The organism is Gracilimonas mengyeensis (assembly GCF_900182705.1).
Lineage (GTDB): Bacteria > Bacteroidota > Rhodothermia > Balneolales > Balneolaceae > Gracilimonas > Gracilimonas mengyeensis.
Genome location: NZ_FXTP01000008.1, coordinates 173,014 through 218,544 on the forward strand (window position 1 = coordinate 173,014; position 45,531 = coordinate 218,544).

At 43.5% G+C, this 45,531-nt stretch carries 40 protein-coding genes, 4 tRNA genes and 1 pseudogene (1 of these 45 only partly in view); 22 read left to right on the plus strand and 23 right to left on the minus strand.

The window, feature by feature from the left end; all coding sequences use genetic code 11:
• On the minus strand, positions 1 to 830 hold the 5' portion of the coding sequence (locus tag FN815_RS10570; RefSeq protein WP_142454612.1) for an oligosaccharide flippase family protein. Its footprint begins 691 nt before the window's first position; only the first 830 of its 1,521 coding nucleotides appear in the window; its start codon is at positions 828 to 830; its stop codon lies beyond the left edge, outside the window.
• Between the two features lie 528 nt (positions 831 to 1,358).
• Between FN815_RS10570 and FN815_RS10575 the strand changes: the two genes are divergently transcribed.
• Positions 1,359 to 2,555 carry a glycosyltransferase family 4 protein gene (locus FN815_RS10575; protein ID WP_185957262.1) on the plus strand — a complete coding sequence of 399 codons (1,197 nt, stop codon included), beginning with the start codon at positions 1,359 to 1,361 and terminating at the stop codon, positions 2,553 to 2,555.
• A complete protein-coding gene (locus tag FN815_RS10580; RefSeq protein ID WP_142454614.1) occupies positions 2,552 to 3,718 on the plus strand; it encodes a glycosyltransferase in 1,167 nt (388 codons plus the stop codon). Before FN815_RS10575 ends, FN815_RS10580 begins: the two co-directional genes overlap by 4 nt.
• A gap of 54 nt (positions 3,719 to 3,772) precedes the next feature.
• Here the strand turns inward: FN815_RS10580 and FN815_RS10585 are convergent, their stop codons facing one another.
• The 5 genes from FN815_RS10585 to FN815_RS10605 form a co-directional block, all read right to left on the minus strand.
• On the minus strand, positions 3,773 to 4,897 hold the full coding sequence (locus FN815_RS10585) for a glycosyltransferase family 2 protein (RefSeq protein ID WP_185957264.1): 1,125 nt from the start codon (positions 4,895 to 4,897) through the stop codon (positions 3,773 to 3,775).
• A gap of 91 nt (positions 4,898 to 4,988) precedes the next feature.
• Positions 4,989 to 6,926 carry an apiosidase-like domain-containing protein gene (locus tag FN815_RS10590; RefSeq protein ID WP_142454616.1) on the minus strand — a complete coding sequence of 646 codons (1,938 nt, stop codon included), beginning with the start codon at positions 6,924 to 6,926 and terminating at the stop codon, positions 4,989 to 4,991.
• A gap of 21 nt (positions 6,927 to 6,947) precedes the next feature.
• Complete coding sequence (locus FN815_RS10595; RefSeq protein WP_142454617.1) at positions 6,948 to 7,898, minus strand: aspartate carbamoyltransferase catalytic subunit; 951 nt, start codon at positions 7,896 to 7,898, stop codon at positions 6,948 to 6,950.
• Entirely contained in the window at positions 7,891 to 8,439 is a 549-nt protein-coding gene (gene pyrR / locus FN815_RS10600) for a bifunctional pyr operon transcriptional regulator/uracil phosphoribosyltransferase PyrR (protein WP_246075233.1), read from the minus strand. Before pyrR ends, FN815_RS10595 begins: the two co-directional genes overlap by 8 nt.
• Positions 8,440 to 8,532: 93 nt before the next feature.
• The gene (locus FN815_RS10605) at positions 8,533 to 9,654 is read right to left on the minus strand and encodes a polysaccharide deacetylase family protein (RefSeq protein WP_142454618.1); all 1,122 of its coding nucleotides are present in this window, start codon (positions 9,652 to 9,654) and stop codon (positions 8,533 to 8,535) included.
• A gap of 231 nt (positions 9,655 to 9,885) precedes the next feature.
• Here FN815_RS10605 and sucC point away from each other — a divergent pair, with 231 nt between their 5' ends.
• Complete coding sequence (sucC, locus tag FN815_RS10610; protein ID WP_142454619.1) at positions 9,886 to 11,091, plus strand: ADP-forming succinate--CoA ligase subunit beta; 1,206 nt, start codon at positions 9,886 to 9,888, stop codon at positions 11,089 to 11,091.
• A gap of 331 nt (positions 11,092 to 11,422) precedes the next feature.
• Here sucC and FN815_RS10615 read toward each other — a convergent pair whose 3' ends face one another.
• Positions 11,423 to 12,220, minus strand: a complete 798-nt coding sequence (locus tag FN815_RS10615) for a tetratricopeptide repeat protein (protein ID WP_142454620.1) — start codon at positions 12,218 to 12,220, stop codon at positions 11,423 to 11,425.
• A 103-nt stretch (positions 12,221 to 12,323) separates the two neighbouring features.
• Between FN815_RS10615 and FN815_RS10620 the strand changes: the two genes are divergently transcribed.
• Complete coding sequence (locus FN815_RS10620) at positions 12,324 to 12,884, plus strand: 2'-5' RNA ligase family protein (RefSeq protein WP_142454621.1); 561 nt, start codon at positions 12,324 to 12,326, stop codon at positions 12,882 to 12,884.
• Positions 12,885 to 13,045: 161 nt separating this feature from the next.
• Here the strand turns inward: FN815_RS10620 and FN815_RS10625 are convergent, their stop codons facing one another.
• Entirely contained in the window at positions 13,046 to 13,819 is a 774-nt protein-coding gene (locus tag FN815_RS10625) for a lysophospholipid acyltransferase family protein (RefSeq protein WP_142454622.1), read from the minus strand.
• 31 nt (positions 13,820 to 13,850) lie between these two features.
• The gene (locus tag FN815_RS10630; RefSeq protein ID WP_142454623.1) at positions 13,851 to 14,609 is read right to left on the minus strand and encodes a GNAT family N-acetyltransferase; all 759 of its coding nucleotides are present in this window, start codon (positions 14,607 to 14,609) and stop codon (positions 13,851 to 13,853) included.
• 353 nt (positions 14,610 to 14,962) lie between these two features.
• On the opposite strand from FN815_RS10630, the gene FN815_RS10635 reads away from it, so the two are divergent.
• The 4 genes from FN815_RS10635 (at position 14,963) to FN815_RS10650 (ending at position 18,187) form a co-directional block, all read left to right on the plus strand.
• Positions 14,963 to 16,186, plus strand: a complete 1,224-nt coding sequence (locus FN815_RS10635) for an MFS transporter (RefSeq protein WP_142454624.1) — start codon at positions 14,963 to 14,965, stop codon at positions 16,184 to 16,186.
• Positions 16,187 to 16,325: 139 nt separating this feature from the next.
• Entirely contained in the window at positions 16,326 to 17,282 is a 957-nt protein-coding gene (locus FN815_RS10640) for an NADP-dependent oxidoreductase (RefSeq protein WP_142454625.1), read from the plus strand.
• A 134-nt stretch (positions 17,283 to 17,416) separates the two neighbouring features.
• Positions 17,417 to 17,608 (plus strand): zinc ribbon domain-containing protein, encoded by a 192-nt coding sequence (locus tag FN815_RS10645; RefSeq protein WP_142454626.1) that lies wholly within the window; start codon positions 17,417 to 17,419, stop codon positions 17,606 to 17,608.
• A 3-nt stretch (positions 17,609 to 17,611) separates the two neighbouring features.
• Complete coding sequence (locus FN815_RS10650) at positions 17,612 to 18,187, plus strand: pyridoxamine 5'-phosphate oxidase family protein (RefSeq protein ID WP_142454627.1); 576 nt, start codon at positions 17,612 to 17,614, stop codon at positions 18,185 to 18,187.
• 81 nt (positions 18,188 to 18,268) lie between these two features.
• Here the strand turns inward: FN815_RS10650 and FN815_RS10655 are convergent, their stop codons facing one another.
• Complete coding sequence (locus tag FN815_RS10655; RefSeq protein ID WP_142454628.1) at positions 18,269 to 18,592, minus strand: cupin domain-containing protein; 324 nt, start codon at positions 18,590 to 18,592, stop codon at positions 18,269 to 18,271.
• A gap of 266 nt (positions 18,593 to 18,858) precedes the next feature.
• Between FN815_RS10655 and FN815_RS10660 the strand changes: the two genes are divergently transcribed.
• On the plus strand, positions 18,859 to 19,293 hold the full coding sequence (locus FN815_RS10660) for a hypothetical protein (RefSeq protein WP_142454629.1): 435 nt from the start codon (positions 18,859 to 18,861) through the stop codon (positions 19,291 to 19,293).
• Between the two features lie 112 nt (positions 19,294 to 19,405).
• Here the strand turns inward: FN815_RS10660 and FN815_RS19285 are convergent.
• Positions 19,406 to 19,746: pseudogene (locus FN815_RS19285) on the minus strand (GxxExxY protein).
• 272 nt (positions 19,747 to 20,018) lie between these two features.
• Between FN815_RS19285 and ggt the strand changes: the two are divergent.
• The 3 genes from ggt to FN815_RS10680 all read left to right on the plus strand — a co-directional run bounded on the left by ggt (position 20,019) and on the right by FN815_RS10680 (position 24,444).
• Complete coding sequence (ggt, locus tag FN815_RS10670; RefSeq protein ID WP_142454630.1) at positions 20,019 to 21,758, plus strand: gamma-glutamyltransferase; 1,740 nt, start codon at positions 20,019 to 20,021, stop codon at positions 21,756 to 21,758.
• Positions 21,759 to 22,151: 393 nt separating this feature from the next.
• Complete coding sequence (locus tag FN815_RS10675) at positions 22,152 to 23,501, plus strand: acyl-CoA dehydrogenase family protein (RefSeq protein ID WP_142454631.1); 1,350 nt, start codon at positions 22,152 to 22,154, stop codon at positions 23,499 to 23,501.
• Positions 23,502 to 23,673: 172 nt separating this feature from the next.
• Positions 23,674 to 24,444 (plus strand): phospholipase D-like domain-containing protein, encoded by a 771-nt coding sequence (locus FN815_RS10680; RefSeq protein ID WP_142454632.1) that lies wholly within the window; start codon positions 23,674 to 23,676, stop codon positions 24,442 to 24,444.
• A 45-nt stretch (positions 24,445 to 24,489) separates the two neighbouring features.
• On the opposite strand, the gene FN815_RS10685 is transcribed toward FN815_RS10680, so the two are convergent.
• Both FN815_RS10685 and recJ read right to left on the minus strand, forming a co-directional pair.
• Positions 24,490 to 24,562 (minus strand) — tRNA-Phe (locus FN815_RS10685).
• 282 nt (positions 24,563 to 24,844) lie between these two features.
• Entirely contained in the window at positions 24,845 to 26,551 is a 1,707-nt protein-coding gene (gene recJ, locus FN815_RS10690) for a single-stranded-DNA-specific exonuclease RecJ (RefSeq protein WP_142454633.1), read from the minus strand.
• 379 nt (positions 26,552 to 26,930) lie between these two features.
• On the opposite strand from recJ, the gene FN815_RS10695 reads away from it, so the two are divergent.
• Positions 26,931 to 27,824 carry a carbohydrate kinase family protein gene (locus FN815_RS10695; protein WP_185957265.1) on the plus strand — a complete coding sequence of 298 codons (894 nt, stop codon included), beginning with the start codon at positions 26,931 to 26,933 and terminating at the stop codon, positions 27,822 to 27,824.
• A 433-nt stretch (positions 27,825 to 28,257) separates the two neighbouring features.
• Here the strand turns inward: FN815_RS10695 and FN815_RS10700 are convergent, their stop codons facing one another.
• The 3 genes from FN815_RS10700 to FN815_RS10710 all read right to left on the minus strand — a co-directional run bounded on the left by FN815_RS10700 (position 28,258) and on the right by FN815_RS10710 (position 32,327).
• Positions 28,258 to 29,985, minus strand: a complete 1,728-nt coding sequence (locus tag FN815_RS10700; RefSeq protein WP_142454635.1) for an Ig-like domain-containing protein — start codon at positions 29,983 to 29,985, stop codon at positions 28,258 to 28,260.
• A gap of 577 nt (positions 29,986 to 30,562) precedes the next feature.
• Positions 30,563 to 31,222 carry a hypothetical protein gene (locus tag FN815_RS10705; RefSeq protein WP_142454636.1) on the minus strand — a complete coding sequence of 220 codons (660 nt, stop codon included), beginning with the start codon at positions 31,220 to 31,222 and terminating at the stop codon, positions 30,563 to 30,565.
• Positions 31,223 to 31,244: 22 nt separating this feature from the next.
• Positions 31,245 to 32,327 (minus strand): AI-2E family transporter, encoded by a 1,083-nt coding sequence (locus tag FN815_RS10710; RefSeq protein ID WP_142454637.1) that lies wholly within the window; start codon positions 32,325 to 32,327, stop codon positions 31,245 to 31,247.
• 182 nt (positions 32,328 to 32,509) lie between these two features.
• On the opposite strand from FN815_RS10710, the gene mce reads away from it, so the two are divergent.
• The 8 genes from mce (at position 32,510) to FN815_RS10750 (ending at position 39,894) form a co-directional block, all read left to right on the plus strand.
• A complete protein-coding gene (mce, locus tag FN815_RS10715; RefSeq protein ID WP_142454638.1) occupies positions 32,510 to 32,908 on the plus strand; it encodes a methylmalonyl-CoA epimerase in 399 nt (132 codons plus the stop codon).
• A gap of 577 nt (positions 32,909 to 33,485) precedes the next feature.
• Complete coding sequence (locus FN815_RS10720; protein WP_142454639.1) at positions 33,486 to 35,591, plus strand: Ig-like domain-containing domain; 2,106 nt, start codon at positions 33,486 to 33,488, stop codon at positions 35,589 to 35,591.
• A gap of 62 nt (positions 35,592 to 35,653) precedes the next feature.
• The gene (locus tag FN815_RS19245; protein ID WP_185957266.1) at positions 35,654 to 37,648 is read left to right on the plus strand and encodes an OmpA family protein; all 1,995 of its coding nucleotides are present in this window, start codon (positions 35,654 to 35,656) and stop codon (positions 37,646 to 37,648) included.
• 179 nt (positions 37,649 to 37,827) lie between these two features.
• Positions 37,828 to 37,903: transfer RNA gene (locus FN815_RS10730), tRNA-OTHER, on the plus strand.
• A 41-nt stretch (positions 37,904 to 37,944) separates the two neighbouring features.
• Positions 37,945 to 38,018, plus strand: a tRNA-Pro gene (locus FN815_RS10735).
• Between the two features lie 58 nt (positions 38,019 to 38,076).
• On the plus strand, positions 38,077 to 38,337 hold the full coding sequence (locus tag FN815_RS10740; protein ID WP_142454641.1) for a GIY-YIG nuclease family protein: 261 nt from the start codon (positions 38,077 to 38,079) through the stop codon (positions 38,335 to 38,337).
• Positions 38,338 to 38,833: 496 nt separating this feature from the next.
• Positions 38,834 to 39,334 carry a hypothetical protein gene (locus FN815_RS10745; RefSeq protein ID WP_142454642.1) on the plus strand — a complete coding sequence of 167 codons (501 nt, stop codon included), beginning with the start codon at positions 38,834 to 38,836 and terminating at the stop codon, positions 39,332 to 39,334.
• 116 nt (positions 39,335 to 39,450) lie between these two features.
• Positions 39,451 to 39,894: a hypothetical protein gene (locus FN815_RS10750; protein ID WP_142454643.1), complete on the plus strand. Its 444-nt coding sequence runs from the start codon at positions 39,451 to 39,453 to the stop codon at positions 39,892 to 39,894.
• Between the two features lie 10 nt (positions 39,895 to 39,904).
• Here the strand turns inward: FN815_RS10750 and FN815_RS10755 are convergent, their stop codons facing one another.
• From FN815_RS10755 to FN815_RS10785, 7 genes are all read right to left on the minus strand, one after another.
• Positions 39,905 to 40,507, minus strand: a complete 603-nt coding sequence (locus tag FN815_RS10755) for a class I SAM-dependent methyltransferase (RefSeq protein WP_142454644.1) — start codon at positions 40,505 to 40,507, stop codon at positions 39,905 to 39,907.
• 3 nt (positions 40,508 to 40,510) lie between these two features.
• Positions 40,511 to 40,978: a copper chaperone PCu(A)C gene (locus FN815_RS10760; protein ID WP_142454645.1), complete on the minus strand. Its 468-nt coding sequence runs from the start codon at positions 40,976 to 40,978 to the stop codon at positions 40,511 to 40,513.
• On the minus strand, positions 40,975 to 41,550 hold the full coding sequence (locus FN815_RS10765) for an SCO family protein (RefSeq protein WP_142454646.1): 576 nt from the start codon (positions 41,548 to 41,550) through the stop codon (positions 40,975 to 40,977). Before FN815_RS10765 ends, FN815_RS10760 begins: the two co-directional genes overlap by 4 nt.
• Positions 41,551 to 41,656: 106 nt before the next feature.
• The gene (locus FN815_RS10770) at positions 41,657 to 42,337 is read right to left on the minus strand and encodes a hypothetical protein (RefSeq protein ID WP_142454647.1); all 681 of its coding nucleotides are present in this window, start codon (positions 42,335 to 42,337) and stop codon (positions 41,657 to 41,659) included.
• Positions 42,338 to 42,753: 416 nt separating this feature from the next.
• Complete coding sequence (locus tag FN815_RS10775; RefSeq protein WP_142454648.1) at positions 42,754 to 43,245, minus strand: anthrone oxygenase family protein; 492 nt, start codon at positions 43,243 to 43,245, stop codon at positions 42,754 to 42,756.
• A 72-nt stretch (positions 43,246 to 43,317) separates the two neighbouring features.
• Entirely contained in the window at positions 43,318 to 44,334 is a 1,017-nt protein-coding gene (locus tag FN815_RS10780; RefSeq protein ID WP_142454649.1) for an AraC family transcriptional regulator, read from the minus strand.
• A gap of 139 nt (positions 44,335 to 44,473) precedes the next feature.
• A tRNA-Leu gene (locus FN815_RS10785) sits at positions 44,474 to 44,564 on the minus strand.
• Positions 44,565 to 44,792: 228 nt separating this feature from the next.
• Between FN815_RS10785 and FN815_RS10790 the strand changes: the two genes are divergently transcribed.
• On the plus strand, positions 44,793 to 45,383 hold the full coding sequence (locus FN815_RS10790; RefSeq protein ID WP_142454650.1) for a 2'-5' RNA ligase family protein: 591 nt from the start codon (positions 44,793 to 44,795) through the stop codon (positions 45,381 to 45,383).
• Positions 45,384 to 45,531: the final 148 nt, after the last annotated feature.

Consider the following 45,531-nt stretch of genomic DNA (forward strand, 5'->3'; position numbering starts at 1 on the left):
GTAGTATAGAAAGTTACTGCGGACATAGAAATAAATGAAGCAATGAAGTAACGATCCATCTGGTCCATAAAAGGACCTATTGCATTAGAAAGTGTTATCCATTTACCAAAATGAAGTAAGTCTTTAAATTCTTGAAAATCATACTTAATACCTCTTACTAATTCTTTTTCGATACGAAGACTAAAAAATAAGTATACAAAGAAAAGAATCACTTTAAGGCCCAGTAAAGCCATTACTACATAGCTCAAATCATTGGCTATATAGCTCACTACCAGCAAAGGCAGCAAATAATTAAAAAAGGAGTTTATACTTTGTAACGTGCTGGTTATATCGAACCGTTGCAGGGTATTGAGTATTGATTTAAAACAGGATGAGCTGGTAATAAAGGGTAGTGCATAGGCCGTATACTGAAACGCCACTATAGCTTGCGTCTGGAAATCTTCAGATACTTTAAATAATGAAATGACAAGAATATCACTGAAGAGATATAAAATAACAGCCGCAGCTAAGCCTAAAAATACAGAGGAAATAATTCCGGTCCATGCTGTCTTGCCAATATCCTCGTATTTCTCCTCCCCAATCTTCTCAGACAAACGTTTTGTTACAGCCGGGCCAAGCCCCATATCAAAAACGGAAAAATAACTAATAATAAGCCACACCAAAGCCAGTATTCCAAAGCCTTGCTCTGTCAAAACCTCAATTAATATAGGAATGGAATACAAGCCAACCAGTAGAGGAACTATCTTAGAGCCGATGTCAATAACTGTATTTCTGGCTAATGTGGCATTACTAGTCAGGTTTTTATAGCGTAGTTTTTCTTTGTCTTCCATTTATGGTTTAGCAGTCCAATACCCGGCAGATAATATCATCTTTTCAATTACTCCAGCGGTTTCAATTCAGTTTATATCATTAATAATGTAAAGCATTTTGGGAAAGACATTTATATAAATCTGGGTTTTGTATTATTTCTTCTATTTCCCATAGATAGTACTCGTAGCTTTTTATTTCAGAAATAATCTTATCTGCTTTACAAAAGCTCATATTACTAAGTCATGCTTATCAAGTTATACCCCAAAAAATGTCTTCTTTCTGCTGAATGACGAAAACACCTGCAAACAGAATTATCCCTCAAAAAGGGAGTTTAGTTTTTATAATCTGGATCTACAGGTGATTCAAAGCCTCCACGACTTCCTGCTCATCTTTCTTTTCAGTATTTAGAAGTCCTTTGGTTTTCAAAACACCCAAGTTAAGTAATTATTGATATGTCGACTGACACGATGTAGATTCTTTTTTAAGTTTTGGAATACACTTTCATCTACTCTCGGGAATATTCTTTATCATTGGATATGACTATACTCATGATTTCACCACGCATCCCCGCCCCTCCTCAGGACGGTGGGGCTCTGTATGTTTACAATACTATAAAAGGGCTTCATCAACGAGGTCATTACATAGAACTGGCATCTTTTAATTCTAACCTACATACACAAGCCCCCGACCAACTGGAAACCTACGCATCCGTTAATCATCTTGACATTAATTTCAAGAGTTACGGGCTTGCAGCTTTTATAAAGTCCCTTATTAGTGGCAAACCAGTACAAATTGTACACCGGATGGATCGTTCGGTCATGTCAGAAATTCTGGATAAATCGAATCTTGAAAACTTGGATGTAATTTTATTGGAAGGCATTCACACGGCTTGGTTTATAGAATTGCTTAGAAACAAATTCCCCGAAAAAAAAATCATCCTCAGGGAATCAAATGTGGAATACCTTCTATTAAAACGCAATGCAAAACGCGAAGCAAATCCAGTTAAAAAAGTCCTATTATATCACCAGGCTACGATGATGAAGAAATTTGAAGCCGAAGCTCTTCAGAAAGTTGACGCATTCACGGCCATATCTGAATATGACCGTCAACTCCTTTCCGCTTTGGTGCCTAAAAAAAAATCAGCTGCTATATATCCATCCATCGAGATACCTGAAATACGGGGATTAGAACGAGACCCTTACAAGATGCTGATGTTTGCTGACTGGAATTGGCAACCAAATATACAAGGGCTCGAATGGTTCCTGAAAGAAGTCTGGCCTCCCCTTAAAAAAGCTCAACCTAAAGTTTCTCTTACAGTTTGTGGGAAAGGAATGCCGGATTCACTTTTGTCTATTTTTAATAATGATACACAGCTTCACTACAAAGGTTTTGTTGAAGATCTTGAAGAATTCAAACAGCGCTGCGGAGTTATGTTAGCCCCCTTATTCTCAGGATCCGGAATAAAATTAAAAATAATGGAAAGCTTGGCCAGCGGTTTGCCCGTTATAACAACAAACTCCGGGGCAGAAGGAATTCCAGGCCTAAAAGAAAATGCACATTACCTGAAAGCAAACAATGCGGAAGATTTTCTACAGAAAATTAATAAGTTGCTAAATGATTGCAGTTTACAAAAGACGTTATCTACACAGGGTAGAACTCTCGTTAAAAGAAACTTCAGCTATAAAGCCCAATCTCAAAAATTGGAATCATTTATTCAAAAAGTCATAAATAGCCCGAATTCGTGAACAGTCAACAACAGAGTTCCACCATTATTCTGTACCAGCCATACTATGATTTTATGGGCCACTTTAAAGATTTTTTCCATCTGTATGAGGATTACCTAACTAAAAAGGGCTTCAATACCTGTGGCATTATAGGCACACTTAGTGGAGAGTCCTCAGGATTGAATCAAAAGGGATGCATCCAAGCTTTTAAATCGTATACAGATAATAAATTTAAACGTATTCTGGCTAACTACGCTGGTTTCCATGAAGTTGAAGAGCTGTTAAATCAAAGGAAGATTGATGCAGTGCATTTTCTGGATTATGAAATCCTGTCGTTAGCCTCACATCTTATGGTACATCCAGAACCGTTTCAGAAAACAAAAATCATTCTCACCCAACACTCTGTTAACTTTCTAACGGCAAATATTAATTCCAGCCTTTTATTGACAGGCTATCGGAAGATGGCTCAGAAAGCTTATGAATTTCTGGATAGGAACTTTGATCTCACAATCGTAACCAATGGGAAATGGATTACCCGTTCACTTCAAGGTTTTTATTCCTCTGACAATACCCGCTTTGTAACTTCCACCTGGGGGGCCCATCCACCCTTGAGTTTTTCAAACGAATTTAAGTCTCCACCGAATTCCTTTTTATATCTTGGTATAATAAGAAAGGATAAAAACCTTGAATATCTATTGGAACAGTTTTCCAAAGTAGATACTCCTTTTAAGCTTACAATTGCCGGTGTTCCTTTTGATTATAGTGAAGAGGAACTTTTGAGACTTACTCAAAAATCAGGAATACCTGAAGAGTCTCTGCATATAGACTTAGGTTTTATAGAAGAAGACAAGTATCTGCAATATCTTGCTTCCAATCGTTATCTTGTTTTACCTTACAGCGCTTCAAACCAAAGCAACAGTGGTCCGCTTATTCAGGCAATACAGTATGGCTGTATTCCCATTGTCAGTAATTATGGGGAAAGAGGTTTAATAGTGGAGAGTAATAACCTTGGATATACTTTTAACTTCGAACAAAAAGATCACCTTTCAGCAATTGTAGATGCTATACTAAACAAAAATATGGATCCGAATTCATATCTGAATCGACTGAGGCAGATAAAAGAACAGTATCAATGGAAAAATATTTTAGAGGACCAAATTTTGAACCAAAAGATCTACAGTTAAAAACAGGTTGAGAAGTTATCACAGCGGCCGGATAAGACCATTCTTAATAAAATTCTACCACTTGAGCCCTAATAACTTAACCCTTAGCATCTGATATCCATAACCCAAAAAGTGCCCCAGATGCATTGTTGTGAAAACCAGGGTACACATCGCACCGTTTAAAAAAGTTCCCGGTATTTTATCCAAATCTCCTTTCCAGATATCTTCCTTGAATTCCTTCCGTTTATCAATGCTTACCCGAAATGCTTCGAACACCAACAGGGAAAAACTGGCAGCCATTATATAAAAAGAACCAAGTGAACCATTTAAAAACATCTGGTCAACAAGAGTAAAAAGGATAAGAAAACTGATTGCCAAAAAAGGAGCTTTACTACGAAATGGGATGCGCCCTTTATGTATGTTACTTGTAAGGTACCTTCCACGGCCATAGCGCAAATACTGTTTAAATAATTTCAGAATACTGTCGCGAGGGTAATACCAGATTTTAATTTTAGGAGTAATGTATACTTTACCATCCAGCAGCTCAGATATTCTGAAGTTTATTTCGGCATCCTCATTTGTCCTGTTAACTTCAGAAAAGCCTCCCAACTTTTTCAAATCTTTTAGCCGAAAACAACCCAGAAACACCGTATCGGAATATCCTTCAAAGTTTTCTTCCATGTATTTAGCTCCACCAGTCCCAAAAATGCTTTTTGAGGCAAGTGCTATTGCACTTTGAGCCCAGGTTTTTGCAATATATCTCTGTGAACCACCTACATTTTTGGCCCCTGTATCCAGAATTGCTTTAACACTTTCTTGTATATAATTATCTGAGTAGATACAATGTCCATCGGCTCTTAGAAAAAGCTCACCACTTGCAGCTTCAATCATCCTATTTAAGCCAAAAGATTGGAATTTATCTGGATTTTCAATGAGTTTTACCCGCGAATCTTTTTCTCTCAGTTTCTGAACAATTTCTCGGGTAGCATCTGTACTACCACCATCTGCAATCAGAATTTCTTCAAGAGCTGGATAACCTGCATTGAGAAATCCGGTAACAACACGTTCTATGTGCTCCTCTTCATTAAAAACTGGTATAGCAATAGTGACTGTAGGCTGTGAAGATGATATTGAATCTGAGTTATCCGTGTTGATATCCTTAAACGTAGCTTTGGCTGGTTTTGAATGAAATTTAATCAATTTTCTAAAATCTATTTAACAACAAATAATATAGGCAACAGGGATAAATTATTTGTGAAATTTTTACAGCCATATATAAGGCTTTCAACACTCATTTTAAAAAAAGCATTTTTTTTATTTGAATTGAAGAACCTGTTCTCAATTCATAGAAGTAAATACCAGAACCAAGTTCATTGCCATAAAATACGGCTGAATGTAAGCCTTCTTCTTGTTCTTCTGAAACCAATGTCTGCACCAATCTCCCTAAACTATCATAAACTTTTAGTGTAACTTTACTCCTTTCAGGTATATAATACTCAATATTCGTATTTGGGTTAAACGGATTCGGATAATTCTGATAAAGCCTAAAATCATCCATTCTTTCTATTTCTTCACTATTGATGTTAGCTACTAAAACCCAATCCATCGTATCTGGTGGGATACTTTTATAGACTGAGGATTCTAAGTTCTTTTCGGCTAACATTTTTTCTCCGGTTATTACATTTATATACCTTATTTCCCCAAAATTTTCATTGCCAGACAGATGGTATTCAACAAAATCCGTGCCTGTGGGCAAGTAAGAAATCATGAGTTCTGAAGATCTAGCTACAGAAATACTGTCTTGCCCCCCTGATATACCAATTATACCAGGGGCTGGCCATAAATTATTCCATCCGTATTCCTCCATAATATTCTTCAAAACTTTCATTTGGCTGGAACCAGGAAGATCTATTGCTTCCAACACCTTATATCTTGGCAAAAAATCTGCCCAAAGCCCCTCTTTGTGCCATTGCCACACCCCATTAGCACCATAAGTTATCCCTACTAGTCCTCCCGACAAAATACTTTCATACGAGGCTTGCCTGAGGTGTTCGGGTCTTATCCTGAAGGTTTCAGGATGTTCACTATTACCCGGGAGCCATAAATTATGATATATATCTTCATATGTTGTCTCCCCATTTAGTACCGGTTTCACAGGATTCAGGTTATATCCTCTTAAAGCTGCCGACATTGGATAATCTCCTCTGGCAATATGTGAAGACTGATACATGTTAAAATCCATCCATAAAGTATTATTATCAAAATAATCAAAAGAAGCACGCAACCCAGCCGGGTGCAAAGTTGTCAAACTTCTGTCACCTGATGCTTCTTTCAAATTCAATGCAAAATCTTCCCAAAACTCCATCTTCTCAGGTGTATCATAATAATTATCCCCGCCCACTATCCAAATAACATTATGCGCTGCATACCTGGCTCCAATGTATCTGGCGATATATATTGACTCTTCCTTACTTAAGTAGTAATCATTGTAGCGATCGTCGTAATGCAATTCATTCATACCAGCCCAAAGAGGTACGATAACAGCCACCATTTCCGCCTTATTTAACGAATCCGCTATTTCATCAATGTAATCAAAATACCGTGGGTTAGGCATTGAGAAGTCATCGTCTAGATAATAGGTTTCTCCATACTGATTTTTAACCCCATTTGGTCCTATTACCTGATGAGACATGGGTACAAACTGTACCGCCGAGAATTTTTTTGATTTCCTATCCTTTATGTATTCCACAAGCTCTTCCCGAGTGGACTTCCACCCAATTTCCCACGCCGTATCACCTAAATAGAAAAAAGGTGTTCCATCCTGATAAGACAAGTATCTTTTATTGTCCGAAACACGTAACCAGCCATGATTCTGAAAGGGATTGCTTCCAGTATACTCTTCCACCAAAAACTGACCGGATATATTCTGAAGACTCGCATTATCAGCATCTGAACACGTTGCACTGTATTCCCACTGCCCCTTGCTTGGAGGAGCAAACCGGACCTTTAAATTATCCCCACCATCCCAAAAAGCATCCTGAGTTATTTTTTCACCTTCTGGTCCGCTAAAAGTAACTCTTAACCTCACATCAGTAATAAAATTATCATACTTAACATCAGACTTAAATGAGGTCTCAAACTGTCCAAAAACAGCCACAGTATCTTCATTTTGGGCGTACGCTGGAAAAGCTGAAAAGAAAAGGCATATCAGTACTAGTGTCTCTCTCATGACCTCACTTTATCTCAAATTTTAAACTCTCTTACCTCCGCTTAGCAAATACAAAACAGCCATTCTCACGGCTACTCCGTTGGTTACCTGGCTTAGAATTACGGCCCGGTCGCTGTCTGCAACTTCACTTTCCATTTCTACACCACGGTTGATAGGACCGGGGTGCATTATTTTAAAATCAGGATATTTTTCGAGGTGTGAAAGTTTTATTCCAAATCGCTGATGATATTCTCTTAATGATGGGAAATATTCGGTTCCTTTTTCTTGCCGCTCCAACTGAATGCGCAATGCCATCGCAATATCGCACCACTCCAAGGTCTCTTCCAAATTATAAGAAACCTCTACGCCCATTTCATTCACATAAACTGGCATGAGAGTTTTAGGCCCGCATAAAACCACTTTTGCCCCAAGCTTAGTCAAGCCGATGATATTGGAGCGAACCACCCGACTGTGCGCAATATCTCCGATGATGGCAATCTTTTTACCTTTTAAATCTTCATGAATAGTCTGCATGGTGAACATATCCAGCAGAGCCTGGGTAGGATGCTCGTGTGCTCCATCACCGGCATTCAAGATGGCTGCATCCACGCAATTGGTTAAGAAATGGGGTACACCCGGACTCTCGTGCCGCACTACCACCATGTCAATTTTCATGGAACTGATGTTGCGGATGGTATCCTTCAACGACTCGCCCTTCTTGGTACTGGATGAGCCGGCCGAGAAATTCACTACATCGGCTCCCATCCGTTTCTGGGCTAATTCAAATGAAAGCCGGGTTCGGGTACTGTTCTCATAAAAAAGGTTTACAATGGTCTTGTCGCGCAGGGTAGGGACCTTGGGAACGGCTCGGTCCAGAATTTCCCGAAAGTACTTGGCCTGTTCCAATACAAATAAAATATCTTCACGGGAATAGTCGGCCAGCCCAAGCAGATGTTTTTGATTAAACTGATATTCCCCATCTGTTTTACTCATCCTCGCCCTCCAGTTCTACCACGTACACTGCGTCTTCATCATCAATTTCTTTTACTTTTACCCGCACTTCTTCGTCTTCATAGGTAGGCAAATACAATCCTTTATAATCTGCTGAAATGGGGAGCTCCCGGTGGCCTCGATCTACCATACAGCAAAACTTTATACTACGTGGACGTCCGTAAGCCATCAGCGCATCCATGGCTGAACGAACAGTACGACCGGTGTACAGCACATCATCTACCAAAACGATATCACGTTCATACAAATCGAAAGGAATCTCCGTGATTTTAACTTCCGGCATCTTCAGCTTAGAGCGATAATCATCCCGATAAAAGGTAACATCCAGCACCCCAAAGTCGACATCGGTGTCAAAAGATTCTTTGATTTCATGTATGATACGCTTGCCTATATAAACGCCTCTTGTTTGCATGCCCACTACAGCCAAGCGGGAGAAATCGTCATAAGGCTCCACGAATTGATGAGCAAACCGCCGGTAGGTGCGGTCCAAGTCCTCAGCAGTCATGATTTTGGCTTTCTTCAAGCGGTGTCACCTTTTTAATTTTGATGGATAAAGTTAGTATTTGTGGGGAGTAAATGCCAAGACTTATCACACTTCTTCAAATAAATCATACTATCATTCAACATATATTGAAAAATAGTCTTTTGATGGTCTTAGGTTTATGTAAACTTTGCTTTTAGTTAATTTTTTTTGTGTAATCTGCTTTTCAGCTTGTTCTATAGTTAAAGTTTTCCCCAGAGAGTTTTCAGCAATAGATATTTCTAATGATAAATCATGATTAAACCTTTCTATTGGAAGTTCTGTCTCCAGCATCAATTTGTACTGACTCTCATTAACCATTTTCAGCTCATAAGTTGTTTGATTTCTCAAGTAGGTATAAATAGTCACATCACTCATGTTTGCAAGCCAGACTTTTCCTTTTTCCCTCAATTCCTTAATAGCAAGCATATCTTTATAAAAATTTTCCCTGGTGTAATATCCCCATCCTTCAGGTCTTCCATCTGTTTTTCCATCAAAACCTATAGAATGGTAGGTGCTTATTAGCCAAGATTCAAGACCCACACTTTCATTAAGATAACTTAAAAACTCATCGTGATTATTAATACACCTCTCACATTGATCGAAATTGAAGTCTTGCATAGGCAAAGATGGCAATGCATACCAGTTTTCAGGAGCCATTTGATCTCCAGACATTATATATGGCCCCCTCCCTTCAAACTCTTTTTGAAACAATCTCCCTGAAAGGTAGCCACTCTTTTTTAAGGCAAACTGTGTACTGTCTTCAAACCCATAACCACCAGGATAAGCGTAAGCAATAGGATTCAAGCCAAAGGCTTTTATATGCTCCGCATCTTTTCTGAATGATTTGTAAGCCTCTTCATAGCTCAGCTGATCATGGTTAATATGGGTATGTCCATGGCCAAAATACCCAAAACCATTAGGAATCAACTTCTCCTTTAAATACTCAACTAACTTAGGGTTTGAAACATAACGATCTGATATTATTTCATAATCCATAAACATTTGATGCTCATAAAGCCAGCTATTTTCTATATCGTTTGAGATAGGATAACCAGAGTCGTGAGTAACGGAAAGAGCAGACTTGTAATTATTATACCACTTAGTTATACCCAGTATTTTTATCTGTGGTTCTTCATCTACAGAATGATGGCATGAGTTGACAAAAGTAAAAGCGATCACTATTAGAAAAATGAAAATATCCGAGGGTTTAAACATATCTTATCTTTTCTGAGTCCCTCATTTTAATTTGGAGATCATGACTTTTACTTTCTTGCAGCTTGACCGGAATTGATTGAATACATTAAATTCTAAGAACCCATTTTTAGAAATCAAAATGTAAAGTTTAGTCATTGGAAACTATATCCAGCTAACTTCCCTTTCTTTTAGCTCCCAATCTCGGTATTATTGCCATCCCGAAAATTGCTTTTAATTCGTAAAAAAACTCCTATGAAAATACACGAGTATCAAGCTAAAGAAATTCTTGAGAAATATAACGTGGCTGTTCCGGCCGGAATTGCTACCACTACGGTGGAAGAAACCGTGGAAGCTGCTAAAAAATTAAAAGAAGAGGGCGCCACGTTATTTGTGGTAAAAGCCCAGATTCATGCCGGCGGACGTGGTAAAGGCCGAACCAAGAAGAATAACGCCAAGGGTGTGGTACTCTGTAAAAGCATCGATGAGGTGAAGGAAGCTGCCGAAAACCTGCTGGGTGATGTGCTGGTGACGGTACAAACCGGTGAAGAAGGTCAGCTGGTGCAGCGCCTGTATGTGACCGACGGAGTGGATATCAAATCGGAGTTTTATCTGGGTATCCTGATGGACCGCGCGGTAAGCAAGAATGTGATCATGGCATCCACTGAAGGTGGCGTGGAAATTGAGAAGGTGGCGGAAGAAACACCCGAGAAGATTGTGAAAGAATGGGTAGAGCCAGGCATGGACCTGCAGCCCAACCAGGCACGACGTATTGCATTTGCACTGGGACTGGAAGGCGACGCACTCAAAAAAGGCATCAAGTTTGTGCAAGCCTTGTACAAAGCTTACGAAGAAACCGATGCCAACATGTTCGAGATCAACCCGCTGATTGTGACACCAGATAACGACGTGTACGCCCTGGATGCCAAAGTGACTTTTGATGACAACGCCTTATACCGTCATCCGGACCTGGCTGAACTCAAAGACGAATCCGAAGAAAACCCTGCAGAACTTGAAGCCCAAAAGTACGACCTGAATTACATCAAACTGGATGGCAACGTAGGTTGTATGGTAAACGGTGCCGGACTCGCTATGGCCACTATGGATATCATCAAGCTTTCCGGTGGTGATCCCGCAAACTTTTTGGATGTAGGCGGTGGCGCTAATGTTGAAACCGTGAAAAATGGCTTCCGCATTATCCTGGAAGATCAAAATGTGAAAGCTATCCTGATCAATATTTTTGGCGGTATTGTACGATGCGACCGTGTAGCTAACGGCGTTATCGAAGCCGTTAAAGATCCTGAAATTGCAGAGAAGGTTGAAGGTGTACCCATCATCGTACGTCTGCAAGGCACCAATGCCGAAGAGGCCAAAGAGATTATTGACAACAGCGACCTGAATGTGATTTCAGCTGTGCTGCTGAAAGAAGCCGCCGAGGAAGTATCCAAGGTGCTGGCTTAATCGCGCCTCAAACTTTTTATTTACTTTGAAAGCCTGCCTCATGAAAGGGGCAGGCTTTTTTTATGGATCCTGTTTTAACTTTTCTATATATAACGTGAGTGAGATAAGAATGACACGAAAATAGGCCTGTCATCCCGGTCAAGATGTAGCGCAGCGGAATCGCAGAACCGGGACCTCCATAGATCTCTTAAGTCTTTAGCGAGGCAAAAGTAGCCAAGGTACTCCTGTCATTCGAGCGGTGACTTAAGAGCATTATCCGAGAGATTGCCACAGGCTGTGCTCCCTGCGGTCACTGCAGCCTTCGCAATGACGTGTTTTATATGTAACCATATTAACCTAAATCATCCAGAATTTGGCGGGCTTGCTGTTGGTTTTCGCGGTCGAATTTTGTTTTTGCTTCTTCATCCAGCACTTTTTGTAAAGCCTGCCTTGCTTTCTCCGTCTCGCCGGCTCGCTGATAATGCCGGCCTAAATCCAGCTGGTAGCGGATGCTTTGCTCCGGATCCAGTTTGATGGCTTTCAGAATATACTCTTCAGCTTTTTGATTGCTTGCGCCTTCCGGGAGTCCTTTTGAAAACAATCCGGCCACCAGTTTTTTACCTCCTCCGGTGTTCGCCACTTTACTGTGCCACAAACCCAATAAATGCCAGGCCGGGGCATATTCGGGTAGCAACTCCACTGCTTTTTCCGCATGCTCTTTCACCACGTGGGAAAGCTCAATCCGCTTCTCATTACCGGAGATATCCGATATTCTGCCGCTGGCTACCGCATATACAAAATGGGTATATCCTTTTTCGGGGTGATGTTCCAGCACCCTTTCGGCATAATTCATAGCCTCCCGGTAGTACGGCTCCATGGCTTTTTTATTAGGCTGACGATAGCCTTCCCGGGCAAACAACAAGGCAGTTCTCCATAGCGCTTTGTAATGCGTGGAATCTCTTTTTAGAACAGCTTTGTATATCTCAAGCGCCTCTTCTTCCTCGGCCTCGTTAAAAAGTGAATCCGCTTTGGTTATTTGTGTTTCGATGGATTTGTTAGCCGGAGCTTGTGCAAGGACTCCCTTGGAGATCATCATCACACCAAACAAAAAGAGCGTGCAAGCTTTAACAACAGAATAGAAAGGTTTCATATGGCATCCGGTTAATTGGGCAGGGCAAGTTACTATATAAAACAGATTACGCGCTTTATTGTTTCATTGTTACTTTTGGGATGATCATAAATCATATTCAAGCATGAGTAGCAATTTCAATAAACCATTATTTTTTGTTGGGGTGATACCGGATGAAACCCTGCAAAACAAAATCCAGGAATTAAAGCATTACGTAAAGGATACCTACCACAGCTCCCATTCCCTGAATGCTCCGCCGCATATCACGCTGTTAAGTCCCTTTCGGACCGATGCCGACCATACACAAGAGCTGCATTTGCTACTTGAAGTTTTTGCGCAGGCTTATGAACCCTTTGAAGTTTCGCTGGATGGATTTGCGACCTTCCCGCCTCGGGTTATTTTTATTGATGTAGATAAAAGCGAGCCTTTAATGACCTTGCAGGAAAAGCTGGAAGAACTGGCCCGATCAAAAGAAGAACTCTTCAGCTATGGATATAAAGAACGGCCCTATCACCCGCACATGACATTGGCCTTTAAGGATCTAACCAAAGCCAACTTCCACCGCGCTTGGAAGGAATTCAAAGACCGTGAGTTTGATGAAAGTTTTAAAGTGGACAAACTAAGCCTGCTAAAACATGACGGTGAGCGCTGGGAGGTTGAGAAAGAATTTGAGCTGGGAAAGTAAGAGACAACTAAAGAATCCTGGCAACCCTTTAATCCTGATTAATCATGGTTCAAAGCGCTGGTATCGTTTAAAAGCCAACCGTAAACTCCAACACTTTTTATACAATAAGATCCCTGCTTTTGCAGGGATGACACTTTACCGGAAAGATTGGTCCTGTTCGCCTATTGTAGCGCCGGCGACGTAGGCTCAAAAATATCCTGCACCTTATCTCGCAATTTCGCTGCCAGTTCTTTACGGTTTGCAGATTGCACGGTTTGTTCTCCAAAACGAATGGTGCAATACACCCGGCGGGTTTGGGCCAATTTCCACACGTGTTGTGGAAAACTATGGCGGGCGCCAAAAAAGCAGACGCTGTCGCGGGCAGGCTCATCGCCCTCTTTTGTCCGATAAGAGATAGCGGCCGTGTGCACCGGAATTTCAGCACTGGCGGGATATTTCAGCAGGGAGGCATGAAAGGGCAACACTTCCTCGCCACCAGACGACGTTCCCTCCGGAAACACAATTAATCCCTGGTATTTATTCATGGATTGGGAAAGCACTTCGTTCACTCTCTTCACATCGCCGCGCCGACCACGGTCCACAAATATCACCCCAACCGCATTTACCATAAAACCGAGCATGGGCCAGCTGCGCACCGCTTTTTTAGCCACGAAGGTACAACGCAGATTCAAAAACAATGGTACAATATCCAGGTAGCTGAGATGATTGGAAACCAGGAAGAAAGGTGATTGCGGCGGCGTTCCCTTTACCGTCATCTTCATATTAAAAATAATGGCCACGCCGCGCGACCAGCTACGCATAAACTGATTTCTCCAAGGTTCGTAGGGTAAACGAAAAAGCTTAGGCACTACTAAACCGATAGCGTAAATGCTAAACGAAGTAAGGGTAAAAATCAGCAGCCCAATGAGTCGTAAAGTGGCCCGGATTTTTCTCATGGCTGCATAAATCTTCTTTTTAGTTCAGCAATCACCCAAAAAACATTCTGCGCGTGCGGTCGGATATTTCTTCTACATCCAGAAATATCATCACATACATAAGCTTAAGCTTAGGGTGATAGGCCGGCTTGCTGATGATGGTGCACCCGATATCCAGGTAATTTTGCAGGAGCTGTGGCGCTTCAAAGTGTTCTTTAGAGGCAAGCTGTTTATCGCCTTCTTTTTGACGATATACTTCTTTAGCGCTTACACGATACGTTTCGTCCAAATCTCCGTTTTCCCGGAAATTCTGATAAATCGCCAGTCCTTCTTCGGCGGTCTCTGCAGGAATTCCCAGACTACCCAGCAAGTATCTTTTGTTGAAGGCTTTCAGATACCCGGCAAAACCTTTCCAGAGTAAAAACAAAACACGACCACTGCGGTGTTCTTCCTCAATACAAGCACGACCCACTTCAAAACTTTGCTCCAAAACATGCTGGGGCAAGTCCGTCAAATTAAACAAGCTCTCGGAATAAAAACCGTTACCTACCGCTGCCTGTTCATAGGTTTGCAACCGGTAGGTACCGATAACTCTTTCTGTTTGATTCTCTTTCACAATCAAATGATGGCACTGATCATCGTACTCATCACGGTCTATAGATTGATTGGAATTAAATTCCCGGTTTAACTCTTTGTAGAATATGTCATACCTGAGTGTTAATGCATCTTCAATCTCTTCATCGGTTTGAGCAATACTAACCGAATAACGATGATTGGATATATCAGGTAAAATCTTTTTTTCAGCTTTCAATTATGTACTACACCTTTGCTTTTAGAAACTCCGTACCAGGTACTCTACCTGCCAACAAATTTTGTCTTTTAAAAAATCCCGTTTTATGCCGGTTGTAACACTTTTGGATAAATGCTACACCTTTAAGAACACTATCTCAGATAAGAAGTTCTGGATGCCTGAATATCTTCCGTAATGCCCTTATAAAACATATCGCGAAAATATCACTAAAACCTTAGATCATTTCAATAGAATTTACAGCTTATACCGCAGTGGTACACGCCCTGATTTATCCTTATCATTGATCCTTCAAAAAACCTGCTGGTAGTCGAGCATATTTTGTAATCTAACTCAAATTTCTTTCACTCCATATTTTGACACAATCTCCCCAAAACCAGAAAGCCGGATTACTTAAAGACCTCAACCTTTACATCATCTTTGGTATCACCCTCACAGCCGTAATGGGTGTTTCTTCCATCGCGCCGGCCTTTCCTTCCATCAGCGATGCATTGGATGTTTCTGCTACCCGCATTGGCTTGCTCATTACCTTCTTCACTATTCCAGGCATTGTGATTACTCCCGTGCTTGGGTTACTCGCCGACCGGTTTGGACGCAAAGTAGTCCTGGTTCCATCTTTACTTTTATTTGGCGTGGCGGGTACAGCCTGTGCATTCGCCGCCTCTTTTGAGCAGATGCTTCTGTTTCGTGCCCTGCAGGGAGCAGGAAGTGCCTCGCTTGGTGCACTAAACCTCACCCTTATTGGCGACCTATATTCCAGCAACGACCGGGCTACCGCCATGGGCTACAACGGCAGTGTGCTGAGTATAGGCACGGCATTTTATCCAGCTATCGGAGGCGCTTTAGCGATTTTGGGATGGCATTATCCTTTTTATTTAAGTTTAATAGCGATCCCTGTGGGAATCTTCGTGCTATTTGGGCTGGAAAAAACCAATTCTACTCAAAGTCTCAACGTTAAAGAAATCTTCAGCAATGTAGCCTCCTCTCTGGTGTCGAAGAAAGTATTGCCGTTGTTTGCCGGTATCTTCTTCACATTCATTATGCTTTATGGAGGATACATCACCTACTTCACCATTTTACTGGATGAAAAATTTGGACAGAATTCTTTCCGCATCGGCATCATCTTGTCAGGTTCTTCTTTTGTTACTGCTTATGCGGCCTCCCAATTAGGAAACCTTACACAGCGCTTCTCTGAAGTTACTCTTATCCGTGTGGCTGCCATTCTTTATTTAGCCATGTTCTTATACATTCCGGTGGTTGATAATATTTGGTGGTTCATTCTTCCCGTGGCTGTTTTTGGGGCGGCTCAAGGCATCAATCTTCCCAGTCTCCTGAATTTACTCACTGGCTATGCCGATAAGGAGTATCGCGCTGCCTTTCTTTCCGTGAACTGGGTGGTCATGCGTACGGGGCAAGCTATTGGTCCGTATGTATTGGGACTTGTATATTCGTTAGTGAGCCTACAAGGCACCTTTTACGCCGCCGCTATTGCCGGGGCTTTATTTGTGATAACTGCCTTTTTCTTCATGAAACCCGAGTGGTATGAGCCCTCGCAGGATACCGAGGTTTTTTCGGATTAAGATATATCACGACTGCCCTCCTGCAAAATCAACAAGCTTGTACTATGTTAAGTTTTGCGATCATTCGAAACGCAACACTTTTCACTCCTGTTAACCAATCAGAAATAAAGAACTATCAATTTTAAAAACCTTTTTTGATATGAGTGAACAAATGAAAGCTGCTTATTATGATGAATATGGAGAATTGGACCAGGTGAAAACTGGCGAATTGGATAAACCCGAAGCGGGCGAGGGAGAAGTACTGATTCGCGTAAAGGCCGCTGGTGTAAATCCCGTAGATGCCGCCGTAGCCCGGGGCATGCTGGATAGTGCCATTCCCGGGGAATTTCCTGCCATACCGGGTTGGGACGTAGCAGGTGTGATTGAAGGACGAGGGCACGCCGCACGTCGGTTCGAAGAAGGCGATGAGGTGTATGCCTATGCGCGTCGCCCCAAAGTACAACACGGCACCTTTGCCGAATATGTGGCGCTGCCTGAAGCCTACGTTGCCAAACGACCCCAAAAGATTTCTATGGAAGAAGCCGGAGGTATTCCGCTGGTTGGATTAACGGCTTATCAATCTCTTTTTGATGCCGGAAAATTGGAAGAAGGACAAACCGTGCTGATACTTGGTGCGTCCGGTGGGGTAGGCACATCAGGCATTCAGCTGGCAAAATCAGCCGGGGCCAACGTGATTGGCGTTGCCAGTGAGAAGAATCATGAATACATGAAAGAATTGGGCGCTGACGAAACCATTGACTATAAGGATAATCACGTAGGGGAAGCCCTCGCTGAAATCGAGCCCGATGGCGTTGATCTTATCTTCCATTGCTCCCGCGGAGATGCCTTTAGCCAGGTCATGGAGACCGGCGTACTGAAGGACGGTGGCCACATCGTGTCCATCACCAAAAGTAAACCGGATATCAGTGATGACATTAACTTCCAGTACGTATTTGTAGAGCCCAATGCAGCACAACTGGATAAGCTTACAGAGATTGCCGATGATGGAAAACTCGAAGTGCATGTATCAAAAACTTACAATCTGGATGAAGCTGCTGATGCGCTTAAGGACATTGAGTCGCTGCACACCCGCGGCAAACTGATTGTTACGCCCTAATATTTGTTTCCCCTTAAACCACCAAAATGTATTTTAAAACCGGGCTCTCTGCCCGGTTTTTCTTTTAGGAGTCTACTTCCAAGCTGAATGTAACTACCTGTTCTGCTGTTTTTCCAAAAAAAGGAGAACCTATTATGGAAGGAACGTACGAACATACCTTCATGTGTCTCCATTGCGGAGCGCAGATCAACATGATACTGGAATCATACTATCCTGAACAGGAATACATTGAAGATTGTGAAGTCTGCTGTAATCCCATTCAAATTCACTACAAATTTGAAGGCGAGAATCTTGCTTTCTTTAATGCTCAACCCATCGGACAGTAGACCATGCCATTAATCACCCGAGATATGAATCTTGATGCAGCATGGAAAAAAGTCCTTCAACAGGTGCAAACCGCCAATGAAGATCCCGGCCATTCCTTTCGGTATATGGATTTAGCGACCGTTGATGCTGAAAACCAACCCGTACAGCGCACCGTAGTACTGCGGGATTTTGACGGAAAAAAAACCTTCAGCATATTTACTGATGCACGATCCCGAAAAGTGAAACACATCCAGGGAAATGATCAGGTGAGTTTGCTTTTTTATGATGACGACACCAAGCTGCAACTGAGCGTTCAGGGCAAAGCCACCCTTTTAACCAACGGAGAGAAATGGGAGCGTTACTGGAAAGAAGCAGGCTCCAAAAGTCCACATTCTTACACCTCAGCAAAAGCACCCGGAGCTATCATTGATGAACCGGAAGATGCCTACGAGTGGCTCCAAGAGGAGAACAAACATTTTTGTGTGGTGCGTATACAGGCTTATAAAATGACTTTCCTTCAATTAGACGGCAAACGGCATTTGCGTGGTGTGCAGGAGTTCGTAGAGGGGCAAACTAATTCCCGTTGGATTGCCCCTTAGTTACTAATCCCTTTCAAACACAGAAAAGCCCGAAAAGCAGCACTTTTCGGGCTTTAAACATTTTATACAAATCATCGCTGTTTAGTCAATCAAATGCGCAGGTGGTGAGGTTGCTTCTACGGCAGAGAAAGTTTCGATGATGTTATAGTGATGCTCCGCATCTTTGGGAACCAGGTAGGAATCACCTTCTTCAAGCTCCATCACTTCATCTTGTACATGCAATTCGGCTTTGCCTTTCAACACATAGCCCACCGTTTCGTACGGACTGCTATGACTTTCTTTATCGGAAGTAGGCTCTTCATCTTTCCACATGCGGAGCCCCACATCTTTACCGGATGCCATGATTTCTTTAACGTCGTCACCTTCAGCTAATTTACCTTCGACAATCTCTGTTGTGCTACTCATAATAAGTCTCTATTGGTTTTTGGTTTGAATTAGTCTGCTTTTATAACACAAGACCGGTTACTGGCATTTCATTTATCATCTATAGACTTACCAGCTCTGATATTACAATACTGGCTGGAAATACCCACTATCACTTGTGAGTGAGGGTGGTAAATCCTTAGGTTAGCTATACACTTTTATATTATAGACGAACACAAACTATGCTGGTAAAACGCTCTTTACTTTTTTTACTGATATTTTTCCTTAGTGTAAGCGTCACTTCGTGCATGCTTATGAATAAAGAAGCCCCGGAATTTGATGAGAGTCGTGTGCCCGGGACATACGAAGGCACTATTGGCTGTTCTTTTGAGCCCTGTGAATTTGCCGGTGAAACGACGTTTCAGATCACCAAAAATGAATCCTTGTTTACTCTTCACTTTGAGGGCTCTCTTTCATCTACCTTCCCTGATCTTGACTTCACCATAGAGCTGGACGAGAGAAGCTACGGGGAGGCCGTGACCATCTCCGGCTTTATCTATTTGGAAGACGATCAACCATACGCCTTAACACCTTACGAGGCCCATCACTTTTACTACTGGACCTATCAGGATACCCAGCAGGAAGGTGAACGATTTGAGATGAAAATCTACGAGCCCAGCCCGGATACATCGCCCACCAATCCGGATTATATTGAGTTGGAAGGGTATAGGGGCGTGCAGTGAGGAAGATAGATTGAACCAGGATTTTTTAGGATTAAACAAGATTTACAGGATTAGAAAGTAAATCCTGAGAATCCTCAAAATCCTGAAAAATCTTGGTTCAAAACCCAATAAATTAATTATTAAACAGCCGTTTAAACTCTAAGCTTGACCCACCAAAATTGATCAAAAGCCCTGTTTGTAGCTCATAAGCTTCCAGGTAATTTTTAGCCTGCGCCAAATGGACATCCATTAGTTCCGAAACTGCCTTTATCTCCACCATAATTTGCCGATCGATAAGAAAATCCACGCGACGTGTTCCCACCTGCGTACCCTCAGCACATAAGGTACCTCATCCTTATCAAACTCAATTTTTAAACATCGCTGATAGATTACTTCCTGAAATCCCATCCCCAGGGTAGAATGCACTTTCATCGCCAATCCTATAATTTGATGAGTCAATGCCTCATGTTTCATTTATTCCCCCGCTGTTTTATAAAATTTGGCTTGAATAATATAATCCCGTTAATCCTCTAAATCCTGCATAATCTTGGTTCAATTTTCCAATGCTGAACCAGGATTTTAAGGATGAACCAAGATTTACAGGATTAAATTAGAAAAGAAATCCTGAGAATCCCCCAAATCCTGACCAATCCCAGTTCACTCAAAAGAAACGTTACTCGCACATTTCTTGGTTTATGCAGCATCGGATTGTATAATCCACTTTCCCATAATAAACCTCGCTTTCTATGAAACATTGCGCTTCCTTTTTTTCCGTCCTGCCTGTTTTACTGTCTGTTCTATTGATTCCCGAAGCTTCTCTTGCCCAAATCGATCGCGAGGCTGGTAATATGATCTCCACCCGCTCTGAAGTGATTGCCCAGCGGGGGATGGTAGCTACCAGTCAGCCACTGGCCACACAAGTTGGACTGCAGATTCTTAAGAACGGCGGCAATGCTATTGATGCCGCCATCGGGGCCAATGCGGCCATGGGACTCATGGAACCCACCGGCAACGGCATCGGCGGGGATCTTTTTGCCATCATCTGGCACGAGGAAAGTGAACAGGTGTACGCCTTGAATGCCAGCGGTCGTTCGCCGCGTGGTCTTTCTTATGATGAACTGATGGACATCCTTGAAGAAAAAGGAGAGGACGATATTCCGCCTTATGATCTATTGTCCGTTTCTGTGCCCGGTGCTGTAGATGGCTGGTTTACCATGCACGAGCGATTTGGTTCGGCCGACATGGAAGATATTCTGGCGGAACCTATTTGGTATGCTGAAAACGGATTTCCGGTCAGTGAGGCCATTTCTGCTTCCTGGAGAAGAAGCGTGCCCTTTCTGAAAGATCAGCCCGGGGCTTTTGAAGAAACTTTTGCCATTGACGGGGAAGGTCCGGAGAAAGGAGAGATTTTCAAGAATCCCGATTTAGGCAATACCTTCCGCCTGCTGGCCAGTGAGGGGCGGGACGCTTTTTACCGCGGGGAGATCGCCGAAAAGATCGATACCTGGATGAAGGAAAACGGAGGCTACCTTCGCTATGAAGATTTTGACCAGCATGAATCCGAATGGGTTGAACCGCAAACGATAAACTATCGCGGGTACGATGTGTACCAGATGGGCGGAAATGTGCAGGGAACAGCGGTACTCCAGATGCTGAATATCCTGGAAGGCTTTGACCTGAGCGAAACCGGCTTTGCCACCGCCGAGACCTATCACCTTTTCATTGAAGCTAAGAAACTAGCCTTCGAAGACCGCGCCAAACACTACGCCGATCCCACTTTTCATGAGGTGCCGTATGACGTATTGCTCTCCAAAGAATATGCCACCGAGCGACGTAAACTCATCGGCGACACCGCCCGCGAAGATCTGACCACCGGCGTAGACGTGCTCGAAGACGGGGACACCATCTACCTCACCACGGCTGATAAAAACGGCAACATGGTCTCCCTGATCCAGAGTAACTTCCGCGGCATGGGCACTGGCTTTGTAGTTCCCGGAACCGGATTCAGCTTTCAAAACCGCGGTGAGCTCTTTTCTCTCGATCCCAATCACCCCAACGTATACGCGCCAGGCAAACGGCCTTTCCATACCATCATCCCCGGTTTTGTGATGAAAGACGGCGAACCCTTTATGACGCTCGGAAATATGGGCGGCGCCTATCAGCCCATGGGCCACGTGAGCCTGATCACCAACGTCATTGATTTCGGAATGAATATGCAGCAGGCCGGCGACGCCCTGCGTTGGGAGCACTCCGGATCCACCCAGCCCACCGATGATGTGGATGACCACCTGACCGATGTGGGATTAGTAAGCATAGAATCTTCTATCGACTACCAAGTGGTCCGTGATTTAGAAGCGATGGGACATGACGTACAAATCGGACACAGCTTCTTCGGGAGATTCCAGGCCATCATGCGTGATCTGGAAACCGGAGTGTATTATGGCGCTTCCGAATCCAGGGTGGATGGACAAGCGGCCGGATATTAAAAAATCCTGCCCATCCTGAAAATCCTTTAAATCCTGGTTCAGCATGCGAGTGTTTGAACCAGGATTACGCAGGATTAGAGGATTTTCAGGATTTATTTACTGCTTGCGGAGCAGAATAAGAAGCCATACTCAAACTCCCATTGATCGTTAATTCATTGATTTTTGTTGAAATAGCAATTCCGAGTATATCTGAGTTCGATTTAAAATGAGTGAGTATATCCCCAAAAGCCTATCGAAGTCATTCCTGCGCAGGCAGGAATCTCATTGTCACTAGTGCTTAAAGGTTGATACTATAAGGCAACTGGATTTCGGGCCTGCGCCGCGAAATGACCTCCGGGCTTACTTTGTTAGTTTAACTCAGGTTAACATCAACAAAAATCATCCGGTGCAGCCATGGCCAATAATGAAAGTGATATTCTTGAGTTCATCAAAAACTTTGATTCTGAGAAACTAAAAAGCATCACCAAGCATATTGATTTGGGAGACGTGTTGAAATCCCTGTCGAATATGAACAAGGCGCAGCTGTTGAATCTAAAGCGAGCACTGGAGGCTGGTAGTGAAGAATACGATCCGCCGGAAATTAAAAGTGATTTTTATCAGCTGTATGATCAGTTGAGTGAGGAAGAACGAGCGCTACAGCAGCGGGTCCGGCAGTTTATGGAAGATGAAGTCCGTCCCATTGCTAACGAGTACTGGCTAAAGGGAGAATTCCCCCATCATCTCATCCCCAAGATGGCAGAACTGGACATCTGCGGACTGCCTTTAAAGGGGTATGGATCCATGGACCATTCCTACCTGATGGAAGGTATCATCTCGCTGGAGATGTCGCGGGTGGACGCCTCCATTAGCACCTTCTTTGGGGTTCAAAGCGGTTTGGTTATGGGCTCGATTTATTTCTGTGGATCGGAAGAGCAAAAGCAAAAATGGCTGCCCAAACTCAGAACCATGGAGCTCATCGGGGCTTTTGGTCTTACCGAGCCCAAAGTGGGTTCCTCCGTGGCGGGCGGACTCACCACCAAAGCCAAAAAAGAAGACGACCATTGGATACTGAACGGGCAAAAGAAATGGATTGGCAACGGCACCTTTTCTGATATCACCATCATCTGGGCACAGGATGTGGACGACGGCCAGGTCAAAGGCTTTATCGTTGAAAACGACACACCCGGCTTCAGAGCTGAGAAACAAAAAGATAAAATGGCACTGCGGACGGTCCAAAATGCCCGTTTGTATTTGGAGGATGTGAAAGTACCTGCCGAGTATAAACTCGAAAACGGCAACTCTTTTAAAGATACCGCCAAAGTATTAAAAGCCACCCGCGCCGGCGTTGCCTGGCAAGCCGTGGGGTGTGCGCAAGGCGCCTACGAGTACGCCGTGGATTACACCCACAAACGAGAACAATTTGGCAAAACCATCGGTTCTTTTCAGCTGATTCAGGACCTGCTGGTGGAAATGCTCAGCGACCTGACCGCCATGCAAACCATGGCCTTCCGCCTGTCCCAACTTCAGGACGAAGGCAAGATGACGGACGAACAAGCTTCCCTCGCCAAAGTAAGCTGTACCACCCACACCCGAAGCGTGGTCGAGAAAGCGCGCGAAATTTTAGGCGGAAATGGAATCCTGCTCAAATACAACGTCGCCCGCTTCGTGGCCGATGCCGAAGCCATCTACACCTACGAAGGAACCAAGCAGGTGAACTCGCTGATTGTAGGTCGCGCGTTGACCGGAAAGAGTGCTTTTGTGTAGGAAGTGGATTGATACATACCGACTGAAAATCCGTGTGGGACTTTTTTTCAGCTGAGTGTCAAATCTTTTCTAAGATAGATCCGACCCTTTCTTCATTATCCCTAAAGTAATTCTCTTAACTACCGATAAGTCTCACCTACAGCCATCTGTTTAATTTTATTATACGAAGTATATGTATCAAAATGGAGTATCAGCAGATATCTATATAGGTCAAGGCGCCGGTACTATGGTAGACAAGGATCTAAAAAATGCTGAAAAATCAGTCAAAATTGTATCACCTTTCTTATCTCCTAGCTTGGTAAAGCAGTTAATAACTCTATGGGCTACAAATAAGAGCGTTACTCTTATAACCAACGACAGAATAGAAGATTATTCACACCGAAAGGACAAAAATATCTATACCCTAATCAGGCAAATAAGAACTACACATCATGATGCAGTTGAAAAAAAAGAGCAATATCAAAATACTGCCCAAGTTTTGTTCTACGTCCTGTTTGGTTATTTGGCGTTCTTAATTGCATCGTATATTGTGTTTCTTGACGAGCGTCTGAGTTTAGCTTTAATTCCCTTTCTAATACTGATTTTAGTGCATCGAATGTTTGTTAACAAAGCCAAAAACACTAGGATTTTCAGCTATAGATATGAAACATTGTTTCCTATTAAAATTTGCCAGCCTGATCATGAGGGTTCAAACAAAAACGGAGATAACTTTAAAATCCACAGTAAGATATTCATCATAGATGATAAAGTCGCTTACGTGGGCTCCCTAAATTTTACCCAAAGCGGATTTAAGTATAATCATGAAACCCGCGTAAAAGTAACAGATGCTGAAGCCATTAGAAAAATAAACACAGAATTTGAGGAGCTATATCATAACCCTAATTTGGGAGCAACAGATATTCAGAGATTAGGGCGAAAGTTGTACCCAGAACCTATTAACTAAAAAAGCCCCGATCTGCTATTGCAAAACGGGGCTTTTACTTGAGTGTGGGACCGGGCGGATTTGAACCGCCGACACACGGATTTTCAGTCCGTTGCTCTACCTACTGAGCTACAGTCCCTTTTGTCAAGGACGGCAAAGATAATAGGTTTCTCATCTTTATACAATAAAGAATTCGGTTCAAGCCAAGAAAATTATTCTAATCCCATTCTTACCAAGGGAAATGTCATTGCGAGGAGCCTGTGACGGCAAAGGAAAGTTTGGGAGGCGTATCGACGCGGCAATCTCTGTAATACCACTTGGGATATTTATTAACGGGGCGTTTGAAAAGGAATTGCTAAGATTATAGAGATAGCCACGGGCTGTGCTTAACCATTACACCAATAACCAATAAACCAACACCCTAATCCGGGATATGAATATCCTTCAGTCGCAACTGCAGGGTGCGCCGGCCGTTCCAGTTGTTTTCCTCCAGCACGTAGGCAATATCAAAAGTGTTGCCGCCGCGGACACCCGGCAGGTATTCGTGCATGTTAAAGCCGATGGTGTCAAACACCCCGGAGTCGCCCTGTCGTACTTTCATCTTCAGGTGACCGTTGCCCACAATGGTAGGAATGCCTTCCACTCGCACGCCTTCGCTCACAAAAATAGGGCGGAGGTTACCGGGACCAAAGGGTTCAAACTGACTCAACAGCTTCCAGAACTTCATGTCCACTTCGCCGAGATCGATCTTGGCGTCGATGGTTAATTCGGGCTCAAAAGAGTTTTCGGAGAGATCCGTGTACGCCAGCTCATTCATGCGGCGGCGGAATTCCGTGAGGTTATCTTCCTCCAGGGTCAGTCCGGCTGCAAACTCATGGCCTCCAAATTGCTCCAGCAGGTCTTCGCATTTTTTAATGGCATCGTAGATATTGAATCCCTTCACGCTTCGGGCCGAGCCTTTCACTTTGCCGTCTACATTACTGAGCATAATGGCCGGACGGTGATACAAATCCACCAAACGAGAGGCTACAATTCCGATCACCCCGAGGTGCCAGTCTTCGCCATACAGCACAATGGTAGACGTCTCGTCCATATCAAATTCTTTATCGAGCTGTGCCATGGCTTGCTTCATGGTTTTGCTGTCGGTGTCGCGGCGTTTCATATTCACCGACTCCAGCTCGTAAGCGTGCGACTTAGCCTCGGCCATCGTCTCAGAGATCATCAGCTTCACCGCCGTGCTGGCATCGCCCATACGTCCTGCCGCGTTGATGCGGGGACCGATGGAAAACACTATCTTGGAGGTGTTTACCTCTTCTTTCTTCACTTTGATGAGCTCCAGCAATGCCTTAATACCCACCCGGGGATTCCGATGAATCATACTCAGTCCGGCTTTCATAAGCACCCGGTTTTCATCAATGATAGGTACGATATCGGATGCAATGGAGATAGCTACTAAATCCAGGAACTGATGGGATACCGTTTGCGGCAGTCCCAGCTTCTTGATGGTCGCCTGTATCAGCTTGAAGCCCACACCTGCGCCGGAAAGTCCATCAAAGGGATAGTTGCAATCCGGGCGTTTGGGATCGAGTACAGCTACGGCCTCGGGGATCTCACTGCCTACGGTATGGTGATCGCAGACAATAAGGTCGATGCCTTTCTCTTTGGCCGATTTAGCTTCTTCAATGGCCGTAATCCCACAATCCACAGAAACGATCAGCGACGCATTTATTTCTTCGGCATAGCTTATGCCTTCCGGGTTGATACCGTATCCCTCTTTGAAGCGGTGAGGAATGTAGTAATCGGCATCAACGCCAAATTCTTTTAGAAAAGTGTACAGGCAGGATGTAGCCGTAGTTCCGTCTACATCGTAATCACCGTACACCAGTACACGTTCACTTTTACGGATGGCCAGCGCCAGACGTTCTGCTCCGGCCTCCATGTCCTTCATCAAAAAAGGATCGTGGAGAAGTTCTATCTTTGGCCTGAAAAAGTACTTTGCATCATCATATGTTTGTATACCGCGGATAGCCAGCAAACGGGCTATTTTGCCCGGAATTCCGAGTTTCTCTCCTAAACTGGAGACAGACTCGTCCTCCTCCGGCTGCGCGTAAACCCAGCGGAATGACATGATTGGTTTTCTTTTTGTTTTTATTCATAGAGGCTGATCGGCGGTCAGGCCGGCTCGCCAACGCATTCTTAGTAATGCGTTCTCATTTCCTTTATAAAATACTATTTACTCAGCCAAAATCAGCATGTTGTTTTCAGCTTTTTTAAACAAATTCGTGCCCTCAAACGTTTGCAAAACTCCTGTTTACAGCTTACAGAGGCCACCTTTCATTCCAAAACAAATTTGGCCCTTGATCCTCCTGAAGATAGTAGCTGCAGATGCCGGATTGAATAAGAGAGGATTAAAGGCTACCATCCCGCCCGGGAACTATCTTTCAGCGACCTCAATGACACCTTAAGCTCTGCGAAAACTTTTTCATGAACCAATCTAAATGACCACTATGAATAATGACGCGCATCAGATTATTTGTTTTGGTGAGATTTTATGGGATCGCCTGCCCTCGGGCATACATCTGGGCGGGGCGCCTCTAAATGTGGCAGTGCATGCACATCAACTTGGAATGCAGGCTGAAATTATCAGTGCGGTGGGAGATGATGAGCTGGGAGAAAAAGCATTGCAGGCTATACGCTCAAAAGGGGTTAGCACTGATTTTATTGCATACTCTTCACTTCCCACAGGAACGGTAGATGTGGACATCGATCAAGAAGGAAATGCCGACTACACTATCCATATGCCCGCTGCCTGGGATGATATCAGTTGGTATCAGGTCTTGAAAGAACCGATCAGGCAGGCTGAGATTCTAGTGTTTGGTACATTGGCCTTTCGGAACGAAATCACCCGGAATACGCTGCTAAAAGCTTTACAGATCTGCGAAGGCAAAGCCGTGGTAGATGTTAATTTTCGCAAGCCGTTTTACGATGAACTCCTGTTGGATGAAGTGCTGACCCGCGCTGATATCGCCAAAATAAATGAGGAAGAGTTGAAACAGATTCTTATCTGGAAACAGAAAGACTTCAACCATAAACAGCTCCTGGAGTTTTTAACTGACCTGTATGAACTGGAGCTGATTTTGTTGAGCCGTGGGGTAGAGGGCTCGGCCATTTTCTATGATAGACAGTACACTGAACAGGATGCTTTCTCCATACAAGTAGCCGATACGGTGGGCGCCGGCGATGCCTTCCTGGCCGGAGCTATTCATGCTTATCTCGAAGGGAAACCACCACCCGAGATTCTGACTTTTGCCAATGCCATGGGGGCTCTTGTGGCGGGTAAAGAAGGAGCTACTCCATCGATTAATCCTGACCAGGTCAGATCTCTAATTGAGAATTCGTAACTAACTTCGATTCGATATAAAATACGTCGTTCCTGTGCCTGTTAGATATTTCGATGACAAGCCCGAGCAGAAATACCCCGAATGGGGTTAAACAATAATAGCCCCGGGGTTTCGAAAACAAGAACTTCAAGCTTCGCCCCGAAGGTGGAGGGGTAATAATTTCAACCGAAGCTTTGGCAATCCATTCCCCAAAGCCATGGTAGACCAACCCTCGGTAAGCATAATAAGACTGAACACCACACACACCTCGGCTTCTTTTTTGGGGAATCGCTATCTCAGGGCTGTATCCACTTACGTGGATTTACCCTGGGCTATTATTTTTTGTCCCCGTTCGGGGACTATGAGAAGTTGGAAATCGAATTATCTTATAGCCACAAAAAAGGGGAGCATATAGCTCCCCTAAACAGTAGTTGTAATAATTGACGTTGCTTCTCTATTTCAGCAAGGTCATCATTTTGGTTTCAACAATAGCGCCATCCACGCTAAGCCGGTAAATATACAATCCGGAAGACAGGGAGGAGCCATCAAACCGCAACGTATGCGTGCCGGCATTCAGCCTGTCATTGGTAATGGTAGCAACCTTCCTTCCCAGCACATCATATACTGACAGATCCACAGCCGCACTGCTGGGTAATTCCAGGGCAATGGTGGTAGTTGGGTTAAAGGGGTTCGGATAATTTTGGCTCAGTGCAATCTGGTTGGGTTCTCTGGATTCCCGCTCTTCCACATGCGTTGCCACGCCGTCACCGTTAGCTGAAGCTAAAACATAGGTTGAGAAGTGAGATACCTGGCCAAAAATCCGTCCGCTAACGGTATCTATCACCACAGAACTAACAGCAGTGGAATCCAGGGTTCCGTCGTTTTCAAGAGAAAACATGCTTAGATTTTGTACATCAATGCCAAGATTTCTTAGAAGCCCTCGCTTGTAGGGGATGGAGATTTCAACCGGCTCTTCAAAGTAGTATGGGGATATCAGGGAATCCGAAATAAATACGTCAAAACTTATTCCGCCCACAATCTTGTGATTTTTATTGCCGGGATGATTGGTCGTATCGGTCACATCTTCGCGAAGAACATCAATCCGAATGTCTTCAGTTAATGAGCCATGAGGAAAATAGATGGTTCCTCCGTTAAGGTAATTCAGCGGCGAGGCAAATCCTTTCAATCGCAGAACTTCTCCCTCCGTTAGATTTTGAACCGCCGGAGGAGCCTTGGGATTATTTTTTGGAATGTTTACTACAATAGAATTCGCTCCGCTACTGTCTGCCGTCAGGTCTTGTACACGAACAGACGTTCTTGCTTTTGAATCGCCATATCTAACCTCTACAAAGCCAAAACCGCGGCTTGTAAATTGTGCCACTCCATTTGAGTCGATGGTGCCTAAGTCAGATGACAGGCTCCAGCTCAGCGAGTCTGTGATATATTCGGATAACTCCGTATTGAATACTTTGTAGGCAACTTCAGAATCTACCTGAACCAAGGTATCTGCAGGAAGTATGGAGATGGAGTACTCAGACTCGTTTTCTTCTTCCTCTTCTTTTTCTTCCTCCTCAATCTCAATTTCTGCTTCGGCTGTCAGTGAGTCTAATACGGCAATTAATTTAAGTTCACCTTCCTGCACGGCATACAGCGTGTCTCCGTTTAAAGTGGCAAGGGTTGAATCAGACAGTTGCCAGGTCACAGAGGTATCAGTCCATACAACACCATCGTTAAATTGTGCTCTCAGGTATAAACTGTCGCCTGTGGCCAAAGTGGTATCAGAGGGGAGAATCCTTAGCCGGTCTTCTTCAAACTCCTCCGGCTCATCCTCTTCATTTTCCACTTCCACTTCCACTTCTGCGGTTAATGAATCAAGGGTAGCAATCACTTCTATCTCACCTTCGGTCAGGGCTGTGAATAACCCATTTTGATCAATGCTGGCGATTGAGGAATCAGACACGCTCCACGTAAATGTGTTAACGGTGTCACTTGTATCATTCTGAAGTTCTGCCTGGAAAGTGAATGAAGCACCCACAGCTACCGTAGTATCCGATGGCTGAATGTTAATGCGCACTTTGTTTTCAGAATTCGGATTTTGCGCAAAGGCTGCCACTGATATGAATAAAGAAAAAATAGCCAGGCCTATTCCCCTGGTCAGGATATTTTTGTAAATGCTGAGCATAGTATTCCCGCTAAATATTAGAAAATTTTAATATTAATATATGGTAATAAACTGAGCGGAACAATACTGTCAAAAAGATGGGCGGAGTAATTCCCTTAAAGATCGGCCTTTTCTAATATCGTTAGTCACTAAATCACCCTTCACTGAAAGTTCAGGGGTTTGGTTGGGGACTGAAAGTCCCGGTCTCTCCATCCTCCCAGTCATCCAGAGGGTACCCCCGATGGACCTTGCATTTTGCGGAGCAGCTTCTTTAACCAATTCCCTGAACTATATTTCCTTCGGCTCAAGCGCTGTTGCTGATGGCAGGTTGGCAAATGTTTTCTGGCTAAGGTTCTTCAGCGGTAGCTTCTGAATGACCCCATGCAATCAGCGTTTAGATTCTTTCGAAATACTAAAGTTCTGCACTTAAAGTGCAGGGTTTTAAACCCTGGGCTGGGACCAATAAAAACAGCTAGCGAATCGTAGAAACCGATCCAGTTCGACCTCAGCCTCTACCATTCCTCTCTCTTGATTTCATTGCCCAAGCTGTCGTATTCAATCCAGCTGCCATGCTGCTCACCATTTTTATATTGGCCGGTCACTTGTAGCTGTCCATAGGGTGCCAGCGTTTAACCTCACCGCTTCGTAGTTCATTTCGGCTTATTGGAAACTGAAAGCGGGGATTCCCGTTGGCGTAATATTGTATCAGGGCGGTATCAGTACGGACGGTATACCGCGTTAATTCACCAGATGCATCAAAATAACTGGTAAGGGTATCAGATATAATTCGGCGGATCACCTGGCTGGCTGCATCCAAATAGTACCTTTCCCTTGCATTCCAGCTCACCGCTATTTGTCCTTGCTGATTCCAAAGGGCTCCCGTGTCTTTCTCGTAGTCAGCATCCATGCCCAGCGTGCGGTCGCCATACCAAAAACGCATCCGTTGAATTTTTCCAGACTGAAACCTGGCCTCAATATTGAACAGGTATTTATGAAAGGTGCGGATGTAGCCGGTATAAGGCTCCCCGGCACGATGATTCCAGAGCACCAGGCTGGTGTCGGCTATTTCATAAGTGCTCACCCCGTTAATTAAAACAGCTCTTATAAAATCGGAGGGCGGAACCGTTGTGCCTAAGGAATCCCGAAATTCCAGATCATCATATCCCCGTAAAAAATAATGTGTTCTATCGTAGCTCTGTTGATTCTCGCAAGCCACAAACATCATCAACCCAACACACAAACAAACCGCTAACCGCATGGCTGTTTTTCTTTTGGGTTGATTAATCCTGGTATTGAACATTATTGCCCAGCAAATATCCGTATGGTTTTAGTGCCGGTATTTGGTCAAACATTACTTTCAGGATACCAATAAGGGGCACAAATAGAATCATCCCGGAAATTCCCCATAACTCTCCACCTACAATCAGGGCAATCATGGCCACGAAGGGGTTAATGGATACTTTTGAGCCGACGATGCGCGGGGTGATAAAATTACCTTCCAAAAATTGTACCGTGGCAAATACGGCTACCACCAAAACAGGAGTCAGCAGGGAATCCGTTAGCAGCAATGCATATAAAACAGGCGGCAGAGCCCCTATAATGATACCTATGTAGGGAATAATAGCGAGCAGAGAAGCAAATGCGCCAAAGAAAAGAGCATGTTCCAGGCCAATTATAAGAAGTCCTATGGTGTTAAGCACCGCCAGTATGCCTATCACAGAAAGCATACCCACCAGGTAATTTTGTGTCACGTTCTGTACGCGGTTCAGCATATCATCAATACCGGCATTGCCATGCCTGGAGGTGATAAGTTTGTGAAAAAAGGTTTGGTACATCTCCCGGTAGTACAGCATAAAAAACAGGAAAATGGGCAGCAAGGTAGCTGTGGTGAAAACATTGGTGGTGGCACTCAGGATAGAACTCACATAGTTGCCACTCCGGTCAATCAGGTTATTAATGCCCTGTTCCAGGTACTCGGTTTGTTTCTCCTGTGATACCCCGGCATTTTCTTCCAAAAACTCGATGGCATTACCAGACAAACTCTTCAGCTTTTCAGTTACTTCCGGCACCCGTTCGGAAAACTGTATAAACTGGGCTGATATAAGAGATAAAATACCTGCCACTACAATTAAAACGGCCAGTATCGTCAGGATTATGCTAAAGGCCCGCCCCAGGTTCCAGCGCTCAAAAAGCCGCACCACCGGATTAAGCAACATGGCAAAAAAGGCTGAAAATGCCAGCGGCATCAGAATAAACTTGCCGTAGCTCATTACAACAAACAGCAGGCAAAGACCAGCCAGTATCATCGTAGATTTAAACCAGAAGGGGTAGCTACCCGAATCTTTTAATGGGTGATGGTTCATAGTAGTATTTGGTTATCCCTTTTTTAAAACAGTGATACAATCAACCGCTTTTTTGATTGTTTTCAAAACTAATTCATATTTCATTTCTATCATAAGCCACAGAAAGATATGGCGCACGAACAAAACCTGTTTTTGTTACATATCAGAAGACTTTTTAGAAATAAAATTAACCGGAGCAAATCATGCACATCGATCATATCGGAATTGCCGTTGGCGATATTAAAAAAGCCACTGAAACCTATTCAAAAATCTTAAATGCCTCGCCTACCAAAACAGAAGTGGTAGAAAGTGAAAAAGTAGAAACGGTGTTTTTCCAAACCGGAGAATCTAAAGTTGAACTGCTTGGCGCTACTGATCCCGATTCTGTGATCGCCAAATATGTAGACAAGAAGGGAGAGGGATTGCATCATGTGGCCTTTGAAGTGGACGACATCCATGCCGAACTGGACCGGCTGCGTGAAGAGGGCTTCACCATCCTGAATGAAAAACCCAAAAACGGCGCCGATAATAAACTGGTAGCCTTCGTTCATCCCAAAAACAACCACGGTGTACTGGTTGAACTATGTCAAACTAAAAAGTAAGAGCTCTTTTCAGCTCAGTGGGGTTTAAGACTTAAAAATTCCCCGTGCTTGGCCCGGGGATAACCACAACATCGGTTATCCCCGGACATCCAATATTTATAAGATTATAAAAGCGGAGCTTATCCTGTTTTACAGATCAGGGAATTCAGGCTTCTTGTGTTTCTTGGAGAAATCCGCCTTCCAATCACCCGGAATACAAAGTGATACCTTGCTATTTCTCCCTTTCCTTACTGACAGCTCAATAAACATAATCCTTCTTTAGCTTATACCAAGCGTTAAATTCATTCACTCGTATTTACTCACCGTCGCCACACATAGCATGCACCTTCCTTTCATGATGCTATAACTCCCTTCCAAAATTTCAGGGCTATACCTACAAAAATTAAGTAGACACACCGCTTACTTTAAATAATTATCATCACCTTTGTTTTGTACTTAATTATATATAACTAAAGAGATAGGGAACATTCGAACGCCTAAAGACTATGAATAGTTTGAATGAATACAACAAATGTAAAATGAGAGCTGGGGGCGAGGAGATGTTGTTCCCGGTAAAACCAATAAATAAAGAGCAATTATGAATAATAGATACGAGAAGGTTAGAAAGATAAGTGGACTGATAGCAATCGCTCTGCTTACTCTTGTTTCTGGCTGTAAAGACAGAAGCGTGGGAGTAGAGGGGTATTGTCCGATTGTAGAATCGACGAGCCCAAGTGATGGAGCCTCGGATGTACAAACGGATGCAATGGTTACCGTTACTTTTGAAGAGGAAATTAATCCTGAGACATTTGATCAGGAGGCTTTTTCTCTAACAAGCCCAAATGGGGAAGTAAGCGGAACCATATCTTATAACGAAGAAACACAAACAGTAAATTTCACCCCTGATTCACCCCTGGCAACAGGTACCAATTACACCGGTACTGTTGATAATACGGTAGAAGACCCGCTGGGGAATCAGATGCTTGAAGAGTATGTGTGGAATTTCACTACAGAAACTCCTGATCCCGGCACACCAATAATAGTGTCTACTACACCTGGTAATGGGGATACCGGTATTGCTCTAAATACCGAAGTAAGTGCCGACTTTAATATGATGATGGATGCTTCAACCATTTCAGAATCATCCTTTACGCTGACTGACGGCAACGATAATGCAGTAGACGGTACCGTTGAATATTCCGATTCTACCGCAGTATTCACGCCCGCTGCCAGTCTTGAAAATGGCACAACATATACCGCTTCTATCACAACCGATGTTACAAGTGATGAAGGAACAGCTATTGAAGATAATTACACCTGGAGCTTCACTACCGTTGAAGCCGGCCTGCAAGCACCTATTGTAGACTTTACGGATCCCGCTGACGGCGATACCGGTGTAGCCCTGAGTTCAAACATCTCAGCAACTTTCACCGAAGCCACCGATCCGCGTGATATTGAGGCCGACTTATTTAATGTCACGTTTACCATAGAGGGCGGAGGACAGGAAGTTGAAGGTGTCATTACTTATGACGGACTTACTGCTGAGTTTGAGCCAAATGAAGATCTGGTTCCCGGAACCACCTATAACGCCACCGTTACTACCAGCGTGAAAGGTGAATCCAATGAAGAAGACATGGAAGTGTATGAATGGAGCTTCACTACTGTAGATGAAGGACTCCAGGCACCTATTGTTGACTTCACGGATCCTGCTGACGGGGAAACATCTGTAGCATTGAATACAAACATTTCCGCTACATTCACCAATGCCACTGATCCGCGCGATATCGAAGCCGACTTGTTTACTGTAGACTTCACCGTTGAAGGTGGCGGCGAACAAGTGGATGGCGTTGTAACTTATGATGGACTTACCGCGGAATTTGAGCCAAATGAAGATCTGGCTCCCGGAACTACCTATAACGCCACCGTTACTACCGGCGTAAAAGGTGAATCCAATGAAGAAGACATGGAAGTGTATGAATGGAGCTTCACCACTGCTTCTATTGAAGGATTGCAAGCTCCTGTTGTAGACTTCACCGATCCGGTTAATGGAGAAACCAATGTGGCATTAGATAAAACCATTTCTGCCACTTTCACTCCCGATACTGATCCACGTGCGCTGGAGTTGTCATTAATCTCCGTTGAATTCGTCATTACGAATCAATCTAACGGCGAGACCATAACCGGAGATGTCTTCTATGACGTGGATAACCTAATGGCCTATTTTGATCCTGATGAAGAGCTTGAGGAAGGCGTCATTTACGAAGGACAAATCATCACCTCTGTTAAGGGCGATAATAACGCTACAGATACTGAGATATATGGGGATGATGAAGAATGGGTCTTTGCAACTAACGGGTTACAAGCCCCTATTGTAGACTTCACGGATCCAGTTAATGGAGAAACCAATGTGGCAACAGATAAGACCATTTCTGCCACTTTCACTCCGGATACCGATCCTCGCATGCTGGAGCTATCGTTAATCTCCGCTGAATTTGTCATCACGAACCAATCCACAGGCGAAACCATCACTGGTAATGTCTTCTATGATGTGGATGAGCTGATGGCCTATTTTGATCCCGACGAGGACCTGGAGCCAGGAACCACCTATGAAGGCCGCGTAATCACCTCAGTGATTGGAGACAACAACGCCTCGGATACTGAGATATATGGTGATGATGAAGAATGGACCTTCACCACTCAATAATGATGGACAGTGGAATCAATCCGAAAAACACTACAATAGAAATTTATAAAGGAACGAACATTATGTGGTCAATAAACAACTTAATTAGATATACCGTGATGGGCTCCGTGCTGTTGCTGTGTGCCGGTTTATTTTCCCCGGCACTTGCCCAGCAGGGCGAAGCGCAAATAGAACAGGAAACCGAATACACAATGCCTGCCTGGAGATTTGGAGTATCAGGTGGCGCTAACTTTAACTTCTACAGAGGAACCACTCAAAACCTCTATGACGATTACATGACGCATGCCCCCTTCGGGCATGGTCAGGGCGTAGGCTTATTCGCCGCGCCGGTAATTGAATATCACCCGGATGGCTCTTTATTCGGCTTTAACTTCAAAGCCGGTTATGATAGCCGCCAAGGTGAATTTGACGACCAGATGTCGCCATGTGGCTGCCCGCTGGATTTATCTACGGACCTGAGTTACATCACCGTGGAACCAAGCCTCCGCATTGCCCCATTCCGGTCCAACTTCTTCTTATTCACCGGACCTCGACTTGCCTTTCTATACGACGAGTCGTTTGAATACAACAAGGACGTCAACCCTGACTTCCCAAATGCTACGCAAGCTGAAAACGTAGAAGGTGACTTCGATGAAATGGAAAGCACACAGTTTTCTTTTCAGGTAGGTGCAGGATGGGATATTCCGCTGAACGACAATACTAATAAAACCCGGTTTATCCTCTCACCATTTGTGAGTTTTCAACCCTATTTCGGTCAGGAACCGCGTTCCATAGAAACCTGGAATATTACGACCTTGCGAACCGGTCTTTCCTTCAAAGTAGGTAGCGGAAAGAAGATACCCGGATCTACTCCTCCGCCGCCAGCACCGGCACCTGTTGTACCTAATGTAGACTTTATGGTTGATTCTCCGAAGAATACAGAAGTACAACGTGTGTACCTGGAAACATTTCCACTGCATACTCTCGTGTTCTTTAATGATGGATCAACTTCCATCCCGGAAAGATATATTAGTTTAAGCGCAGAAGAAGCAGAGACCTTTGATCAGGAAAAAATTGGTCCATTTGATTCCGTAGCGCCTTATTCGCGTTCAACCCGTCAAATGCAGGTGTATTATAACATCCTGAACATTCTGGGAGACCGAATGAGAAATAATCCTTCAACCACTATTAACTTAATTGGATCGTCTATGGAAAGCCAAGACGACGCCGTGCAAATGGCTGAATCCGTAAAAGGATACCTGGTTGACACCTTTGGTATTGATGCTTCCAGAATCAGCACAGAAGGCAACCTCAATACTGAAATGCCTAAAGCGGAAACCGATCTGGATCTGCGCCGAGAAGAAATGCGACATGTTACGTTGCAATCCTCTTCTCCGAAACTACTTAGAGAGTATATGACCAAACCTAAAAATTTCTCTGAGATTACCGATCAGGAAGCTCCTGATGACAGTTTCATAACTCTTACGCTTGACGGTGAAACAGAGGATGTTGAATCCTGGACCGTTGAAGCAACAAATGATGAAACTGGAGAAACTCAAACCTTTGGGCCATACACCAGTAATGAAGTTCGCATACCGGGAGAAGATTTACTTGGCGACAGCCCTGAAGGCAATTTCAGTATGGTTATGATTGGAGAAGCTGAAAATGGCACTACCGTACGCCGCCGTACTACAACCAATGTGGTTCTCTGGACTCCGACCTTAGTTGAAGTAGCATCCAGATACAGTGTATTATTTGGCTTTGACAGCTCCGAGCTGAGACCTGAATACAAGGACTACCTTGATGAAGTTGTGATTCCGTACATCGAATCCGGAGCAACTGTTGAGATATTCGGTCATACTGATATCATCGGTCAGACTGAATACAATCAAGAATTGTCTGAACGACGAGCAGCCGTGGTCCGAGATTACATCGACCAAAATGTAGATGCATCTAATGTTCAGATTGATGTGGTAGCTTACGGAGAAGAAACAACCGAAGCATCATTCGAAAACACACATCCTGAGCAACGGTACTATAACCGAACCGCGATCATTGATATCGTAATCTCTAACTAACTACATCTGTAGATCACACACTTAATTTCTGGCAACCCCAGAAGAAAGGCAGGCCTTCCGGTCTGCCTTTTTTATTTTAGGTGATAAGCCCATGAATCCGCTTTTTCAGAAAATGGGGTAAAAGCCAATAAGTAATTGAGTTTTGCTGAAAAGGATGCGTATCTTTGGGGCCTATTGATCGGGACGTGGCTCAGTCAGGTAGAGCATCCCGACAGGCGTGTCGGGAGGGCCGCAGTTCAAATCCAGTCGTCCCGTACTATGCTTTTTGAAAAATTGTTTTAACTTTGATTTTAGATCGGGACGTGGCTCAGTCAGGTAGAGCACTCGGCTGGGGGTCGAGGGGTCGCTGGTTCAAATCCAGTCGTCCCGACAACACTAAGAAGGACATTGACCAATAAGTCAGTGTCCTTTTTTTATTTGGGTTTATTATGAAATATTGTGCTTACATGATTAAATCAAAATCCTCTGGTCGTCATTACTACGGACACACTTCTGATATTAGAGAGCGCATCAAAAGTCATAACTCAACGCAAAATCGGTATACCAGAGGTAAAGAGCCATGGAAGTTGTTAGGATATAAAGAATGTGAGACTAAAGCGGAGGCCATGAAAGCAGAACAAAAGCTTAAAAGCATGAAGAATCCCAACCGCGCTTTTCAATGGCTTAAAAAGAACGGCTCAGTCAGGTAGAGCATCCCGAAAGCCTGTCGGGAGGGTCGCTGGTTCAAATCCAGTCGTCCCGACAATTACACGCTCTCAAATAGCTTTTAAAGGCTGTTTTAGAGCTTTTTTATTTTTACCCAATTTCTACTTCTACTCTATATTTGGGTTAAAAACCGACCGACTGTTGCACTATTGTTACACAACGAGTACGTCGGTGCCCCTTTTAGGGAATGACGAGCCCTTGGCCAGCTTTATGTACCCTCATCTAAAAAAACATGGCACGCCCTTCTACACGCCCCTCTTATGCCAGATGCCAACAGACAATATTTAAAGTTTAAGAAATCTTAATAAAGGGCTTTAGGGATTTTACTTTTGGTCGATAACGAATGTACAGATACCGGCGAAAACCACGCTGAAAGCATCTGTAGCTTAACAAGGTGTACGCTCATAAGTAGCCTGTTTTAGAAATACTCATAGGTGACTACGGCTTTCCGGGCCGTAGAACTATTAAACCTATATCACTATGTACATCATCAACAACCGGCAACAGCTGGAATACACTAAGAGCATGACCGTAGTTCGGAAGAACATGGAAACCTTCGAAGTGTACTATCACGAACCCTCCTCGGGCAAACTCTGGAAAAGCTTTTTCCCCAAGGGCTTTAACAAACATAAAGGGCCCAAGTTACTACGACCAGATCCATTACCAGAAAACATAGAGCAACAGCTGAATATATGCCTGAATAGCGATGATGACTCCGATGCAGCCGGGCTTGGTATTGAATGGTCTGCAGAACCTCAGGAATGGTCTTTTATATTAGATTTGGTAGACACCAACCGTAAAGAATACCCACGGAATAACCTCAATATATTTCTGGAACATCTGGGAGTGCTAGATCCCCAGAAGAACCTAGATGAGATACAAACGGCAGACCAAATAGAAGATATCCCAAGCCCTGATGAGTTCAATTTTTTAAGGAAAAAAGCCAGAAAAATTAAGCTTAAACGCTTTTTCAGAATTTAGAACAACCACTGTAAATCATTTGTAAAGCCCCAGCATCAAATAGAAAAACCAGAATTTTAAACATTATTTAATATTAGAATTTTTTAATCTGAATTAATTTTTATTAATTATAGTGAGTGGAGAAAAAAATCCGTGAGAGAATGAGAGAAATAATCAAATACATATTTTTCCTAATTTTGGTATTGTTAACATCTGTTGCCGAAGCACAAGTTACTGCGGTAATGCAGGCAAAGGTAAATATCATCAGCGGTGCGGGCCTTACCTCACTTACCCAACCCAATATTGAATTATCTGAGAACTCTTTTGGAACAGAAAGAATCGAAGCCGGAAGGTTCTCATTTGTTGCCTCTCCCGGTGCAGAGGTTTCGGTAAGCATCTCAAAGGTCTCTAAAATGGTGAATAATCAGGGGCATCACGTAACTTTTAAGCCATCCCTTATTCACAATACTGACGCTGAAACGGGTAAGCACCATATTATTATGAAGGGTCTTTTAAATTCAGAATCCACCCCAAAAGGACAGTACTCCGGGCAACTTACTGCCGTTATCGAATATCTGTAAAAGTATACCTTCAGGAGACTTTCTCAGCCTTGATGGTAAAAAGTTTCCAGTATCGGTATTGCCACTCTTCTGATTTATCTACCTTAAATCCCTGATTTTGCAATAAGGCACTCGTCTCTTGAAGTGATCTGGTATGAATAGGATCCCTTACCCACTTTTTAATAATCCAATTCACTATTCTAAACCAGCCGGTCCGGTTCCAGTCTAAAAAATAAACGCTGCCCCCTGGCTTTAGGACCCTACCAATCTCGTCTATAACTTTGTTCTGTTCTTTATAGTGGTGAAAAGCATTCAAACAGATCACAGTATCAAATTCACCGGAAGGATGCACGAGCTCCTGAGCAGATGACTGTGTGAATGATACCTTTTGCTCTGAGCTTAAGCGTTGTTTAGCAATATCGAGCATCTTCCCCGACACATCATTTAGCACAAGCGACTCAAATTCTGCTCCCTCTCTGATAAGTTGATGTGCCAGTAAGCCTGTTCCCGCACTTATATCCAGAACCCGATCACCCTTAGACCCTTCGTACCATGAAAGAAGCCGATTGTGAGTTACTTCCAGGTATTGCTCCCATTTTTCTTCGTATGAAGTCGCTTTGAGATCGTAACTCATCTTCTATTGTGAGCCACTGGTGACAGGCAGACGCTTTGTAAACGTTCCCGCTTGTCTAAACTGTAGCTGAACTTCTACGCTATCCCCCTCTGTTAAATCCTCGTTTAATTGCATTAGCATAATATGCAAGCCTCCTTGTGTAAACCGGAGGGTATCGCCCGCAGGCACCCTTACATTCTCTTTATGCTTCATAGCCATCATGCCGTCCGCATCCTTAAAGGATTCATGCACCTGCGTTATACCGGCCATCATACTTTCAACACCAAGTAGGGTATCAGCTATAGTGAGTTCATTGATGTAGTTGAAATAAGCCGCACTGGTACCTGCCTTTACGGCTGGCCGCACCCACTCCTCCGGCCCTGAAAGTGTAGGCATTACATCCGGCAATTTCTCCTCCTGGCTGCAGGCCACAAAAGTATAGCCTATTGTCAAACCTACAATCATAAAAAAGTGCCTTAAAGAAATGCTCATCGTATGCGCTCCAGATCTTCTTTTACTACCGATGGAATCATAGGCTGACTGCCTCCGTATTCCAGGATCAAACGGGACTGTTTATCTAGTACCATAATTTTATCGGAATGATTGATGAAATATATTTCACCACCATCTTCCGTATCCTGCCGCATAGAAACCTGGCTTCGGACCCGGGCACTGTCCATCAATGCAAACACCTCGGTGGAATCGCCCGTCAAAAATGTAAAGTTTTCATCTACGCCAAATGCTTCACCATACTTTTTAAGGACTGATGGCATATCTCGTTCCGGATCAAACGTAGCTGCCACAAACTGAACATCTTCCGGGTTATTCAGGCTTTCCTGAATTTTCACCAGGTTTTGGGTGATTAAAGAGCATATATCCGGGCAATTGGTATAAATAAAGCCCATCACCACATACTGCCCTTCAAAATCGTCTGGGAAAACAACGGCATTGCTATCCTGATCTACCAGATTGAAAGAAGCATCGCCCATATCATCAATCACTTCAGGACCTGAATTGCACGCAACCATCACAAACAACAAAAATATAGAGAGTAGATTTTTCATACTGCCAATATATGAGGATTCAGTGACAACTTTGGAGTTGTGAGAACAAGTTTTCGTTGCCGCACCATTTCACTTTAAGTCGCTTGAACGTCACAACAGCATGGCTCTATTTTTTAGCGGTACGAAAGCCAAATATTATAGCCATCACGAAACAGACCAGACAAATTATGATCAAAGCCAATTTGGCTCCTGCTGGCAAGCTAAGTCCACGCAACATACCGAAAAGTAACAAACCAGAAACGGTTCCTGTTAGATAAACCGCCCGTTCAAAGGAATTAGAAAGGGACGGTTGTGGTAAGGAAACGGGAGAGGAGCTGTCATTTCGCTTCCTGGTAAATATTGACTCGCTTTCAAATATAATGGCCCGAAACCGGTGATAGTCCCACAAGATCAGCCATATAGTAGCCATTAACATCATGAACGTAATCACGGGAGTAAAGGCAAAATCGTAGGAAATAGTTATGAAAAAGATATTCACCATAATGCCAAAGAACATGGCTCCGCCCAAGGCTGCCAGAGCGGGGATAAGCACCATCACCCCGGCTACCACCTGGCTTAATCCAATAAAGTGCCAGTAAATCCCCGACTGGTACAACACCTCAAAAAAAGCGCCGATATCCGTTTCAGGACTCATGGTGGTAAAACGGTATCCAAGCAATTTCACCATTCCTGTTGGGATGAAACCAATGGCTAACAGCGCCCGGGTACCAAGAGTAAGTCGATACAAAAGCGGCTTTGAGCGGATCCATACTTGTAGTTTCTGCACGAGGTGGTCGAATGAATTCATGTTGGAAGATGGTTTCGGGCGTTATTAAGCAGGCAGAAAGTACGGCTTCCGTGTTCGTTTGGTTACAATTCTCCTATTCTTGATTACCCTTACTTTCCCAAAACAGTATACGATACTTAGAAATATCCGACAGTTACCGCATTTTTCACAATACTAGCCCTCACTATGAAGGACCCCTCTACATATATCGGAAAAACTGTTTCTACACATTTTGGTGTTGGTAAGTGGCTTCGTGTTCTGTTTATTTTTGACTGATATTCTACCAACCGAAGATCACTTCCTTTCAAAGGATGTTACACCCTAGTTATTTGAGATTTGATACTACTTTACGGCCGGTTTTTCCGGTTCCCCCAATAATGAGATAGTTGGTTTCCATTTTTTGCGAATTTGGGTTGATGATAAAATGTGATTATGACTTAAGAGGTCAGGAATGCGGCGGCCAAAAGCAGCGTAAAGGCAAGGACTGAAAAGACCGTACGGATCAGATGTAGCTTATTCCAAGATGCTTCGTAATTTTGGCGTTCCTGGGAAAGCTGTTCTTCACTTAAATCATCCAGGAATAACTTATCAAGGGCATCATTAAGGGGTACATTTCCCAATCCGGTCACGATTACGGTTCCCACACCATACAGTATCGTGCTAACAAGGATGAGCATGAATGGTAATGTAGTATTCCAATACAGCAGAAAGCTAAGAATCTGTCCAGCTAATGATCCCAAAAAGATCAGCATAAAAAACGGGTTGATGATGGCCCGGTTTATTTTCTGCATCGTTTCGATGTATGTCGCATCCTTAATACGCTTGGTGCCCGGGATCACTGAGACCTGCCACGCATAGAATAGCCCTGCTGACAAGCCGGTTAAAAGTACCGTAAGGTATAGGACGGTTTGATTTAAAGTGAATTCCATATTCCTCTGTTTTAGTTCAAAGGAAACATCGGGGTATCCGCTCGTAGCTACTTGACAGAAGCTGCCAAAGGTTTAACCCTTTAAGCCAAAAGAGGAGGATTGGGAGCCTTTTCTATACTCCAAAGGAGATTGTCCTGTCCAGCGCTTAAAGGCTCGGTTGAATGCACTTTGCTCGGAGAAGCCGACCTGGAACGCAATTTCACTTACGGTTTCTGATGTATTACTGAGTAAATCGGTACTAACCTGTTGCTGTGTATCTTGTACCAGCTGCCGGTACGTGTATCCTTTTTCTGAAAGTCTTCGGCTGAGGGTTCGGGTACTCATCCCCAAATGCTTCCCAATTTCTGCTGCAAAGGGGATACCACTGGGCAAGGCATCTTGGATAAGAATGCTGCTGTCATTCAGCAATTTATCCGCATTAACCTCAGCACCTTCCGCTTTCTCCTGCAGACGCTCCATCATAAATTGATTGATACTTTTATCAGCCTTCAGGGATTTCGTATCTAAATCTTCAGATCGAAAAATAATTCGGTTAAACTCCTGGCTGAACTGAACCTCGCAAGAGAAAAAATCTTCATAGGGTGTAATATCATCCGGGGCTGAATGAGAATACGTCACTTTGATGGGCTGAATTTTCACACCGGTAATTTTCTGGATCACCGTTAAGGTGGCTACCAGGGAGCCCTCATTAGATATTTCAATTCCTCTTCTCGTCGCCTCCCTGAACATATAAATACTTCCGGTTTCTCCCTCATCCTCAACTTTGTAAATCTGGGTATCCGTCATCAACCCAAAAAACCGCTCGCATCTTTTGAACATATCTCTGGGAGACAGACAGGTCTTCCATGCCAGACCTAAAACGTCATAGTCGTCCAGCACCATGAGTTGTCCCACACGTATCGAAAACCCGGGTTCCAGGTGTTGATCAATGATTTCGTATAAATCAAAGAGCGCTTTTGTGGGTACATACCTGGAATCATTTTGAAGAATAGAAGGAATCCCTAAATGCTCAACAGTATCAGCAGCCAGGCCTTCCCTTTCAGCCTGTTCTACCACTTTGTTAAAGATGCTTTTGATAACGAAACTCATTTGCTATTCCCCTCACAGGTATCAACTGTTTTATAATTCGCCGAAGATAGGGAAATTTTGTGATAGGCCTCTTACACGGGACTGGAAGGTTTAAAACCCGGCCATAAAAAAACCCGATACCTTCGAAAAGATATCGGGTTGGTACCTCGGGCCGGACTCGAACCGGCACGGGCATTTTAATACCCATTGGATTTTAAGTCCAACGTGTCTACCAATTCCACCACCGAGGCAACATTTTTTTGGTAGACGCCAAATATACGGGTTTAACTATCACATCTTCAAAGTTCTTTTTCCAGTTTTCTGAATTATTCATCTCAAAAAGTACATTATGCTTTTTTAAAGAGTCTCAGACACTTTATTTCTTTCAAAGAAGGTCTTGCCAAGGAAAATATTAATAAATTATATGTGTTATATATGTTCAATTATTTTTACACTTCATAGAAATAGAAACTAATGATATGAAATCAACACCTGCTTCCAAGCAAATTTCCCTTTTTCATACTTCAGATATGCTTTCCCAGTACTTGGTTCTCATATCACTACCTGAGGAAATCACCAACGACGTAGTTAGCATGAAAGAATTATTCAGGGAAGAATTTGGCAGTTTTCCTTCTGAGCACTCCGTACCGCATATTACAGTTTGCAGTTTTTTATTGATGAATAATCGCTCATCCGAAGTATTTTCATTATTCCAACAATCTCTTCAGGATATAGCTCCATTTCAATTGGCAATCGATGGGTTTAATTACTTTGAAAACGGAGTGATCTATCTACAAATCAAACTTTCCGAGTCTTTCACTGAAGTGAGCCAGCAGCTAAACCTGTGCAGAAAACACCTCCGTATTCGAAAGAATTACATCTCCAGCTCTGTTCCTCATATTACCATCGCAAGAGGTTTACCAAAGCAAACTCTTAGACAAGCAAAAGAACTTTGGATGCCACGGTCTTATTACAACACCTTTGAAGTAAATGAACTCACCGTTTTAAGTTATGATTTCGAAGAAAATAGATACCGAAAGCATTCCACCCTCTCTCTTAAACCTGACTAACTAACAGTTTTTAAATACTATTTCTATTTCTGATCATTGATAATTCCACACATAAAAAAGCCGCCGGGGGTGCCGGCGGCTGTGCAGGTTCTTTTTGGTTTGTGGGAATGGATTTACTTAATCAGGGTCAGCTTGCGGGTGAAGACCT

Bases quoted from the DNA above. Each gene is read 5' to 3' on its own strand.
- FN815_RS10575 (WP_185957262.1), top strand. From the start codon at position 1,359: ATGATTTCACCACGCATCCCCGCCCCTCCTCAGGACGGTGGGGCTCTG.
- FN815_RS10590 (WP_142454616.1), bottom strand. From the start codon at position 6,926: ATGAGAGAGACACTAGTACTGATATGCCTTTTCTTTTCAGCTTTTCCA.
- FN815_RS10595 (WP_142454617.1), bottom strand. From the start codon at position 7,898: ATGAGTAAAACAGATGGGGAATATCAGTTTAATCAAAAACATCTGCTT.
- FN815_RS10605 (WP_142454618.1), bottom strand. From the start codon at position 9,654: ATGTTTAAACCCTCGGATATTTTCATTTTTCTAATAGTGATCGCTTTT.
- sucC (WP_142454619.1), top strand. From the start codon at position 9,886: ATGAAAATACACGAGTATCAAGCTAAAGAAATTCTTGAGAAATATAAC.
- FN815_RS10615 (WP_142454620.1), bottom strand. From the start codon at position 12,220: ATGAAACCTTTCTATTCTGTTGTTAAAGCTTGCACGCTCTTTTTGTTT.
- FN815_RS10620 (WP_142454621.1), top strand. From the start codon at position 12,324: ATGAGTAGCAATTTCAATAAACCATTATTTTTTGTTGGGGTGATACCG.
- FN815_RS10625 (WP_142454622.1), bottom strand. From the start codon at position 13,819: ATGAGAAAAATCCGGGCCACTTTACGACTCATTGGGCTGCTGATTTTT.
- FN815_RS10640 (WP_142454625.1), top strand. From the start codon at position 16,326: ATGAGTGAACAAATGAAAGCTGCTTATTATGATGAATATGGAGAATTG.
- FN815_RS10645 (WP_142454626.1), top strand. From the start codon at position 17,417: ATGGAAGGAACGTACGAACATACCTTCATGTGTCTCCATTGCGGAGCG.
- FN815_RS10650 (WP_142454627.1), top strand. From the start codon at position 17,612: ATGCCATTAATCACCCGAGATATGAATCTTGATGCAGCATGGAAAAAA.
- FN815_RS10655 (WP_142454628.1), bottom strand. From the start codon at position 18,592: ATGAGTAGCACAACAGAGATTGTCGAAGGTAAATTAGCTGAAGGTGAC.
- FN815_RS10660 (WP_142454629.1), top strand. From the start codon at position 18,859: ATGCTTATGAATAAAGAAGCCCCGGAATTTGATGAGAGTCGTGTGCCC.
- ggt (WP_142454630.1), top strand. From the start codon at position 20,019: ATGAAACATTGCGCTTCCTTTTTTTCCGTCCTGCCTGTTTTACTGTCT.
- FN815_RS10675 (WP_142454631.1), top strand. From the start codon at position 22,152: ATGGCCAATAATGAAAGTGATATTCTTGAGTTCATCAAAAACTTTGAT.
- FN815_RS10680 (WP_142454632.1), top strand. From the start codon at position 23,674: ATGTATCAAAATGGAGTATCAGCAGATATCTATATAGGTCAAGGCGCC.
- recJ (WP_142454633.1), bottom strand. From the start codon at position 26,551: ATGTCATTCCGCTGGGTTTACGCGCAGCCGGAGGAGGACGAGTCTGTC.
- FN815_RS10695 (WP_185957265.1), top strand. From the start codon at position 26,931: ATGAATAATGACGCGCATCAGATTATTTGTTTTGGTGAGATTTTATGG.
- FN815_RS10700 (WP_142454635.1), bottom strand. From the start codon at position 29,985: ATGCTCAGCATTTACAAAAATATCCTGACCAGGGGAATAGGCCTGGCT.
- FN815_RS10705 (WP_142454636.1), bottom strand. From the start codon at position 31,222: ATGCGGTTAGCGGTTTGTTTGTGTGTTGGGTTGATGATGTTTGTGGCT.
- FN815_RS10710 (WP_142454637.1), bottom strand. From the start codon at position 32,327: ATGAACCATCACCCATTAAAAGATTCGGGTAGCTACCCCTTCTGGTTT.
- mce (WP_142454638.1), top strand. From the start codon at position 32,510: ATGCACATCGATCATATCGGAATTGCCGTTGGCGATATTAAAAAAGCC.
- FN815_RS10720 (WP_142454639.1), top strand. From the start codon at position 33,486: ATGAATAATAGATACGAGAAGGTTAGAAAGATAAGTGGACTGATAGCA.
- FN815_RS19245 (WP_185957266.1), top strand. From the start codon at position 35,654: ATGTGGTCAATAAACAACTTAATTAGATATACCGTGATGGGCTCCGTG.
- FN815_RS10740 (WP_142454641.1), top strand. From the start codon at position 38,077: ATGAAATATTGTGCTTACATGATTAAATCAAAATCCTCTGGTCGTCAT.
- FN815_RS10745 (WP_142454642.1), top strand. From the start codon at position 38,834: ATGTACATCATCAACAACCGGCAACAGCTGGAATACACTAAGAGCATG.
- FN815_RS10755 (WP_142454644.1), bottom strand. From the start codon at position 40,507: ATGAGTTACGATCTCAAAGCGACTTCATACGAAGAAAAATGGGAGCAA.
- FN815_RS10760 (WP_142454645.1), bottom strand. From the start codon at position 40,978: ATGAGCATTTCTTTAAGGCACTTTTTTATGATTGTAGGTTTGACAATA.
- FN815_RS10765 (WP_142454646.1), bottom strand. From the start codon at position 41,550: ATGAAAAATCTACTCTCTATATTTTTGTTGTTTGTGATGGTTGCGTGC.
- FN815_RS10770 (WP_142454647.1), bottom strand. From the start codon at position 42,337: ATGAATTCATTCGACCACCTCGTGCAGAAACTACAAGTATGGATCCGC.
- FN815_RS10775 (WP_142454648.1), bottom strand. From the start codon at position 43,245: ATGGAATTCACTTTAAATCAAACCGTCCTATACCTTACGGTACTTTTA.
- FN815_RS10780 (WP_142454649.1), bottom strand. From the start codon at position 44,334: ATGAGTTTCGTTATCAAAAGCATCTTTAACAAAGTGGTAGAACAGGCT.
- FN815_RS10790 (WP_142454650.1), top strand. From the start codon at position 44,793: ATGAAATCAACACCTGCTTCCAAGCAAATTTCCCTTTTTCATACTTCA.